Below are 49,368 nucleotides of genomic sequence, written 5' to 3' on the forward strand. Positions count from 1 at the left end.
TAATTCATAATTCATAATTCATAATTCATAATTCATAATTCATAATTCATAATTCGTAATTCATAATTCATAATTCACAATTAAAAAACTACTGCATCGTATCCCACAAGCTCATCACTTCAATTTTATCCAAAGCTTTTGAAAGTTTAATTGTTCTTTTCTCGTTAGGAAGTAAATCAAAGAAGTTATCGGAAAAATGTGTGTCGCCCATCAAATAAATATCTTTTGCTAAAACATCTGTAGAAACTTCGATTTCGGTTGGTGAAATTTTCTTGATTTTGATATTGGGTTTTGGAAGTTCCAAATCTTTTGGTTTTTCCAGAAACAGGTTATTTTGAACTAATAATTTATCATTTACATCCAAAAGTTTTACAACAATCAAACTTTGTTTTCTTTCAGTTTCATCAAATAAATTTTCCACTTCTATTGGATCAAATTTTAATTGATCTTTAAGAACCTTCCCATTTGGAGCGCTTGAAATTTCATTAATTAATTTACCATCAAAATCAAGAACCTTAATTTCTATTCGAACATCTTTATAAGTTCCTAACCCGTCATTTACAGCATAAAAATTCAGAAGATTATCCTTTTCAAAACCAAAAACAGCAATATTCTCAAAACTTCGTTTTGTTTGATAATGCAAAGCTTTCCAGTTTCCCAAATAGTCAATCGCCGACCACGAAACCACTGGCCAACAATCGTTAAGTTGCCAAATTAAAGTTCCCATATTGTAAGGCTTGTTTCGGCGGTGCGCTTCGATGGCGATTTGCATTCCGCGAGCTTGCAACAACTGCGAAACGTAATTGTATTGCACAAAATCGGTCGGGACTTTATAATCCTTTTCCATATATTTATTAATGATTTCCCAACCTCGAGGCTGCTTGTGATGCGCCTGAATAATTGGAATTTTCAAATTCAAATCTGGCGTTCCCGAAAACATTGCTTTTATAGCTTCCAAGCTTGGCATTCCTTGAAAACCATATTCCGAAGCGAATATGCGGTACTTTTTCATTGTAAATTTCAAAAGGTTGTTCGCCCCACCAAACGCCCAATTATGTGAATCGCGTTCGGTAGGACTTTCTTTATGTCCCCAACCAATCGATGGCGAGCTCGTCCCGTAAATCGCATTGGGAGAAATTTTTTATAAAGTTTTGGGAATTACTTCATGAAAAATCGTTTTTTAATCCTTCCAAACTTGTAAAGAATCGGCTTTTTAATAGTTGAATTGTTTTTGATAACCCCAATTGACAATCGCTTCGTCCGCTTCATTATTTCCACACCACAACGCCAACGACGGATGATTTTGCAAACGTTTTACTTGACTTTTAACTTCTTTTTTTACATTTTCGTGAAAAGATTCATCGCTCGGATAAAAACTTCCCGCAAACGCAAAATCTTGCCAAACGAGAATTCCATTTTCGTCGCAAGCTTTGTAAAATTCTTCATCTTCGTAAATTCCTCCACCCCAAACGCGAATCATGTTCATGTTGGCATCTTTGGCATCAGCAATTAATTTATGGTATTTTTCTTTCGTAATTCTAGGTAAAAAACTATCGGCAGGAATCCAGTTGCTTCCTTTGATGTACAAAAGTTTTCCATTAACTTTAAAATAAAAAGATTTTCCTTTTTCATCTTTTTCTTGAACCAATTCAATCGTACGAAGTCCGATTCTTTCGGTTTGACAATCGATGACTTTTCCTTTATTAATAACAGAAACTTTAAAATCATACATTTCTGGTTTCCCTACACCATTGGGTTACCACAATTTTGGTTTTTTAATTTCAAAAGGAAAAGAAACTTTGTTAAGTTCACTTTTTAGTTTTAAATTTTTATAGATTTTCCCATTAATAGAAACGTGAAGTTTTTCTAAATCATCATTGCCAATTTCAGGTGCATCTATTTCGGTATGAAAAACTAGATCTGCTTTTTTAGTATTGATCGATTTTGGGTCAACTCTGATATTTTCAATTTTGGCTATGTCCCAAGTAATGAGTTTTACATCTTTCCAAATTCCAGCGGTTACCAAACGAGGTCCCCAATCCCAACCGAACTGATACTGCGCTTTTCTGACCAAACTTCTCGGACTTTCGCACAACTGAAACGGAATTTCCTTTGCTAATTCTTTTCCTTCTTTAACGCCTGATGTAAATCTTATCGTCAAAACATTTTCACCTTCACGGAGATAATCGCTCAAATAAACAACTTCTGGCGCAAACATATTCAAGGTTTTCGTGAGCGGACGACCATTGATATGGATTTCTGAAAACGCATCTAAACCTTCAAAAATCAAGACTTTATTAAGATTGCTCCACTCTTTATTGGTTATCGTATAATGACTTCGATATTCCCAATCTTCATTTTCTATCCATTGCACTTTTTTCTCATTTTCGTCTAAAAAAGGGTCTGGAATAATTTTGTGCGTCATTAAATCGGTATGAACTGTCCCAGGAACTGAGGCTTTCAGCCATTTTTCATCCTAGACATTTTTGAATTCCCAGTTTGAGGAAGAAAGACTTCACTTGGTGGCTTGAGACGACATAAAATTTAATCCTATTAAAAAAATGATGAATGAAAAAAACTTCATGGCAAATTATCTAAGTTGTTGTAGTAATTTCCTCAATTCTTCAACATCGATATTTTCTGAATCTGCCGAAATACAAGCCGAATGCAAATAATCAAAATCTTGCTTTAGCTCTGCGATATTGGTCGATCTAACGCCACCGCCCACTAAAATTGTTATACGATCGCCAGCCAAGTTTTTAAGTTCTTTTAATTTATCCAAACCTTGCATTGCCGAACTTGTGCCGCCAGAAGTCAGGATGGTTTTAAAACCGCATTTGATAATGTCTTCCAAAGCTTCTTCTTGATTCTCGATGCGGTCAAAAGCGCGATGGAATGTACACGGAATGCCTGCTGCGTGGCTCATCATTTCAAGATTTTTGTCAAAATCAAAACGATTATTTTCATCCAAAATGCCGAATACGAAACCATCCGCACCAACTTCTTTTAACATCATAAGGTCGGATTTCATTTGTTCTAATTCTTTTTCATTGTAAAGAAAATCGCCACCACGAGGACGAATCATGGCATAAATAGGTACGTCTGATTTTTGTTTTAATTTAAGCAAAGTTTCGATATTTGGCGTAATGCCGCCCAAAGAATAATCTTCGCAAAGCTCGATTCTATCGACATTTTCTTGAATGGCTAAAAGTGCGGAAGCTTCGTTAAAACAAGCGATTTCAATTTTTGACATAATTTGACTTTTCACAAATATAAAAAGTAAAGGCTCTCAAAATTTGAAAGCTTTATGGGTTTATTCATCTTCTAAAACATCGGCAATTAAAAACTTGCCATCTTGCGCTTTGACTTTGATAATGCGCGGATAATTCTCATTAAAACCGACATCGCGAATATTAACATCAAAAATTAGAGTATCATTTTTCTGGCTAATTACATCAGATTTTGTTACTTTGATGTCTTGCCAATCTTGACCAGAAATTAAAAATCCAGTGCCAATTCCTGCTTTTTTAGTATCAAATTTTGGTTTCCATTTTTTATCAAACTCTGCTTGTGTTAATGCATCATCGACATCCAAATCAACATTGGTTGCATCCGTTTTGTAATCGTAATAATCATTAGTGGTCATCGTTTGCATCGCTTTGTTATAATCGTTATCCGATTTAAAAAATGCTTCGATGGTTTTCTTAAGCCAATCTTTTGCTAAAGTTTCGTTTATTTTAGGCGGATCCATTGTTTCAACTTTTACAGAATCTTTTTTAACAATAGGTTCAGTAGCAATCGTCTCTTTTTTATTTTGACAAGCTAAACAAAAAATTAAAATAACAGGAAGTAAATATTTCATCGTATGTGTCTTTAAAAATTGCTTCAAATTTAATTTAAAAAATAAAAAAACGTTTATTGTTTATGAAGATTAAAAGTTACATCGGTCTCGACGCGATACATTTTTTTAATTTCTTCAAGAGATTGACCTGTATAAAAAACCAACATTTGATAATAGTCATTTTTCAGATTGGTCAATTTCATATTTTTTCCATCGTTAAATAATTCGACAGTCATCACGCCGGGATACCAAGTTACCGTCACTTTATTATCGTTAACATTGTATTCTCCCATGTCGTTTACTTCTATGTCACCATCATACAAATATAATCGGTTATCTTTGGTGAAATAAAATGTTTTGCCTTTCCAATAAGTATTCAGAGGGACTTCGACCTCGGGCGTACCTGGAACAGTCATATAAAGTTTGCCGTCGACATTGTCAACAATCCACTTGCCACGAAGACTTTCTCGAGTTATAGTCGGTGGTAAATCGTCATCTGTTTTGTCACCGCAACCCACTAGAACAGCAATGCTAAGACATAACATCGAGATTAAAATTAGTTTTAAATAATTGTTTTTCATAATCTAATATTTTAATTGAAAAATGAATTAATATTACTAGTAATAAAGTTTTTGTAATCAGCGGCATTGGTACAATGTCCTTCTCCAGGCGCAATTAAGAATTTACTTTTAGCTTTAACATTAGCGTTTGTATTCGATTCAATCCCAGCTTTAAAATCTGTCCCATTACCGCCTGTCGCCCCGTCAGTCGCATTTGCCATGTACAACACGGGCAACTTTAGTGCGCTGCCTTTCCATTGGTCGCCGCCGCCACACTCAATAATTAGCCCTTTGATGCCCTCAATCGGTTGGCCGCCGCTGCCCATCTGTCCCGGAAGGCTGATGCCAAGACTAAGGTTACCACCTTTAGAAACGCCTCCTACAACAACATTGGATCTTGAAATGTTGTACGCAGGAGCTTCTTTACTTATAATTTCCTCAATATTTTGTTTGAATTTTATATTGCCGTCTGCGTAAGAGCTTCCTTTCTCATAAGTCGTTACAATGGCAACAAATCCCATTTTAGTAATGGCTTCGCATTGATTGTTTAACGAGGCATCATTAACATTTCCGCCATCGCCAACACCAAGAATGACAATACCTCTGCGCGCATCTGTTACAGTTGATTCTGGATAGTATGCTCGGTAATTAAAATTGCTTGCTTGGATATCTTTTGTCAAAACCTTGTATACTCTAGGCAACGGAAGCGGTCTTTTTGTTGCTCCCTTTTTTAAAAGTTCGTAATATCTATCTGTTATTTCTTTCGAAATAGTTTTTTGACTTTTAAAATTTCCAATTCCTAGAAGTGACGCCATAATGACGAATAATTGTGTTTTTGTTTTCATGGTAATTATTTTTTTAATTAGAGTTTTTAAATTGTAAATCATAAATGATATTTGATAAAGTTTTAGCATTCTTATCCGTTTTAATTAGTCTCGCATAACCTAAATTGTTATCTATAAAAAACCAATACGAATTGTCTAGTTTTAAAAAATGAGCATTTAGAATTTGTCGTTTTGAAATTGTGTTTGAATCCAAATTAACCGTGTATCTATCAAGAGCTGATATTTTAAAAGTTTGAAGTAAATCGCCTTTCTTATTATATTTTTGAAATCCATTTTTGGAAGAAACTTTAACAATATTTTGTTTTGAAAGACCTAATGGATTAATCTTTTTGGGTGCGTCAATAACTTGATAAAAATCTCTATCCGACAACAAATTAAAATCTCGAATCCACAAAGTATCGGTTACAATTCCTTTTTTTGAACCTTTCATTAATCCAGCATAACCGTAGCTAAGGTGTGCTTTTGTTTCGCAGTTTACGTCTTTGTAAGCTTGAGATGATCGATCTGGTGTTGCAAATTTTTGTTTGTGCACCAGCATAAAAAGCATCTCGCCCTCAACATCTACTTTGTACAAAGCGTTTGCAGTAGGATCTGTATCTATAATCTCTTGAAAGCATTTTGGAATAGTTTCTTTTTTTTGTCCAAAAGCAAAACATGAAAAAAGTGCAAAAAGAAGCGTAATTGTTTTAAAATTTAGTATCGTAATCATTTTTTATTTTAATTCTAGTTCGTATTGTAACATGATTTTTTCTTCGCCTTTGTTAAAACTTAAATTTCGATAATGCGTCACTTTTCCTTTATTGAGAAGTGATTTGACAAGATAATCGTCTGCTGGATGCTGATCTAGCACAAAAGAACGGCCGTCTGCAATTGTAACTTTGGCGCTAGAAGTCGCAAAAATGATATTGGTATAATCATCAATATCTGTTATTAAAAGAGGAAGCGATATCCCAAGATTAGCAATATTTGCAGAACTCGTAACTTCCAAAGGCGGAAGATTGTTGGCTGAACAATTTTTCTCCGCGGCTTGTGGCGCAAGTTGATAACCAAAATTAAAAGTCGGACAAAACTCCGCATAACTCCATGTAGAACTGTGGAAGGGATACAACAAAGTATTACCGCGCATCACCGCAATGGCTTCGTAAATACTTAGGCTAACTTTGGAAGACGAATTGGTCTTGTGCCAAACCTTTACCAATTTGACACTTAGTTTTTTTCTAAGCTTAATGACCTGTCCTGTAATAATTGGTTTTACCTCTATTTTTTTTACATTCTCTATTTTTCGAGGTCCGCTTTTTTCTTGTGCAGAAAATGTTTGGCTTATTCCGACAAGTAATAATGCTAGGATAACATTTGATTTTTTCATGATATGTGTTTTTTAAGATTTTTAAATAATTTTATTTTTTAATTAAATGAAAAACAATATCACTAGGCACTCGATAGATGCTCTTCACTTTGTCTAAAGGTATTTTGGTTTGTGAAGCCAGAATTGCGTAGAAAGATTCTGGACTTTGTGTCATCGTCATATTTTGTCCAGAATTTGTTACCGAAAACGGCATCGAAAATTGGCCACTGTATTTTGGAATGCTGAAAGCTTTGCCATTATCAACAATTGTATAATCGCTACTAATCATCACCGAATTACCATTAATAACATCTACTTTTCCATTGTTTTGAAACTTAAATATTTTCCCAATCAAAAAGCTAATCGGCGCCTCGATTTCCATGCTACTCTTCTCAGGTTTTACATAGATATGACCATCAACTCTTGCTATTTCCCAAGAACCAATAACCTGCATTGGTAAGAGATTAGTATTAGCTTTAATATTTGATGTTTTCGGGAGGTCTTTCACCTTCTTAACACTAACTTTTTGCGCATTGGCAAAATTGGTTGACAAAATCCCGAGCAACAACATAAAAATTTTAATCTGAGTTTTCATGATACTTGTTTTTATAGTTTAAATGTCAGAAGATTTGTTGCTAAGTTTCGGTACCAATTGTCTAATGGTTGCTTTGACTTGTCGAATGGCGAAGATTTGCACACAAAACACAAAAATGCCTCAGAATAACTTCCAAAGCATTTTTTATTTTTTATGAATTAAAATTTATTTTAAACTAAATTCTGGTTTTTCTAAACGATTTCCCTTTTGATCATGCACTGCAAAGCTAAACCCATCCTGAATACAATATGCGCCATACTCACCTATTTTGTTTAAGGCTACAAAGCCAACTTGGATATCTTTCAAATTTTTTCCTCGACGTTTTGCACTGTTTACAATACGTTCCACAGCTTCTTTACAAGCTTTTTGTGGTGTTCGGCCTTGTCGCATCAATTCTACAACGAGATGCGTCCCGACGGTTCTTATAACTTCTTCGCCGTGGCCAGTTGCCGTTGCTGCACCAACTTCGTTATCGACAAATAATCCAGCACCAACAATCGGCGAATCGCCTACTCTCCCATGCATTTTGAAAGCCATTCCGCTGGTCGTACACGCACCCGACAAATTGCCATTCGCGTCCAAAGCAATCATTCCAATTGTATCGTGATTTTCGATGTTGACAATCGGTTTGTACTTACTTTCTTTTAACCATTCTTTCCATTCTTTCTCGGATTCTGGCGTTAGAAGATTTTCTTTTTTAAACCCTTGCGAAATCGCAAATTCTAAAGCACCATCGGCAACTAACATCATATGTGGCGTTTTTTCCATAACCGCACTTGCCACCGAAATCGGATTTTTCACATGTTCCAAAGCTGCAACCGAAAGTGCCATCATTCTTGGAAAAACCATATTTTCAACATGTTTGAAATCCAAAATATATTCTGTCCAAAGGTTTCCTTGTGTTCCCCAAATAAGTTCACTTTCCTTCTCCGACAATTCACTTGGAATTGGGTTATAATTATAAACTTTTTGCAATCTCACATCGCCACCAATCGCGATTGGTTCTGTATCTGGACTTCCTTAATAGTAACCGAAATAATTGGTAGAAGTTGGCGTCATAATCGCTTTGTGGCCATTTTTTGCAGCATGAATTCCACCTTGAATTTCGGTCCAGCTCATCACCGTTGCGTTGGGCGCTAAACCGTCTTCCAAAATTTCGTCCCAACCGATGATTTTTTTGCCTTTGGAATTGATATACTTTTCCATTCTTGTAATGAAATAGCTTTGCAAGCAAATTTCGTCTTTTAAGTTTAGTTTTTTAATCAAACTTTGACAAAACTCGCTTTGCTTCCAACGGATTTTAGGTGCTTCATCTCCTCCAATATGGATATATCGATACGGAAATAGTGGCATCACTTCATCTAAAACATTTTCTAAAATCAGATTGATGCTCTTCGATCAATTGTAAAAGTGTCTGCACACCGCGGAAAATTCCAACATTGGTGTAAGCCGTGATCGAAATTCCGTTTTTATCGATTTTAAGACTGTACGATTCTGCCATTTTATCGGAAGGTTCTTTTATTCGTAGAACCGCCAATCTAATTTTTCCAGATTTTCCAATTTTAAAATCTTTTACAGTATTTTTTTAAGTTGATTTTTTAGATAATCTGCTTCTGAATGTGAATCAAGACTTTGAATTCCAAAATCATGGGATAATTGTAAAAAACCTTCATTAATTTTGACGGTTTCAGGTTTGGGAATAAATTGATTTTGCGTTATAATTTGACTTGACAACAATAAGACAGCAACTGAAAGCAGAACCTTCTTCATTTTAAAAACTTTGATAAAATAAATATACTTATTTAACACAAAAAAATCCCCATCAAAATTTGATGAGGATTTGCTTTTTATAATTATAAGTTTAATCTTTAATAAGACGTAAGACTTTAGATTCTGTATCAGTTTTAATTTTAATAGTATAAACTCCAGATTTCAAATCAGAGACATTGTAGTTTTCTGAAATTGGTAATATTTTTACCAATCTTCCACTAGCATCAAAAATCTCCACATTCTTACTTAAAATTTCTTTAGGAATACTTAATTTGAAATCATTTTTAGCAGGATTTGGATACAACCTAACACGATTATCATATTGTAAAACTTCTGTGGTACCTAGAGTCGTTTTAGTATATGTTATTACAAAAGGCATATCTAGTGGATAATCGGGCGCTGAAGCTGGATTTCCATTATCAATTATTGAAGTCCAAGTATTACTAATTGCATCATTTTGTTTTGCATTAAAAGTCGGTAATCCTCTAGATCCGACAACCGTTACTGAAGGAAGAAACCCCGCATTAGCCATTACAATATTTTGAAGTTGATATTTTATCCAATATGTTCCAGCATTAAGTTTTACAGGAGTATTTGCTTTAACTTTCCAAATCGCACGCGTAGTGCCTGGTGTAACAGTATTTGGCACCATTGTGTTACTTGTTCTGTACATTAAAGCATCTACCGAGGAGGCAAATCGATTAGTTGTATCATCTCCAAAAACAGATGTTGCACCTGAGACCGACGGATCCGAGCTAAAAATATTAACTCTTACTGTGTTAAAAGGGCTCGTAGTACCTGTATAGCCAGTTTGATAAGCAAAAAAATCTATGGAAACGATATCCCATTGCTCACCTGTTGGGATAGTAAAATCATCTGCCAAAAAATAAGATGCTGTAGAAGAAGAAGAAGTACCTCCTAGTCCAAGACTTGTATTAGATTCGGTAGTGTTTCCTGTATTATTTTGCAATTCTGACCAAGTATAACCTGCTGGTGCCATTGTTCCATTTTTTGCAGTTGATCCAGTTGATAGCTCTCCGTTACTATAAGATTGTGCGATTGTAAAGTTGGCCATAGCAATAGCCAAAAGAATAGATGTTCTTTTCATGGTAAATAAATTTTAGTTTTAACCAAAGTTAATACTATTTTTAAATTATGCAAATAATTTTAACAAAAAAATCCCCACCAAAACTGATGAGGATTTATTTATGTTTAAAACAAAACTTAAGCTTGTTTTCTACGTTTCAATTCTTTTTCGATAAGCCCAAGCTCACGCCCAGTTTGTCCAGCAACAGACGTATTTTCTTGTGCTCTTCTTGTCAAATATGGCACCACATCTTTCACAGGTCCATAAGGAAGATATTTCGCAACATTATAACCTTTGTCCGCGAGATAATAACTGATGTTATCACTCATCCCGTACAATTGTCCAAAATATACATGCGGATTGTCGTGCTCCAAACCTTTAGCTTGCATTTTGTCCATAATTAGTTCAGTTGACTTTTCGTTATGCGTACCAAAAAACGCAGAAACTCTATCAAGATTATTCATCATAAAGTCGATACCAGCATTGTAATTAATGTCCGATGCTTCTTTATTTGGCTGGATTGGATCTGGATAGCCTTTTTCCGTAGCACGCGCTCTTTCTTTCTCCATATAAGCGCCACGAACAATTTTATAACCGATGAAGTAGCCTTTTTCCTTCGCTCTTTCAAGATGCTCAGCCATATATTCTAAACGACCAGTTCTGTACATTTGGATGGTATTCCAAACGATTGGTTTTTCCTTATTGTACTTCTCCATCATAACTTCGCAAAGTTGATCTGCAGCACCTTGCATCCAAGTTTCCTCAGCATCAACCATTACTTTTTTGTCGCTTTCGTAACACAATTTACAAACATCATCAAAACGCTTAACAACACGCTCCCACTCTGCTTTTTGACTTGTGGTCAACTCTGCGCCTTTACCCACTTCTTCATATAAGTCGATTCGACCAAAAGCGGTCGGCTTGAAAACCACAAACGGAATCGCCGGATTACCAACCGAAAAACGAACAATATCTTTAATTTCTTTACAAAAAGCATCAAAAGTCTCTTCATCAACTTTTCCTTCGATAGAGTAATCGAAAATACTTCCTATCCTGTGTTTGAATAAAGTTTTTACAACTTTCATACTTTCCTCACGCGTCTCGCCACCGCAAAATTGCTCGAACAAAGTTTGCTTCACAATACCATCAACAAAAGGAAAATTATTTCTAACCACAAAGTTAAGCATCGAAACGCCCACACTTGTCAAACTTGGATTTTCGATCGCCTTGAACATCCAAAAAGCCTTTTTAAGTTGTGCATCTGTTTTATCTGCAAAGGCCAATTTAGTATCATTAAAAATACTCATATCTTGAATAAAATTTGAATCTTCAAAATTAAGCATTCCTACGCATTAAAACTTGTATTAAACCAAAAAATAATACATTCTAAAAACCTATTCTTGCTGAAAATTCTCATATTTTTGCAAAAAGGCATTTTATGATTACTTTATTAGACGATGATTTCTCGGGATTAAATCAATTTTTAAAAGAAAATTCGGCGAGCAAAATATTTATTTTGGTTGATGAAAATACCCACGAATATTGCCTTCCTACTTTGCTTGGCAATATGGAAACCAATGTTCCGTTTGAGATTATCGAAATAGAAGCTGGTGAAGAACATAAAAATATCGGAACTACGATTCAACTTTGGGAAATCCTTTCCGAGTTTGAAGCTGACAGAAAAGCTTTGGTCATCAATCTTGGAGGCGGCGTTATCACTGACATGGGCGGTTTTGTCGCGTCGACTTATAAAAGAGGAATTAAATTCATCAATATTCCGACAAGCTTATTAGCAATGTGCGATGCTTCCATTGGTGGGAAAACAGGAATCGATCATCAATTTTTAAAAAATATAATTGGCACTTTTGCAGAAAGCGAGCAGGTTTTCATTTATCCTAAATTTTTAAAAACATTAGATTTTATCCAACTCAGAAGTGGTTTTGCAGAAATGCTAAAACATGGTCTTATTGCAGATGCCAAACATTGGGAAGATCTCATTAATATTACAGAACTGTCCGAAAACAGTCTTGAACCATACATTCTTAAAAGTACAGAAATAAAACAAGACGTTGTCGAAAAAGATTTTAAAGAACAAAATATTCGTAAAAATCTAAACTTCGGACACACCGTTGGTCACGCCATCGAAAGCCTTTACCTCGCCAATCATCAATTACTTCCTCATGGTGAGGCTGTAGCTTCGGGCATGATTATCGAGACGCATTTATCTTACCTAAATCAATTAATAACTGAAGAGATGAGTTTGGAAATCATTAATACTATCCGGAGATTTTTCCCTTACGTTGATATTTCTCAATATAAAGAAGAAGATATTTTGGCGCTGATGTTTAATGATAAGAAAAATACGGAAGGCAACATCAATTTTTCATTAATAGAAGGCATAGGAATTGGAGTTTTTGATCAAAAAGTTAGCGAATCTAAGCTAATTTCTGCCTTAGATTTTTACAAAAACCTAAAAAATCAGTCAAAATTGGGGATGATTATTGAGTAAAACCAAACTGTTTTTTAGATTATTTTAAACAAATCACAACCCATTAAACATCAATATTTTAAACTCTAAATTTTAACAATCAATGAAGAATAATTAAATTAAATTTCGAAATAAATAAAGATTTTGGCAAAGTATTTGAAAGTACTCTTGGCGTAAAACAAAAAATTAAAATTGAAATTTAAAATTTAATATTATGAAAAAGTTATTTGTAGGATTAGCAGTTGTAGTAGGATCAATGTCATTCGCACAACAATTCGGTATCAAGGCGGGAGCTAACATTTCATCAATTTCAAAAGACGGGTTTGAGGACTCAAAATCAAAAGTAGGATTTTACGGTGGTCTTTTCATGAATGCACCACTTTCTGAACAATTCAGCATCCAACCAGAGGTTTTATATAGCCAACAAGGTGCTGAGGTTAAAAGAACTTACACAGCTTTAGGGAATACAACAACAATTGATGGTAAGTTAAATTTGGATTATATCACAGTACCTGTAATGTTCCAATTCAAAGCGACTCCAGAATTTTATATTGAAGCTGGACCAGAATTTGGTTTCCTAGTTAACGCAAAGCAAAAAGGAGATATCAAAGTTAATGGTAATACTGTAGCTTCTAATACTTACGATGCAAAAGACAACTATAACAGCTTTAACATGGGAGCAGCTTTAGGTGTTGGTTTCAACGTTACAGAAAACTTCGGAGTTAATGCTAGATACGTTGCTGGATTTACAGACATTAATAAAGATGGTAACACATCATTGCAAAATGATGATAACAAAAACAGAAATAATACGTTCCAAGTTGGATTGAATTATAAATTCTAAAAAACATTAGTTTAATATAACAGGAAGCTCCAAGAGGGCTTCCTTTTTTTATGAAAAATATCAGCCTTCTATCATTGAGTAACATAAAATAGTTAAATTGCAGAGCATTTAGTATAATTCAATAACTAAACAAATATCTATTTGAAAGTATTTTAACTCTATATTATGAAGAAATTATTTTTAGGAATTGCGACAACGATAGCTTCGTTAAGTTTTGCACAGCAATTTGGTTTTAAAGGAGGACTTAACGTATCATCAATAACTAAAGAAAAAGATTTGGATGACACAAAGTCAAAAATTGGCTTTCATGCTGGGGTTTTTCTTAATATACCTTTCTACAATTCGTTTAGTATTCAACCAGAAGTTATCTATAATGATCTAGGATCAAAAGTTACCTATCCTAAAGATAAAGGTTCTTATAGTACTAATTTGGGATATATTTCTATACCAGTAATGTTTCAGTTTCGACCGGTTCCTAATTTCCATATAGAGGCGGGACCAGAATTTGGATTTTTAGTAAATGCCAGTACAAAAGTTAAAGATAGCAACGGTAACTCGACGACATCTAACTTTACTAAAACTGCTAAAGAAGATTTTAATAATATAAATATGGGATTAGGAATCGGAACAGGATTTTATTTCTCTAAGAATCTTGGTTTAAATATTAGATACACTTTAGGCTTTACAGAAATCGGAAAAGCAGACCGTCCACTAGGAAAGGTTTACAAAGACTCTAAAAACAATGTATTACAAATAGGATTAAATTATAAACTTTAATTCAACAAATAAAAAAAGGCTGTCAATTGACAGCCTTTTTATTTAGTGTTAATTCTTCACGAACTTAGAAGTCGTTTGTTTAGAATTTTCGTCGGTTACTGTGATCATGTAGCTTCCCGCTTTAATAGAAGAAACGTCGATTTTATTATCTTTCAAACTTTCTGCTTTTATCAATCTACCAGAGAAATCGGAAATTTTCGCCTCTGTCAATTTGGAAGAAGACTTAATGATTAACATATTCTTGACTGGATTGGGATATATTTTAACATCATTTTTAGCAACATCAGAAACCGCTAAAGTACCTTGGGAAATTTTAAAATCATCAAGTATTAAATAGAAATCCCCTGTCCCAGCTTGCTCTCCAGAAACACGAAGTTTGAAACCCGCATTTTTAAGCACCTCACCTTGCGGAATTTGGTAAGAAAAAGTTGTGCAAGTCATCACTTTATCCAAAGTAAAATTGCCTATCTCCTTATAAGTTGTACCACCATCGGCAGAATATTCTACTTTCATACTTCCTTCTACTTTCCCAGAAGTACCCAATAGGTAAGTTCTGTATTTGAAATCGACAGTAATTGAAGCTCCATTAGACGAAAATGATGAAAAAGTCGTAGAACCAACTTTTCCACCGCTCCAAAAACTACGGATAAGAGCATAAGAGCCTTCACAAACTGGTGTTGTTTTACTTCTAAAAAAACTAACATTACTATAGTTTCCATTATCAACTTCAAAACCTTGGTTATCGTTAATTTGACCAAAAGATAAAGCAGCAATCCCGACTGCTAAAGAACATAAAACTTTTTTCATGAAATTATTTTAAATTTAGGATTGCAAGAATAATCAAAATTTTAGAAACAAAAAAATTCGCAAGTAAAAACGAGCGAATTTCATAATATTTAAAGCAAAAGCTTATTAATTTAGTTTTTTCTGCGGTAGATTCATTAAGACTATCGCAAATAGTATCATTGCAATTCCGCACCATTGGATGGCTTCTACTTTTTCATTTAAAAGGATGAACGCCATGGCAACAGAAACTGGCAACTCCATAGAGCTGATAATACTTCCCAATCCTAAACCGGCTTTTGGAAACCCAGAATTAAATAAAATTGGTGGTAAAATTGTTCCAAACAGAGATAGAATTAATCCATATTTAATAAAAATACTAAAATCAAATGCTCGGATATTAGCGGGATTATCCGAAAAATTAAAATAAAAAGCTTTTAATCCATCAAAATAATAAGGTCCAATCTGTCCAAAGAATAAAAACAAACTTACAATAATCCCTCCACCGCAAAGCATGAATAAAGTTTTACGAAGTGGTGAAGCATAGGTTGCAATCGTATTGGCAGCAAACATTGTTGTAGCAAACGACGATGCAGCTAACAATCCCCAAATAATTCCTCGCCAATCCATTGCAATATCCTGATTGATAATGTTGGTTGCCAAAAGTGTCCCTGCAAGTACAATTGCGACAGAAATCATTTTTCTAAGACTTGGTAATTCTTTTTTAATAAAAGCTTCGATTACAACGCTGATCCAAACCGACTGCATCAATAGCACAATCGCCACCGAAACATTAATATATTGTACCGCTAGATAATAAAACAAACTGGTACATCCCATGGAAGTCCCTGCAAGCAGTAACTTCTTTTTATCAACTGCAGTGATGCTTGGATAAGCTTTTTTTGAAAATTTAGCTTGATAAAGATTTAACAATAGCATACCTAAAATCCCTAAAACAAATTGAGAAGTTGTTACTTCGGCGGTTGTATATCCTTCTTTGTAAGCCAACTTAACAAAAGTGGCTAACATCCCATAAAAGCTGGCTCCTAGTCCTACTAAGATCACACCTTTCAAAACATTATTCTGTTGCATAATTTCTTTTTAATCCAATGTCTTTTTGATATTTAAAAACAAAGGGCGACAAAATTACGCCTATTTTTTGAATCCTAAAAACATCCCACAAAAAAACCGCTTCATTTCTGAAGCGGCTTAGTATTTAAAAGTGGATTAAGGATTATTTACCTTCTTCCATTCTCTTTTTCAATTCTGCTAGAGCGTCGATATCTCCAAGAGTTGATTTTTCTTCATTGCTAGAAGATCCAGCAACTGCTTTGTTAGAAGATTCTCTTACAGCTTTTTTCTCCTCATCTCTGAAGATACCTGTGTGAGATACAACTACTCTCTTGAATTCTTTGTTGAACTCGATTACTTTGAACTCAGCAGTTTCTCCTTTCTTGATTTTAGATCCGTCTTCCTTCTCTAATAATCTTGATGGGCAGAATGCTTCAACTTCAGCATCTTCGAATTGTACAGAAGCTCCTTTATCATGAACTTCTACTGCAGTACCAGTGTGTACAGTTCCTTCAGCATATTTAGTTTCGAATTTATCCCAAGGATTTTCTTGAAGTTGTTTGTGACCTAAAGAAAGTCTTCTAGCTTGAGTATCTAATTCTAATACAACAACATCTAACTTATCTCCTACGTTGCAGAACTCAGATGGATGTTTGATTTTCTTAGTCCAAGAAAGATCAGAGATGTAGATAAGACCGTCGATACCTTCTTCTAACTCTACGAATACACCAAAGTTAGTGAAGTTTCTTACAGTTCCTACATGCTTAGAACCTACTGGATATTTAGTTTCGATATTTTCCCAAGGATCTTTAGATAATTGTTTGATACCTAAAGAGATTTTTCTTTCTTCTCTGTCAAGAGTTAAAACTTCTGCTTCAACCTCATCACCAACTTTCACGAAGTCACCTGCAGATCTTAAGTGAGTTGACCAAGACATTTCAGAAACGTGGATAAGTCCTTCTACACCTGGAGCGATTTCTACGAAAGCACCATAATCAGCAAGAACAACTACTTTACCTTTAACTTTATCACCAACTTTTAGGTTAGCATCTAGAGCATCCCAAGGGTGTGCTTCTAATTGCTTCATACCCAATTGGATTCTTGTTTTCTCATCGTCGAAGTCAAGGATAACCACTTTAACTGTTTGTCCATCTTCAAGGATTTCTGATGGGTGGTTAACTCTAGACCAAGAAAGGTCAGTGATGTGGATAAGTCCATCAACACCTCCAAGATCGATAAATACACCGTAAGAAGTAATATTCTTAACTGTACCTTCAAGAACTTGACCTTTTTCAAGTTGAGCGATAATTTCTTTTTTCTGTCCTTCGATATCAGCTTCGATAAGCGCTTTGTGAGATACAACAACGTTTTTGAACTCAGGGTTGATTTTAACAACTTTGAATTCCATTGTTTTACCAACGTATTGATCATAATCTTTGATTGGCTTAACATCTATTTGAGAACCTGGTAAGAATGCTTCGATACCGTGTACGTCAACGATCATACCACCTTTAGTTCTTGACTTAACAAAACCGTTAACGATTTCTCCAGTTTCGTGAAGCTCATTAACTTTATCCCAAGCTTTAAGCGTTCTAGCTTTTCTGTGTGATAATTGTAATTGTCCTGTTTTGTCTTCTCTTTTGTCAACCATTACTTCAACCTCGTCACCTACTTTTAGACCTTGGTTGTAACGGAATTCGTTAAGAGAAATTACACCTTCTGATTTGAAGTTGATATCAACGATAGCTTCTTTATCTGTTAATCTTACAACTTTACCAACGATAACGTCGTTTTCTGCAAGATCGTTAAGAGAACCATTGTAGATTTCTTCTAATTCTTTTTTCTCTGATCTGTCTTCTGCGTTAAGACCTGATTCGAAAGAATCCCAATCAAATTGTTCTGGTGCTACGTTTTGGTTTAATAAAACCTCTGCTGAATTTGTCTCTTTTGACATAATTCTAATTTTAATTTGTATTCCTATTTCTTTTTAGTTTCAGCTAAAATGGACTAAAGAAATTCGGAAGATGTTAATTTATAATCATTTACCTCGCTGAAATCACTCCATAAAAAGTGGTGCAAAAATACAATTATTTATTGACATAAGAATATATTTTATTTAATGTTTTAAGTTTTTTTGGTTTGGTTTGAAAATATTAAACTTTAAACCTTAAACTTAAAACTAAAAACGAAACCTTATCTTTGCAGCATGAATTTAGAAGCTATTCTTAAAAACTTGCAGATTCAGGAACTGAATCAAATGCAAAAATCAACATACAAAACAACCGAAAATTACCAAGACACGGTTTTGCTTTCTCCGACTGGATCGGGGAAAACATTAGCTTTTTTACTTCCTGTTCTTCGAAATTTAAAACCTAAAACAAAAGGTGTTCAAACTTTAGTTTTGGTTCCAGCACGCGAATTGGCTTTACAAATTGAGCAAGTTTTTAAAGCCATGAAAACAGATTTTAAAGTGACCGTTTGTTACGGTGGTCATGACAAAAAAATTGAAGCTAATAATCTTATTGAGGCTCCAGCTCTTTTGATTGGAACACCTGGAAGAGTTGCTGATCATTTAAGACAAAATAATTTTGATCCTTCAAGCATTAAAACCTTGATTTTGGATGAATTTGATAAATCATTGGAGTTTGGTTTTCAAGAGGAAATGAGCTTTATTATTCCGACTTTAGAAAATCTTTCCCAAAGAATTTTGACTTCTGCAACGGCAATGGAAGAAATTCCTGAATTTACAGGTTTACAAAATGAAAAATACATCGATTTTTTGAAATTGGGTGAAGCAAAACCTGATATTCATTTCAAAAAAGTGATGACAACGGCTGAAGATAAACTAGATACGCTTTTCCACTTAATTTGTAAAATCGGAAATAAAAGAACCTTGATTTTCTGTAATCACCGTGAAGCTGTAGATCGAATTTCCGAGCTTTTACATGAAAAAGGAATTGAAAGAGAAACTTTCCACGGCGGAATGGAGCAAGACGAACGTGAGCGTTCTTTGTTGAAATTTAGAAACGATTCGGCGAGAATTCTAATAACAACCGATTTGGCTGCTCGTGGTTTGGATATTCCTGAAGTGGAATCGATTGTTCATTATCAACTTCCTGCAAAAGAAGACGCGTTTATCCATAGAAACGGACGTACAGCCCGTATGAATGCGAAAGGTTTTGCGTATTTAATTATGAAAGAAGGCGATAATTTTCCTTTTTTAGAGAAAGATATTCCCGTTGTTAATGTCAATGAAGAAACTCGAATTCCTGCGAAAACACCGTTTGAAACGTTGTACATCAGCGCAGGAAAAAAAGATAAAATCAACAAAGTAGATATAGTTGGATATTTAATCAAGAAAGGTGAATTAGAAAAAGATGACGTTGGTTTAATTGAAGTGAAAGACACGACTTCGTATGTTGCGATTTCTCGAAAGAAAATAAAAGACGTCATTAAAAAATTAAGCACCGAAAAGCTTAAAGGCAAAAAAGTAAAAATGGAAATTTCTTATTAATTTCTCATTAAAAAAGCCAATAGTTCTTTGCTATTGGCTTTTTATTTTGAATAAAAATTTCAATCTTTTTTTAAAATTAAAACTCGACAATAATTCCCATATAAGGCAAAACGTGCTGTCTGTCTTGCTTTTCGTAAGTTAATTGATAAGTTTGATCCTGAATTGGCGCCGAAGGATTGCTCACAATTCCGTTACCGTTGCCATCTCTTTCGATGTTGATGACGGGTAAATTACTAGGACTTTGGGATCCGTAAAGATTTACAACATCTACATAACCAGTAATTTGCCATTTCTTGAAAATCCATTTTTTCTCTGCACGAACATCTAATTGATGAACCAAACGGCCTCTTCCGGTGTTGAGTAAATTGTAATCATACACTGGTCCGTTCGCAACATTCCAAATACTTACTATGCTGGATCTAGAAGTATCATATGGTGTTTCTGGGAAACCGCTTTGCATTCTGAAACGGGCGCTTACGTTCCAATTTCGTCCAAAATATTTGCCAGCCGTTAAAGATGCAATATGTCTTGCATCCCAAGATGAAGCTAGCATTTTGCCATTTTTGTCATTAAATCTAGAATACCCAAACGTATAAGCGAAAATTCCGTAAAAATCATTATCTGTACGTTTTTGAGCTAGCAACTCAAGTCCATAAGCTTCACCTTTTGAACGCGAATCCAAAGGTTCGAGACCAACAGCACTTCCCGAAGCTCCTAGATTGGCTAGACTGACTTGATTTCTCAATGAAAAAGGATACTGACTGTATTTTTTGTAATATCCTTCCAGCGTGATTCGTAAATTTTGATCGCCGTTATATTCTGTTCCCACAACAAACTGATGATTTTTAATGTATTTTAAATCAACTTTATTTATGTAAGCATTGTTAATTGTAAATCCTAAAGCAGTAAACGGCGGTAACTGATAATAAATTCCTGTATTGAAGCTTATTCCCCAATGATCATCAATTTTATAATTGAAAGCGATTCTTGGTGAAAATTGCTCCAAAGGATTGCTTGTTAATTTTGAGTAGGAAGCTGCATCTAGCCGAATTCCTGCCGAAACACTCAATTTGTTATCGAAAAATTTATTGGCAGTTTGCGCATAGAAACCGTACTGCATAAAATTCATGTCGGTTTCGTAATCGTCATTATTTATGTTATTTTGAGAAATGTAACGGTTTACGGAATGGTTGTAATAATTTAAAAGTCCAAGATTTGCTCCCGCACTCCATTTAAAACTTCCCATCGTCCAATTTCGGTCGATTCTTAACTTATGTTCCAGTTCTTTGGAATGATAATCGAGGATTAAATTTTGAGGTTCTTCAATATTTTTAAAATACTTTTTGGCTTTATTATCAAGCCAATTTCGACTGAGCGTAAAAAGCCAATTTCCATTTTGTGCAAGATGACGGTAACCAACGCCTAACGTATAATTTCTTTGCGGAGAAATAGGAAGTCTATCCAGCAAAGCGTCATTTTCAGGTGTTTTCTTTGCATTAAAGTTAAGTTTAAAATCATCAATAGCTCCAATTCCTAAAAAATACAATTCGTCACCAGATTTATATTTTTTTGATACCTTAAACTGTCCGTCATAATATGAAGGCAAAAACGGCAAGCCAATCGATTTAAACATCATCTGAAGATTGGAGCGACGCGCAGAGAACAATCCTGTCCAAGATTGATCTTTACTCAAAGGACCATCCGCCATCAGCTGCATATCATCTATTCCCAAAACAAATTTGTAGCCTAATTTATCCTTTCTTGCTTCTCGAAAATTAAATTCAAACAAAGAAGAAAGTACGCCATTTCTTTTCGCCGGAAAAGCGCCACTGTAAAAATCAACATCTTTCAAAAAATCAACGGTGATAATGCCGCGTGGCCCACCAGAAGCACCTTGCGTTTGAAAATGATTAATGGTCGGAACTTCAATGCCATCGATGTAATATTTATTTTCCATGGAAGAACCACCACGAATCAGTAGATCATTTCTGAAACTTGTGGTTGTAGCAACACCGGGAAGCGATAAAAGAGCTCTAGAAACATCTCGATTAGAACCTGCATTTTTCTGAATTTCTTCGCTGGTAATAGAACGCAGAGAAACTGGACTTTCGGGCGTGGTTTTGTATTTTCTTTTGCTAAGGACGACTTCCGCAATATTAGTTTCGGTAGCTTGCAGCTTTGTTAAACCTACAGAATAACTTAATTTTTGGTTCGGAACAATGTCTACATCATACAAATAAGACTTTTGATAATCGTCTGCAATAATTTCGAAAGTATAATTTTTAGCGTGTAAAGAATCGATAGAGATGCTTCCAACACCTTCGTACACGCGGTCGGTCTTTACATCTCTTACTTTTCCGGAAAGTGGTTTGTTATCGAATTGATCGTGTAAAGAGATGCTGATTCCACCAGTTTGCGCCATTAATCCCGCAGAAGCGAAAGAAACTCCCAGAGCTAATAAACTTTTTACTTTCATAATTTTTTTATTTTCTTCAAAGATAAGATTTACTTATTCAACATTCTTTAGTTGTGGTAATTTCACTAATTTTGTATTTATTTACATTTTTCATGAAGATTAATCTACCGGACAAACTTTATTATTCTATTGGCGAAGTTGCAAAAGCATTTGACGTTAATACTTCTTTAATAAGATATTGGGAACAGGAATTCCCGATTATTAAACCTAAAAAGAATAAAAAAGGGAACCGATATTTTACGCCAGAAGACATAAAAAATTTAAAGATGATTTACCATTTGGTGAAAGAAAAAGGATATACGTTGGACGGCGCACGCATTGCGTTAACTACAAATACAAAAATTTCTGAAACTGTAAGTATCCTCGACCGGCTAGAGTTTGTTAAAGCGGAACTTAAAAAACTAAAAAAATCATTGGACACACTTCCTGAATAAAAAAATGCTAGCCTTGTGGTTAGCATTTTTGTTTAAAAATTAAAGAGATTGTTGTGTACTTACTTTTATTTCTACTCGTCTATTTTTTGCTCGTCCCTCAGGGTTGTCCGATCCATCGGGATTCGTATTAGGTACTATTGGATCTTTTGCACCTTTTCCTTCTGTCAAAATTTGATTTTTAAGACCTTTATTTTCTAACCATTTTTTAACGGCATTTGCTCGTTGATCCGATAATCTTTTGTTATAATTGTCAGAGCCTTTTGCATCGGTGTGACCTACAACCAAGACAGTGGCCTCCGTTTTTCCATTGATGTCGTCAAATGCTTTTTGCAACTCTGCATCAGCTTCTGGTTTCAAAACCGCTTTATCAAAATCAAATAATTGGTCGGCAGACAAATTGATTTTAATATTAAGGTTGCTAACATTTCCTGTCAAACTACTTCCTCCATTATCAGAAGATTCCATTGTAGTCGTAGGTTTTGTTTCTTCAACCATTTCGTTTTGGTTATCCGTCAAAACATGTTGTTGGACAGAGTCGGATTTGATAACAACTGTCGTTTTTTCGGTTTTAGTACACGCCATAAAACCTAAAGTAGACACTGCTAATATATATGAAAACCTCATGACTATCGTGTTATTGGGATTGCATCAAATGAATCAAAATCTGGGATATTTAACGTAATCGTTTTGCTTGTTTCTGGCGGCGGTGCAAATTTTAAACTAACTGAAACGCCATTTTTTTTATATTTTGTTGAGAATTGTATTCTGTCGGAACCAGAAGATTGTAGAGGCGATGCTTGATACTTTCCTTCATCATCTTTTAGAACATCATGTTTTTTTGCTTCTGCATCATCCACGTAGTTAATTTGGTTAATATTGATTACATGAAGAGGCGTATGCTCATCACTTTCTTTTACTGCCTTAACATTTAATTCGACATATAAAACTTTACCAACAACTTTAGCCTTCGTTACAGAGATTACCTCGCCATTTAAAGATTTTGTGCTTAACGCAACAGGCGTTTCAACTTGAGTTTTCACAATCTCCTCGGGAGCTTTCTCTTCAGGCTTTGTAATTTCGGAGCTTGGGGCACTTTCTACCGATTTTTCTTTCTTTGCGTCTTTACACGCAACAAGCGCGAGAGAAGCAATGACAAATACTAACTTTTTCATAATTTTTATTTTTTGGTGTTTGTAAATTTTATTTTAAATCATTACGAGCATTTCAGTAAAGTATTCGTAATTAAATTTAATCTTAATTAAAAAAGAAAACAAGTGAAATATATTCTATAAATATTGTAATTTTAACAATAAATACTAACATCATGAAAACGCAATTTTCCTATCAAATAAGACGGAAACAAATAATTGCTTTATTAATAAGTAGTTTGTTTCTTTTAAGCCTTCAAATTACATTCCATTTTTACAAAAATCAATTTTCTAAATCCTCAGAAAACATTGAAAATCTGACTTTTGCGCCAACCGAGAAGATACAAAAATCAATAACGCCGTTTAACCCGAATGATTTACACATCGAGGATTGGCAAGATTTGGGGTTTTCGGAAAAGCAAGCTTCAACCATTCTGAAATACAAAGATTTGGTTGGTGGAAATTTTATTTCGAAAGAGCAACTAAAAAAATGTTATGCTATCTCGGACGAAAAATTCAAAGAGCTTGAAGCATTTATTTTGTTGGAAAATAAAGAATCGACAGAAAAGTCTAGCCACTCAAAAATTGCAAAAAATTTAAACATAAATGGGAAGTTCAATCCTGATAAACTCTCGCAACAAGATTGGCAAAATATGGGATTTTCGGAAAAGCAAGCAGCAGCGATTTTAAAATATAAAAACTATCTCGGCGGAAGTTTTGTGTCAAAAGAAAAATTAAAAGATTGTTTTATCATTAATGATGAACAGTTTTCTCAAATGAAACCTTATTTACTTCTTCCTGAAAAAACGCCTGACAATTTCAAAGCTTTTGCTAAAACTAAAACAGAAATTAAATACAAAAATTTTGATCCAAATCTTTTAGAAATTGACGATTGGAAAAAGCTTGGTTTTAGTGATAAACAAGCGCAAGTTATCGTTAATTATCGCGATAAAAACCTTAAAGGAAGTTTTCGAAGTTTAGAAGATTTTAAGTCGTGTTTTGTGATTTCTGAGGAGAAATTCAATGACTTAAAAGCTCATATTATTCTCAATCCTAATAATTTTAAAACAACAAATTCTGAAAAAATCATTGCAAAACAAGAAACCGACTTTTCGAAATTAGACTTAAATAAAATTACATTTAAACAGCTAATTGAATTTGGTTTTGATGAAAAAGCAGCAGGAAGTTTTATTGGTTTTCGCAAAAAACTTGGCGGATTTATGAACACACAACAGATGCTTGACACTTATAATATTGACAAAGACCTCATGCAAAAGTTGATAAACACTTGTAAATTTTCAACAGACGATGTGCAAAAATATACTTTGGTTGAAGCGCCTGAAGAATGGTTGAAAAATCATCCTTACTTCAAATACTCAGCGGACAAAATTATCTTCTACCGAACAACATATCCAAATGATGAAAAAATCTGGAAATTTTTAAAACTAAAACCAGAATACGAAACGAGAATGCGTTGGTACACGAAATAGGTCTTGGTTGATGGTTTAATAAGGTTTAAGGCAAACTTAATTCATAATTCATAATTCATAATTCATAATTCATAATTCATAATTCATAATTCATAAAAAAATTAATCAAATGTTTTGGAAGAACCTTCTAGAAGTTGATTAAGTTCTGATAATTCTTCTTTTGTAAGATCTCGCCATTTGCCAATCGGAAGATCAAGCTTGATATTAAGAACTCGAATACGTTTTAACTTTTTAACATCGTAACCAAGATACTCGCACATACGACGAATTTGGCGGTTAAGACCTTGTGTCAACACGATTCTAAAACTCATGGTATCGATTTGTTCCACCTCACATTTTTTAGTCACTGTGTCCAAAATAGGTACACCATTTCTCATTTTATTTAAGAAAACAGGCGTAATTGGCTTGTCCACTCGGACAATATATTCTTTCCCGTGGTTGTTTTTAGAACGAAGGATCTTGTTAACAATATCGCCATCAGAAGTCAATAAAATTAAACCTTCACTAGGTTTGTCCAAACGACCAATTGGGAAAACACGTTTTGGATGTTGGATGTAGTCGATAATGTTGTCTTTTTCGCGCTTTGTATCTGTAGTACAAACAATGCCGACAGGTTTATTAAAAGCGATGTAGACATGTTCTTCTTCAGTTTTCCTGATTGAAACACCATCCACACAAATTTCGTCTTCGTCAGAAACTTTAGTTCCCAATTCTGGTTTTACACCATTTATTGTAATTCGTCCTTCTTCCAAAAGCTTATCAGCAGCTCTTCGCGAGCAATATCCAACTTCTGACAAATATTTATTAATACGTGTTTTTTCCATTTTTAATATCTTTTATTTGAAAACAAAATCAAACCATAAGTTAAACCTACAAAGAAAGTTCCTTCGCCATCCAAAACTTGATTCTCCAAATTAACCGAAAAATATTGTCCTAGATTGTTAGTCATCGGTTTTATTTTTCCTAAACTTAAACCAATAAAACCAGCATTCTTCGCAGCTGTTCGATTGATTTTATTACCAAATTTTGCACTGATAAAAAAGAAATCATCATCCGTTATATCATTTACAAAAAAGTAAGGCTGAATTGTAATATACAACAAATGATAATTGGGATCGATGTAACTGTAACGTAAACCTCCTGCCAAAGCAAACCAACTTATCGGCTGATAACCAACTTGCGAAGAAAATCCGTAATTATATTTCCCTGGCGGAACTTGCCTCAGTTCGTAATCTGTTTTGGCTTGACTATTTTTAATAATGGAAGCCAAATCGAAACCAACACAAGCATCCAAAGTTGTAAAAAATCCTAATTTCTTCCTTGGCGGATAATCTTGCGAAAAAACAAAACTTGAAAATACCAGCAACAAAAAAAATAAATATTTTTTCATTTACAAATCTTCAAAATGATAGTCGTTATCAAGAAATTTCGTAGAAGCATTTTCTAAGCTGTAATCGCCGATTTTGGTACGACGCAATTGCGTGAGATATGCACCGACTCCCAAATTTTGACCAATATCATGTGCCAAACTTCGGATGTAAGTCCCTTTGCTACAACCAACGATAAAGCTAACCATAGCGCCATCAATTTTAATATCATTAATATAATGAATGGTCGTTTTTCGGGATTTCATTTCGACTTCTTCACCAGCGCGTGCTAGGTTGTACGCACGTTCGCCATCGATTTTTAAAGCTGAGAAAACAGGTGGTTTTTGATCGATTTCGCCAACAAATTTTTCTAAAGTTTTATGAATATCTTCTTCTGTAATATGTGAAAAATCCTGATGTAGAATTTCGGGTTTTTCAGTATCATAAGATTCTGTCTGAACACCAATTTTCACTTCTGCCCAATATTCTTTTGGTGCATCTTGAATTTCGGGAATTCTTTTCGTAAACTTCCCTGTACAAACAATCAAAAGTCCAGTTGCGCGTGGATCCAAAGTCCCAGCATGACCAATTTTGAATTTCTTAGGAAGTTCTTTATATTCTCTTTTTAGTTTGTATTTTAGTTTGTTAACCGCTTGAAAAGAAGTCCAATCCAAAGGTTTGTCCACTAAAAATATATATCCTGATTGTAATTGTTCTGACGTCACAAAATTGTGTTTAGTTGATGGTTGACAGTTTTTGGTTTTTAGTTTTTAGTTTTGGGTTTAATGTTTAAGCAAAGTTAATTAGTAAATCGTAAATCCTAATTCGTAAATCTTAATTTCTAAATCCTAAAAAGTAGAATTTTTCTACTGCTTAGAATCGGCAGCCTGACTTATATCATTTCTTCCGTTTTTTTTTTGATTCGATGAATCTACTTCCTCGATTTGAGCGGAGATATTTTTGTTTTTTTTAGAAAACAAAAAAGTGAGAGCACTTCGACTTCACTCAGTACAAGCTTAGGCGGAAAAGCTGTCCAAATAATTCTATTTATTAAACCATTGGAAGTAAATCAACAAAGCAACACCGACAAAAATCCTATACCAACCCCACGGTTTGAAACCGTATTTGTTAAGCAAGCCGATGAAAGATTTGATAGCGATAAGTGCCACAATAAAAGCCACGATATTACCAACAATGAAAGCGATAATATGATTTTGAGATTCCATAATCATCTCATAACCTTTCATAGGTGTTGCCGTTTCTTTACCCCACGTTTTTACAAAAACTGAATAAACGGTCACCGCCAACATCGTAGGAACCGCCAAGAAAAATGAAAATTCAGCCGCCGCTTTTCGTGTTAAACCTTGCGTCATACCACCAATAATAGACGCGGCACTTCGACTCGTCCCAGGCATCATCGCAAGACACTGCCAAAAGCCGATGGTAACAGCTTTCTTGATAGAAATGCCTTTTTCGTCATCGATTTTGGGATTCTTGAACCAACTATCAGCAAACAATAAAATAACACCGCCCAAAACCAAAACCGATGAAATTGCTATTTGGTTACCAAGAACAGCTTCAATTTTATCATCGAATAAATAACCTAAAAATAAGGCTGGAATAACCGCAAAACCTAGTTTAAAATAGAATTTAAGATTATTAAAATCAAAAAACTTTTTCCAATAGGCGACAACCACAGACAAAATTGCCCCAAACTGAATCGACACTTGGAACATTTTTAGAAATTCGGTTTCTTCCATCCCCATAAGGTTGGCAGCGAATCCCATGTGTGCCGTTGAAGATATTGGCAAATATTCGGTTAAACCTTCAACAATAGCGATGATTATTGCTTTTATTAAATCCATAGTTTTTTGTCGTTAAATTGAAAAAACTTTGAAAAAGAACAGAACTCTTCCAAAGTTTAATATGATTTTATTTTATAAAATTCTAGTTATTTTTTGTCACGTTTCAGGATAGCATAAATCTGAACCACAAATCCAGCAATCACCAAGAAAGGTGCGATACGGATTCTGACTACAGAAAAAATCCCTTCGTTCCAATAATTAGGATCAAACTTCCCTTCTGGTGTTGTGTTAGCGTCAGCACCCATCATCAGGACAAATCCTAAGATAATACAAGCCAAACCAATCAACATCCATTTGAAGTTAGTTTTCCCAAAATAAAAATTATTTTCTTTTGGCGTTGGCGCAGAAGCTGGGCTTCCGAATTGATCCGCTGAAAATTTATTCTTTTTAGCCATAATTATGAATAATACAAGTCGTCAACATGAGATCTTAAGAATCTCCAAGTTGCAAAGATAGTACTTAGAACTGTAATTAAAACACCCACTGCAAAAACAGCAATCACTAACAATAAGTATTGATTAGGATCATTAACGAAAGGCGTTCCGATCTCGTTTGTGAAGAAATACCAAAGTCCACCCAGCGCCGCAAGCCCGATTAAAGCGCCTAACAAACCTAATATAATCGCTTCGATTACGAAAGGCTTCAAAATGAAACGTCGTTTCGCACCCACCAACTGCATCGTCTTGATAATAAAACGCTTAGAATAAATCTTAAGACGAATCGAGTTATTAATTAATACAATCGCTAATATCAAAAACAAAATAGAAAATCCGAAAATCCATTTCAAAATTCTGTTAAGATTATTGTACACATATTTGGTTAGCGTGTCGTCATTTTTAACTTCCTTCACACCTTGCACTTTAGAAAGCTCTTTTACAACTTGTTCTATTTTTACAGGATCCACGTACTCTGGCTTCAAGGAAACCTCTACAGATGGCGGAAAAATATGCGAATCAAACAAAGCTTCGGAGTCAATTCCCATACTTTTTCTAGCTTCTACAGAAGCCTGCTCTCTTGAGATAAAAGTTGCCTTTTTCACAAACGGAAGCGTTTTGATAAGTTCATAACTCACGTGATTGGCTTTTTCGATTTTTGCAGAATCTTTTAAATCAAGATTCTCATCAAAATAAGCTTGTACAACCAATTGCTCCTTAATATAATCCGAATATTTTTGAGCATTAATCAGGATTAACCCGAATAAGCCCACAAGAAAAAGAACTAAAGCAATACTTATAACTACGGTAATGTTACTGGATCGTAATCTACTTTTGTTAATATCCTCTACAGTCTTTGGCATTAAATAAAAATTTTCTGCTAAAATAGAAAATAATATTCACTTAAGCCTTGAAAATAGGGCAAAGTATTGTTAATAAAATCATAAAAAGCAAACATTCTAAATCAATTTTCGAGGATATTTTTTGGGCAATCCCGCAAAAACCAAAGCTTTAGGCCAGCCCATTTTGCGGTCGGGCTGTCCGCTATATCTTTGTAGTGGCACTCGGACGACTCCGCTACGCTCCGTCGCCTCGCGCCACCACAAAGGATGCCGCTGCCATCCTTATTGCAAAATTATGCTGATCAAAGTAAAAAAAATGGTCGGAAGCAAAGTTTCCGACCATTTAACCATTATCGATTAAAGAACTATTTCTTAATCATTTTTTCTGTAAAAATACCGTCGTTTGTGGTGATATTTAACATATAAAGACCTTTAGGAAGGCTATTAACATCCACTTGAGCAATTTTTGCTGTTTTAATCAATTTTCCTGCTGTATCAAAAATCTCAACCATAGAAATTTTGCTTTCCGTAACAATGTTTAAAACGTCTTGTACAGGATTAGGATATATTTTCACTGCGGCTAACGGTGTAGCTGCAGTTGTAGCAACAGCAAGATTTCCTCCAATAGCTTCTGCTTTATAATTATCAAATGCGTTATTGTGTACTACAGTATTTGTAGAGGTAGAAGAGCTAACAAAATCCATTTCTGTAGGGATTGAGTTAGGTATTACGTTGTACGTTGCATTATTGCTGTTATTAATGACATACGTATTACCAGCATACGTCCAAGTTACCTCACCATTAACTGAGTTGTAAGAATAGCTAACGTTAACCCAAGTGTTAGGTGCAAAAGTTTCTGAACCCAAAGTGAACAAAGCATTCACCGGTGAGTTATCTGCTTTTTTAGTCACTCTTGCAGAGCCTTTGATCGTTTTGGTTGCAAGATCGTAGCTGATACCTGCAAATGCAGAAAACTCTTTATTGAAAGTTACTGATCTAGCCAAGCCACCTCCAGTTCCGGCTTCAGATCCTGTAAAAAGATCAAAAGACACTTTGTAGATGTTGTTACCTACTGTTCTTGCTGCCCATCCAGATTCTAATCCCAACTTTAGGAAGGCGTAATATGCGGTTTGTGAACTGTTTTTTGTTGGACCTACAATGACAAGAGATTTACCAAAGTTACTGTCGACATTAGCAATTTGATAGTTAGCACTTTCACCTTGCAAAGTGTCGTAACCATTTTGTGTACCAAGATTACCTAATACAAAATTGTCATAATTTTGTTGCTCTAGAACCTGAGCATTACTTACTAACCCCGTTAAAGCAAGGGCAACTAGTAGAATTTTTTTCATTTACTTTATTGATTTTAAACGGCATCAAAAATAAAAGAAAAACTTTATCATTATCTATAAAATAGAGAAATTTGAAAAAAATTGTAATTTTATCTATAATATAGCTAAATTTGCAAAAAATAATCACTTGAACGTAAGAGCTAAAAAACACCTCGGTCAACATTTCTTAACCGATCAAAATATTGCAAGAAACATTGTCGAAGGACTTTCTTACCAAGGTTATGACCAAGTTTTGGAAGTTGGCCCCGGTATGGGCGTACTAACCAAATCTTTGTTGGACAAAACAACAGAAACCTTTGTTGCAGAAATTGACACCGAATCTATTGATTATCTTAAAATTCATTATCCGAAGTTACAAGAACAACATTTTGTTGGAGACTTTCTGAAAATTGACATTCCTACAGTTTTTAAAGGGCAGCTGGCTGTTATCGGGAATTTTCCGTACAATATATCGTCGCAGATTTTATTTAAAATAGTTGACAATTACGAAGTTGTGCCAGAGATGGTCGGGATGTTCCAAAAAGAAGTTGCAGAACGCACTGCCGCAAAACCGCGCACCAAAGATTATGGAATATTATCCGTGATGATCCAAGCTTATTACGATGTTGACTATCTTTTCACGGTTCACGAAAATGTTTTTAATCCGCCGCCAAAAGTAAAATCTGGCGTCATCAGAATGCTCAGAAATCCAAAAGAAGGTTTGGCAGGCAATGAGGAGCTTTTCAAGAAAATTGTGAAAGCAGGTTTTAACCAAAGACGTAAAAAACTGAGCAATGCCCTAAAAGTTCTCAATATCCCTGAAAGTATGAAAGCACATCCTTTACTTGATATAAGAGCTGAAGAATTGTCTGTAGCAGATTTCATCGACTTCGCTAACGAGTGGAAAAACGCCAAGTAAAAAGCATTAACTAAAATATTTAATTCGCCCAGAAAATTAATTTTCTGGGCGAATTTGTTTAGCAAAAAATTGTGTATTAGAAACATAAAATACAATTATGAAAAAACTTCTTTTACTAACGCTAATCCTTACATTTGCATTTTCGTGTAAAAAAGAAGAGAAATCGGAAGCCGACTTTCAGAAAGAAATTGCAGATTATCGTAAAAAATTGGTAACACTTGATATCGGCGAAAAACCTAAGAATTTTTCCGCAAAAACGTTTTCTGGCGCTACTTTCAATTTAAAGGATCATTTGGGAAAAACTATAGTCATTTTTGGTTACAATCAAGATTATTTGCAAGCTTGCTAATATTATGACATGGTAAAAGAAATCCAAAATGCCTATGACAAAACACAAGGAAAAGCCGAATTCATTGGTATACTTGATGATTTGGTAGATGATGAAAAAGCACTTCATATAAAAATGAAAGCTGCCAATCTACCTTTTGATCAAATCGATAATTCTAGGAATCCAAACAAATCCAAACAAGTGCAATTAAGCATTGGTTGTTTACCTGCTAGATATGTGATTGATAAAACGGGTAAGGTCGTCATTGCTGTTTGCGGCGGTCACGGCGAAGAAAATTTAATTCCTATTATAGACAGCTTGACGCAAGTAAAATAAACATCAGAATAAAATGAGTTTTTCAATATGTATTGATTTCAGCGACCAAGAAATGTAACCTAATGTAAATCAACATTTATAATTTATAATTCACAAATCATAAATCTTCAAAAAAATCAATTTGTCAATTGCGCAGAATATCCTAGCCCTGATGGAAGCGGCATCCTTGCGGCGAGTGAGGCGGCGGAGCGCAGCGGAGCCGTCTGAGCGAGACCGTCAAGATACAGCGAACAGCAGGAATAGCTTCTAAAAAATGTTCTGAAAATTTTGATTAGCTTTGTGATATGGAAGAACGCGTAGTTTTAGTAAATCCGCAGGACGAGGTTTTGGGATTGATGGAGAAGATGCAAGCGCATGAGAATGCTTTGCTACATCGGGCTTTTTCGGTGTTTTTGTTTAATGACAAAGGTGAAATGCTATTGCAACAACGTGCCGCCGGAAAATACCATTCGCCGCTACAATGGACCAACGCATGTTGTAGTCATCCGCGCGAAAACGAATCTTACCTAGATGCCGCAAAACGCCGTCTGCAAGAGGAACTAGGAATTTCGGCAGAGTTAACAGAGCGTTTTAATTTTTTGTATAAAGCTGATGTTGGACAAGGACTTTGGGAGCATGAGTTGGACTATGTTTTCACAGGGGAATACAACGGTGATTTTACACTAAATCCTGAAGAAGTGGCGGATATAAAATACATCTCCATCAACGAGCTAAAACGCGAAATTGAAGAATTCCCGCAGCGTTATACGGAGTGGTTCAAAATCATTTGGGATGAATATCGAAATCATCTAGAAATTTCTTAATTCTTTTTATTTTTCGTAATTAAAATTAAATACGTTAGTATTTTTTTTATATTTAGATTCAATTTTACAACTAAATCTAATATGAAGAAAAAACTACTAACTGGCATCGCTGTGCTAAGTCTTGGACTATCGTTAAACGCTCAAAATGTGACAGTTTTTAATGATGTTCCGTTCTACAGTATGTACCATTATTTGGGTGAAGGACAAAGTCTTCCGCCTGAAGCCTACTCACAAATTCCGACAGGCGCCATCCGACTTCACGGTTATGAGCGTGATATAATTTCTAGAAAATTAACGCCCGAAGAAATCGCAAGTATTGGCAGCAGTGTTTCTGTGGAGGTTGATCTTATCGCTGCATGTGATAATTATGATCGTCTAGCAGGTATTAATATAGCTTTAGTTCCGAAAGGTTTGACGACTTATACCTGGGAGCAAACAGATGTTAAACGTATCGAACTTGGTCGTTTTATAACACCATTTATGAACAAGAATAAAACGCCAACCACGGTGCCTTATCAATTTAAAACTGATAATCTTGCGAATCTTTTACACGACACCTCGATAACTCAGAATTATGACATTTGGATTGAATTCCGTGCGGATGGTTATTCAGCAGCAGCTAACACACAAGTTGCTGGTTGTGCAGATAGAACAGATGTTTTTAGAGGAAATTTAAGATTTGTCTCTACAGGTTCTGCACCGACCAACTCTAATTTTTTCATGCCTTTACTTTATCGTTCAAATCTTAATAAATACAATTCAACAGATGAACCTGGCACTACAACACGAACCGTAAATTTCACATTAGATACTCCTGTTGACAATGCGGTTTTACATTTAATTTCATCTAATCACGGCGCCAATACCAATGGTGAAGAATATGTAAGGCGTGAGCATTATGTCTATCTCGATGATAATCTTGTGCATCAATACAGACCTGGTGGCAAATCTTGTGAGCCTTTCCGTGTTGTAAATACGCAAGGCAACGGCATCTACGGTTCGACCGAAAAAACATTACGCAACTGGTTATCTTTCAGCAACTGGTGTCCTGGTGATGCCATTCCAAATCGAGAGATAAAACTTGGAAATCTAGCTGCTGGGCAACATACGATAAAACTAAAAGTTCCTGATGCTGTTTTCGCCAATAATGAAGGCTACTTCCCTATTTCGATGTATCTTCAAAACGCAAGTAACGGTGAGGTTATATGTAATGGTCCGACTAATTTTAAGCTAAGTAATCAGGTTAATCAAAGCTATGATCTAAGCTGGACGCCCAATCCAACTGCTGTACAATCGCAAGTTTTATATGGACGTCGAGGTGGCTACTCTACGAGTTTGGAAACTTATGTTGACACAGACCAAAGTAATTTGAGCGTGAATAATTTAACGGTATATTGGACCTATGAAAATTACATCAAATCAAAATGTACAGATATTAACAAAGAAAGTCTGTGGATTGGTCCAGTTTTATCACAAACTATTGTATTAGGAACGAGCGAAACTACTAAAAAAGACGTAAGCATATATCCAAATCCTAGTCAAAATGAAGTTAATATCCAATCAAACGATAAAATTAAAAACATCGAATTATACAGTATTGATGGTAAAAAATTAAATAATTACCAATCGAACAAAATTGATATTTCTAAATTGAATAAAGGTGTCTATAACTTGAATATCCTTTTTGAAAATGGTGAAACGTCCAACCAGAAAATTATTAAAAATTAATTTTAGCCCAATCAAATTTTCAACCCAATAAAAAAAGCGATTCGTAGGAATCGCTTTTTGTTTTATCTTGTTTCTAAATATTTTTGCCATTGCCAAGTTGTTCTCAGCGCTTCCTCTAGTGAAGTGTCAGCTTTCCAATTTAATTCTTTTTCAGCCTTATCAGCGTTAGCATAAGCAATTGTAATATCGCCGGCGCGACGATCACAAATCTGATACGGAACGTCAACATTATTCGCCGATTCAAAAGCTTTAACAACTTCCAAAACCGATGATCCTTTTCCAGTCCCTAAATTATAAATATCTATAACCGTTTCTTCTTTAGAATCGATTAGTTTTTTAAGCGCCGCAACGTGAGCTTTCGCCAAATCTACAACATAAATATAATCGCGCACCGCTGTACCATCTTCTGTTGGATAATCATCTCCCCAAATGCTTAACTTCTCACGAATTTTCGCAGCAGTTTGAGTTACATAAGGCACCAAGTTATTTGGAACTCCGATTGGTAATTCGCCCAATTTAGCTGATGGATGTGCTCCAATTGGATTAAAATATCGTAGCAAAGTGATTTTCTTTTGATTCGCTAAAGCAAAATCTTTCAGAATCTCCTCGCCCATTTGTTTGGTCTTTCCGTAAACGCTTTCTGGCATTTTAAGAGGCGTATTCTCGTCGATTGGCATTTGATCCGCTTGACCATAAACCGTACAAGAAGAACTAAAAATAAAATTAGATACATTTCTAGTTTTAAACTCCTGTAAAATATTAATCAACGAAAACAAATTGTTTTCATAATATTCCAAAGGTTTTTCTTGACTTTCGCCCACCGCTTTGAAAGCTGCAAAATTGATACAACCTTCAATATTATGTGCTTCAAAAACTTGAGATAATAATTCTTTTCGTCTTAGATCAAATGGATAAAAAATTGGTTTCTTACCCGAAACTTCTTCAATATTATTTAAAATAAATTTTTCAGAATTAGATAAGTCGTCAACAATTATCACTTCAAAATCATTGTTAAGAAGTTCTACAACCGTGTGCGAACCAATATAACCTAATCCTCCGGTTACTAGTATTGCCATTATTTTTTTTGTGTTTTATTTAATTCGAAATTATTCTACAGACATAAACTCCAAAACTGCGTCTGTAATATATTTCAGTTGCTCTTCGTCCAGCTCTGTATGCATTGGTAGAGAAATAACTTCATTCAAAAGTTTATCTGTATTTACAAAATCTGCATCGTTACTTTCTTGGTAATAAGCTTTTTGTTTTCTAAGTGCAACTGGATAATAGATCATCGCAGGAATATCTTTTTCAGACAAGAATTTTTGAAGTTCGTTGCGTTTTCCGTTGGTAATTCTTAAAGTATATTGGTGGAAAACATGGTTAGTATCATCGGCTGTAACTGGTGTTAAAATATCCGCATGACCAGCAAATGCTTCATTATAATAATTAGCCGCCCATTGACGCGCTTCGTTATAATTATTTAATAATGGAAGTTTTTGTCTTAGCACAACCGCTTGGATGCTGTCCAATCGAGAGTTAACACCAACTTCGTCATGATAATATCTTTCGTACATGCCGTGGTTAACAATACCACGAAGTCTGTGCGCTAAATCATCATCATTTGTGAAAATCGCTCCACCGTCACCATAACAACCTAAATTTTTAGAAGGGAAAAATGACGTCGTACCAATCGTTCCCATAGTTCCAGATTTTTTAACTGTCCCGTCTGAGAATGTGTAATCTGCACCGATAGCTTGGGCATTATCTTCGATAACGTAAAGATTATGTTCTTTAGCAATTTTTAGGATTTCTTCCATATTCGCGCATTGTCCAAACAAATGCACAGGAATAATCGCTTTAGTTTTTGGTGTAATTGCTTTTCTAATTTGTTCTGGATCGATGGTAAATGTATCGTAATTAACATCTACTAGAACAGATTTTAATTTTAACAAATGAATAACTTCAACTGTTGCAGCAAATGTAAAATCTGCAGTGATAACTTCATCGCCTTCTTTCAGATCCAGTGCCATTAGTGCAATTTGCAAAGCATCTGTCCCATTTGCACACGGGATAACATGCTTAACATCTAAATAATTTTCTAAATCTGATTGGAAAAATTTAACTTCTGGCCCATTAATAAACGCTGCCGAATTCATAACATTGATTACAGCGTTATCCACTTCATTTTTTATTTTATAATATTGACTTTGAAGGTCAACCATTTGAATTTTTTTCATAACGAAACTTTGATTTTGTAAATTTAAGCTTAATTTAGTTATACAAAAAATAACCTGTCATAAATCTATGAAAAAAATCTTTACCAGCTTGATGCTTGGCGGACTCTTTTTCGCCCAAGCTCAACAAACGGAATTGGTTTTTGTCTTTTTTAAAGATAAACCTAACAAAGCAACATTTTATGCAAATCCTTTATCCGAATTATCGCAAAAATCTTTGGATCGAAGAACTCACAAATCGATTGCTCTCAACGATCAAGATGCTCCTATTGAAGCTTCTTACATTCAAAATGTGAAAAATTTAGGATTCACCGTTAAAGACCATTCCAAATGGTTAAATGGTGTTGCTGTTAATGCAACCGCAGCACAAATCCAAACTTTAAACTCGCAGCCTTACGTCTCGCATGTGGAATCTTTTGTGAGAAATCCCAACGGCGGAAAAAAATCGGAAGCCGAACGTCCTAACAAATGGCAAAATTTAGAAGCAAATAGAGCCAACTTTAACTATGGTGAAGCAGCTTCACAAATTGACCAAATGAATCTAAGAAGTTTACATGTTGCTGGTTACACCGGAACAGGAATGACGGTTGCGGTTATCGACACTGGCTTTCCTAGTGTAAATACAGGAAGTGCTTTCAAAAGGTTGAGAGATAATGGACAAATAAAAGGTGGTTATAATTTCGTTTCAAAAAACAACGATATTTATAATCAAAATCTCAACTCGCACGGTGCTGTTTGTTTAGGAACAATGGGCGGTTTTATTCTAAATCAATTTGTCGGTTCTGCGCCAGACGCTAATTTTTATTTATATGTTTCTGAAGATGCAGACATCGAAATCCCAGAAGAGCAACTCTATTGGATCGAAGCTGCCGAAGAAGCAGATAGAAAAGGCGTTGATCTTATTTCGACTTCGTTGGGCTATTACGAGTTTGATGATAGTCGCTACGATTACACCTACGCAGATATGAATGGCACAACCAGCTTTATTGCTCGAGGTGCGCAAATTGCTTACGAAAAAGGAATTTTCATCAATTTTGCGGCTGGTAACGAAGCCGATAATTCTTGGTTTTACATCATAACGCCAGCCGACAATGCAAAAGTCTTCTCTATTGGTGCTGTCGATTATAATGGTGTTAGTGCAAGCTTTTCATCCTACGGACCCAATTCTGTGGGAGTTATTAAGCCTGATGTTTGTGCTCGAGGTGTGGCGACGGCAACTGTTTTCAACAATAATGTGACCCAAGCAAGCGGAACTTCATTGGCAAATCCTTTGTCGGCTGGAGGTATCACTTCATTGCTACAAGCGCTACCAAAAAGTGTCAATCTTGATGATGTTAAAAATAAACTTCGTTCGACTGCTTCTCATGCTACTGCGCCAACAGACCAACAAGGTTATGGTATTGTTAATTTTGGAAAAGCCTATAATCAATATTTAATGGTGGATAATGTGAAGCAAAGCAACTTTAGCATCTATCCAAATCCTGCTAAGGATTTTATCGAAATTAAAACCAATTCTAAAATCGAAACCGTGCAAATTTTTGATAATCTAGGAAGACTTCTTAAAACTGAAAACTCTGTGAAAATAGACATTTCGAATCTTGAAAAAGGCGTTTATTATTTAAAAATAAACAATGGCGAAAAGATTGAGAAATTTATTAAAAATTAAATTAAAAAGACTGTCTAGAAAGGCAGTCTTTTAATTTTTATCACTATACTTTTTAATTTTATCCAAAACATCGAAAAGGTCAAAAGGCTTGGCAACAAATTCGTTGGCACCACTTTCTATAGCGGAATTTGCGAGGCCTCGACTTGCAGACATGATAATAACTGGAAGTGACATAAAATCTTCATTGGCACGAATTAATCGACAAATATCACGTCCGTCTTCACCAGCCAACCACATATCCATAAGGATAAGATTGGGCAAATTGCTTTTGTCAAGTTGTTGATACATTTCAGAACCTTTTTCGAAAATCTGAACATCATAACCTTCCAAATCCAACATCATCTGCAACGAATCCAAAATCGCAATATTGTCATCAACGATGATAATTTTTTTATTTAATTCCAACATTGGAGAAAAGATTGTATTAGTTTTTTACAGGAAGTTCAAAACAAAAATTAGACCCTTTTCCCCTCTCAGAATTAACATAAATGTTACCATTACTTCTTTTGATGATTTCGGCAGAAATATACAAACCAATTCCCAAACCCGGAATTGTATGTTCTTTCTCACCACTCACACGATAATATTGTTTAAAAACGTGTTCAATTTTTTCTTCTGGAATCCCTATGCCGTAATCTTGAACACAAAATCTAATTTTACAACCCAAATGTTCAGCAGTTACAACGACTTTGTCAGCATCTGGTGAATATTTGATCGCATTACCTATCAAGTTGCTCATGACTTGCGACAGTCGATGACGATCGGCTTCTATCATCCCAACTGGCTTAGCATTAACCAGAATCTGATGTCTACTTGCCATTTGTTGTTCTTCTACAACTTCATTCACCAAGTCATTAAAATCAAATTTACTAGATTTTAATTCTATTCTTCCGTTTTGGATTTTTGTAACGTCAAGAAGTTCAGCAATTAACTCTGTCAATTTATTAATCTGCTCGTCCATTTTTCGAGCAACACTTGCATTAGCAGTATCTCCCAGATTTTGCAGATTTCTTCCCATGTACTGAGAATATAATTTTAGACTGGTTAGCGGGGTTTTTAGCTCATGACTTGCAATCCCCAAAAAGTCATCTTTCTGTTGTTGTAATTGTTTGAAATCGTCGATATCTGTACAAGTTCCGATCCAAGAATCGACCATTTTTTCGTCATTATAAATCGGAATTGCTCTCACTAAATACCAGTGTTTTTTACCCGTTTTTTTATAATTATTAAACAACATTTCCTTTTCATAAACTTTTTTATTGGCGATGCAATTGTACCATTCTGCGGTAAGAACTTTAGCTTCTGAGGGCGAAACACCTAATAATTTCTCGAGGTTTCCCCAAGGATTTTCGCCATACGGAATGTCAGTTACCGTATACCAATTACTATTAAAATAATCAGCACTACCCTCATTATCTGCAGTCCAAACCAATTGCGGCATCGACTCTGCCAAGGTTTTAAATTTCTTTTCGTTTTCTCGAAGTTGTTTTTTATATTTTAGTTCTTCCGAAACATCATAACCCAAAGTCATCACATACTTTACATTACCATTAACATCTCTAATTGGCTGAAAAATATAATTAATATATTGTGTATTTCCTTTCGCATCAACATATTCGTACTCCTTTTTTTCGTACTGAATACCTTCATTAAAAACCTTTTGTAAATTTTTAAAAATAGGACGTCCTTCAATACCTGGGACAGTATCAATAACGCGAGTTCCTATGTCTATTTTGTATCCCCAAACACTCTCCGAAATCTTATTAGAAACGCGATAAACAAAATCTTTACCTTCTAAAACATTAATGGCAACTGGTAAATTTTCGATAAAATGTTTGAGCAAAGCTTCTCTATCATACAACTTTTGCTTTGCAAGAACCAAATCGGTAATATTAAGAACGGACAACAAAACTGCCTTTTGATCTCCCTTTTTGTTTGTTATCGGTTTTAAAGCAAATTTTAAAAATAAATGTTTGAGAACACCATTAATATTGATTTCTATGGGAATACACCTTTCGAAAATCTTTGTTTCTTCTTCCAAACAAAGCTTGTATAACTCAGCGATTTTTTGAGATTTTAATTCTGGGAAAAAATCAAAAATAGAAGAGCCCAAAATATTATAACCTTTACCCAAAGTCAAAATCATACGTTCATTAGCGATTTCTATCTGCGCATCTTCACCAACCAAAATTGCTTTCGAAAACAATGATCCAGCCACCTGGTAATCGAACTTGTCTTTCGATTCTGCCATGCGTTTTTCGAAGAACAATCGCTCTCCAATTTGACGCAGCGTTATCATTAGTCCAAATTCATTTTCAAAATTAACACGAGAAATTTCTAAAACAAAAAATTGTACATCATCTGACTTCTCCGCATCATTTTTTAAAAGTTGAATAACATGTTTATGTTTTCCTCCATTAATAATAATATCCGAAATTATCTCTACATTATCTTTCAGAATTAAATCTGGAAAAACGTCTAAACCACTTTTGCCAATACAATTTTCATCAAGATCAAAGACATCAAGAAGTGCAGGATTTATGGTTTTAATTTTAAAATTCTCCGAATCCATCCACACGATTCCGATGGAAGTATTCATTAATATGGTTCGAAAAAGCTCTGAAGAAACGTCTGATATTGAGTCTGCCATAGTCAATAGATTTTTGTTTTATGTTAAATTAAAAAACTAAGCAGAATTACGACTTGCATTAATATTACCAAACAAAGATCGAATCACTAATTTCTCATAAACGGCTTTGTTATCATGATTTTTCTGTATTTGCATTAGCGCATATTGTTGAATACTCAAAAGCGGAAGCACGATTTTTTCTCTTATTAAAACCGATTTTCTGTTAAGCGGTTCTTCTTGCATCAAAACTTTGAAACCTGTTAATTCTAACATCAATTCTTTTGACAGGTTGAATTCATCAAAAAGAACATTCCAAAACTCACCAAACTTTTTATTTTCTTTCATATAATAAGTTAATGGAAAATAAGTTTTGTTCATCGACATCATTGAGTTGAGCACCAAAGTTTTGAAAAAATCCGAATGTTGGTACAAGAATTTAACCTCATCAAATCGACCTTCATCTTTCAAAATTTTAAGCGCAGTCCCAAATCCATAAAAGCCAGGAACATTCTGCTTAAGTTGCGACCAAGAACCTACAAAAGGTATCGCCCGCAAATCTTCAAATTTTAATTCGCCATCTGCGCCACGTTTACTCGGACGACTTCCAATATTGGTTTTTCCGTAATATTCGAGTGTGCTCATCTCTTGCAAATACGGCACAAACATCGGATGCGCTTTTAATTCAGAATATTTTTCGAAACTAAGTTCCGCTAAATTCTCAATTAAATGACGCTCTTTTTCGGTCAAATCTTTTTTAGAATTTTCAAAAACATCATTTTCAATTCCTGCTGTCAGTAACTGTTCAAAGTTGTATTTAGCTTGGTCTTTATTCCCGAAAACACTGGTAATCGTTTGACCTTGTATCGTCAATTCTAACTCGTTATTAGCGATTGTTTTACCTTGCGAAGCATAGAAATCATGCGTCTTGCCACCACCTCTTGCTGGCGGACCACCACGTCCGTCAAAGAAAATAACTTTAATTCCAAATTCTTTTGCAATGGCTGTCAAACGCTCTTTTGCCCGATAGATTTCCCAATTCGCTTTCAAATAACCGCCATCTTTTGTCCCATCCGAAAATCCTAACATAATGTATTGTTGATTGCCGCGTCTGTTAAGATGAGCTTGATAAAACGGAAGTTGATACAAATCTCGCATCACAGCTTCGGCGTTAATAAGACCTTCCATGGTTTCAAAAAGTGGAACAATATCCATTTTGATGTCGTCATTTTGATAACCGCTAATTTTGAACAAAGCTAAAACATTCATTACATCTTTAACCTCATCCGAATTAGAAATAATGTAACGGTGCAATCCTCGTTCGCCATTTTGTTGTTGAATTTTAGTAACATTCAAAATATTTCGCAAAGTATCTTTTACAATTTCATCTTCAAAATCATTAGGTTTAACATGATTATCAGAATTTAGTAAACTTTCAAACTTTTGCTGATTAGAAATTTCAGAATCCTCTTCATTTTTAAATAAATGATTGTAAATAGAATCTACAATTTTCTGATGAACACGGCTATCTTGACGAATATCTAAAGTCGCAAAATGTGTCCCAAAAATCTTTACACGATCACGATAATCGTCCAATAATTCTCGGAAAAGCGACTGATGGTCTGTAATTAAAATATGTTCCGCCTGATCGATTTTAGCAATAATTTCTGTTTCAGAAATTTCAAAATCTTTTTGGAAAATCGCCTGATATAATTGATGGCTCAAATCTTCCAAAACTTCGGAAACACTCCTAAAACTAAGTCTTCTTCTCAAATTTTTAAGATGTCCGTAATAACATTTAAGAATCGAACTTCGCAGCTCTTTTGCCACTTCCAAGGTTACATCGGCAGTCACAAACGGATTACCGTCGCGATCACCGCCTGGCCAAAAACCAAGTTTTATAATATCTGGATGCAAGTGATAATCATCGGTTCCGAAAGTTTCTTTCAGTTTTTTGTATAAATCGCCAATGCTTTGATAATAGACGTATCGCAAATAATACATAATGCTCATCGCCTCGTCCAAAGGAGTCGGACGCTCTTTATTAGCAAATGGTGTCTTGCCTAACTGTTGCAAAAGCACATCAATATTCGTGACTGAATCATTCTGAATGGCATCTCGCAAATCATGAATAATTCGCTGGACTGCGTTTGGATAAAACTGTGTTGGATGCGCCGTAAAAACGATCTTAACAGAGAAATCTTTTAACTTTTTTCGAACATCGGTCAAACGATGATCTTGTAAAGCTCTTTCGTAAAGATTAAGAACGGTACCCGAATCGGCATCCGAATGTAACTTTTGAAAAGCCGCATCTTCTATACTATCAAACAAAACCACTTGTCGCTCGATATACTGAACGATCTTAAAAAGCAGTTCTAACTTTTGATCTTCATATTCGAGGTCTGTGTGGTTTTTAAAAAACGAGTTAATAATCTCTTCCGGCGACAAAGCTTTGTCGTAACCGTCTTTACTTTCTTCGTATAAAAACGGCAGCAACATACCAATATTAGTCATTTTGTCATAAGGCAAGCTCATGAAAAGCGAATTGTATATTTGGAATTTGTTTTCAACTAATTGTCGAAAAATTTCATTCTTTTTATCATTTATCATATAACAAATTTAACGATAAAAGAATTCCGTTTTTATTAAAATAGTTTTAAATTGCTATAAAATTTAAATATTTTTTTCATCCAAATTTTCAATTAAAAAATGATAATTCTTTTAATACTCATCAATTCTTTATTATTATTTGGGCTGTTATTGTTCAGTGCGCTCACCTACCGTAGTCTTCCAGCAAGAATACCCACACATTTTGGATTTAATGGCGAGGCTGATGGATTTGGTAACAAACTATTCTATTGGTTAATGCCAATTTTAGGATTAATATTTTTTTTAATTTTTAGTACACAAATCGCTGATTTAAAATCTTTAAAAATATCCGATGTTTCTTCCATTAGACAAAATTGGAATCTCGATTTGAAATCTTCTTTTGGAATGCTGATTAATACTTTTGTTTTAATTATATTCTTTGAAGTCCAATCTAGCATTTATAAAGTAGCAATGGGACAACAAACAAAAATGTCCAAATCGGTGTGGATCTGGACATTTTTAATTATTATATTTAGTGTTTTAACTTCTACTTTGACAGATAGTTAAAGACTTTACCAACGCTTTCGATAACATCTGATGCGAGAAGACTTTCTTTAGACTGTCCTTTAAGCGCTAAATCTGCGGCTTTACCATGTATCCACACGCCAAAAATGGCTGCTTCTTTTGGTGAATATTTTTGTGCTAAAAGAGAGGTGATAATTCCCGTTAAAACGTCACCACTTCCTCCTTTTGCTAAACCAGAATTACCCGTAACATTATAATAAACTTCTCCAGTGTGAAGAACTATTTGCGTATGATGATCTTTAAGAACAAAATTAAGTTGATGCTTTTTTGCCATTTCTTTTGCCAATTCTAATCGCACAAAAGAATTAAGTGAAGCACCAAAAAGACGATCAAATTCTTTAGGATGCGGCGTCAAAATAGAATCTTTTGGCACCCATGATAGTAAATTAAAATGACTACAAAGCAATGTTAAAGCATCTGCATCTAACACAATAGGACGGCTATGATTTCTTAAGAAATTCTCGAGTGCTAATCTTGCTGTTTCAGTTTTACCGAAACCAGGTCCAATACCATAATTACCATCCTCGATAGTAGTAATTATATCAACTTCTCGAGCACCAGCAAACTCGAACATAGCTTCTGGAAGTTGCATAAGACTTGCGGAATAAGCACACTCAGGCGCATTGATAAATGTAAGTCCAGCTCCTGTTTTTGAGGCTCCACGTGCTGCTAAAATAATAGCTCCTGTTTTTCCATAGCTTCCGCCAACAAGTACGGCTTTTCCAAAATTACCTTTGTGGGTAAAATCTGATCTTTTTTTATATATTTTCCTAATAATATCCTCTTCAGACACATAAGAATCAACTTCGGCATTATCTATATAAGTTTTACTTAAATCAATATCTAATACATGGATTTTACCACAATTGATACCTGTTTCTGGATGAAAAAATATTTTTTTATAAAATTGAAAACTTAATGTATCGGTGGCTTTAATTTTAACATCACTATTTCGGTCTCCATCAGGAATAAAACCAGAAGGAAGATCAATAGATATAACCCGATTATCAAGCTTATTAATATCATCAATTATAGCCTCCCAAGGTTGTCCAATATTTTTATTAAGACCAATACCAAAAATGGCATCAATAATAATTGTAGTATTTCTAATAATCGATATTGAAAAATCACTAGTATCAACAATAGGTACGTTTTCAGGAATTTTTTGAAGATTAGTTAACGCATCTTTTGCAAATTTTTTACCGTAATTAGCAACAACCTTCACTTTTCTATTTTGTAAAGACAGTAATCTTGCAATCGCCAAACCGTCTCCTCCGTTATTACCATTTCCGCAAAAAACTACAAAATCCTCACTAGGAGATGTGTTGTTTAAAAGCCATTCACAACTAACTTTAGCAGATTTTTCCATCAAATTAATAGAAAAAATCGGTTTATTTTTAATAGTGAACAGATCACATTCTTTTAACTGATTGATATTGAGTATTTTCATCGTTTAGCATTTTTTGCAAAATTAATAATTTTTCGCATTCAAAAATCAGACAATTTCTTAATTCATGCAATTTTTTTAGTAAATACTTGATTGTGTTTACAATTTTTTAATACTTTTACAGACACATTAAACAAAACACTATGGGATTTTTTAAAGAATTTAAAGAATTTGCTGTTAAAGGTAACGTGATCGACTTGGCTGTCGGTGTAGTTATCGGTGGAGCATTTGGTAAAATTGTAACTTCGTTAGTTGAAGACCTTATTACTCCTGCTATCCTTAATCCAGCTTTAAAAGCAATAAATGCGGAAAACCTATCACAACTTGTTATTCCTGGCACCGCAATTAAGTATGGTAACTTCCTCTCTGCAGCAATTTCATTTACGGTGGTGGCTTTCGCTTTATTTGTAATGATCAAAGGTATCAACAAATTGAAAAAACCAGAAGCTGTTGTTGAGGAAGCTCCAGCTGGTCCAACTCAAGAGGAACTTTTGACTCAAATCAGAGATTTATTAAAAGAAAAGAATGCATAATTTTTTTTAATCTAAAACATAAAAAACCATCGGACTTCCGATGGTTTTTTTTTATTATTAAAATCGATGTTTATTTAGTTTTTAAACATTTTTCTAAAAACTGATCTTGCTCCCAAAGTAGGTGAAGAATATTTTCTTTCGCAACATAGCCGTGCGATTCTTTAGGCAACAACACCATTCTAACTGGCGCACCTAGGTTTTTCAATGCTTGGAAATAACGCTCTGTTTGTAGTGTGAAAGTCCCAGGATTGTTATCTGCCTCACCATGAACCAATAGCATTGGTGTTTTCATTTTGTTAGCATTCATGAAGGGTGACATCTCATTGTAGACATTCGGAACATCCCAATAGTTACGCTGTTCACTTTGAAAACCGAAAGGTGTTAATGTTCTGTTATAAGCGCCGCTTCTCGCAATACCACAAGCGAATAAGTCCGAGTGCGTCAATAGATTTGCTGTCATAAAAGCACCATAGGAATGTCCGCCAACTGCCACTTTTTTTCGATCGATGTAACCTAATTTGTCCACTGCATCAATTGCTGCTTTTCCATCAGCAACCAATTGCGTGATAAAAGTATCGTTAGGTTCAGTTTTGCCTTCACCAATAATCGGGAACGAAGCATCATCCAAAACTGCATAACCTTTAGCCGCCCAATAGATAAATGATCCATAGCTTGGGAATGTAAATTCGTTCGGATTTTTCGAGTTTTGTCCCGCGGTTGCTTTATCTTTAAACTCTTCTGGATACGCCCAAATCAACAATGGCAATTTGTCTTTTTTGTTGTAGCCAGCTGGTAAATAAAGCGTCCCAGTTAAGTCAACACCGTCATTTCTTTTGTAATGAATCACTTCTTTAGTGACATCTTTAATACTTGCAAAAGGATTCGAAAATTGCGTAACTGGCGTTAGTTTTCCTGATTTAAAATTTTTGATATAATAATTCGGATACTCATTTTTTGACTGTTCACGGACAAGAATTTCGTTCTTTTTAATATTAAGAATATCGATTAAATCTTCTTTCTTGTCTTTAACATTAGACGTGTACAACCTTGTCGTTTTCAAAGAATTCCAATCAAAAGAATCGATGAACGGGAATTGCCCTTCTTTTGTAAAACCATCTCCTAAAAGATAAGACTTGTTAGCCTCGACATCGATAACATCACGACCGAACTCATTTCTTTTGGTTTGAAACTCTCCTGGATCGCTGTAAATATCTTGGAAATTACGTTTAGAAATCAATTTCGTATCGCCAGTTGAAGGATTCAAAAATTGAGTTGTGACATTTCGCGTATCATACCAAGAATCACTAACAATCGCATGTTGATCGTCTCCCCATTGGATACCTGCGAAACGGTCTTTTACTTTCACTAAAGATTTTGGTGCTGTATTAAAAGGCGCTTCCCACGTGAAAACCTCATCTCTAAAATCCACATTTTTTGCTGGATCGCCACCATCCAAAGCTTGAACAAAATATAAAACCGCTGGCTTATCAGAGCGCCAAGTCATATTACGTTTTCCTTCACGCGTTGCTGAAAAACCTTTTGGCATAATCTCCGTAAGAGGAATTTCATTTACTTTCTTAATTTCGTTGCCAGATTCGTCGTACACAACGCTTGTCATCGGGAATCTTGACAAAGGAACGATGTACGAAAAAGGCTTTTGTAATGTTGTAATATTGACGTATTTCCCGCTAGGAGAAAAGCTTTGCCCAGCGTACATATCTGCTTTTTTGAACAAGCTAGAAGTCCCATCAACATTAACTTTATATAATTCTGAAGTTACTAAAGTTTCAAAATTCTTTTCGTCTTGTGGATTTTTAAGAAGGTCTTGATAAGTTCTGTTTTGAGATACTTTTCCGTCACTTGTCGATACCGTTGGACCTGTCGGAAGATTATTTTTATCATCCAAAAGCGCTGGACGATTTGCTAACAATTGATTCACCAATAAGGCTTTAGAATCTCTAAACCAAGAATATGGCGACCCCATATTAGCATTCAGATTATCAGAAGTTAGCTTTTTTGCGCTTGCTGAAGCTAGATCAACGATCCAAAGTTCTACTCCTTTTGCCGTTGTGTTGGTGAATGCCAAAAATTTTTCGTCTGGCGAAAATTGGAAATAAGCCAAACGTGCATTCTGAGGAAGTCCTGTAACTTGGGTTTCAGATTTAGCATTAACTTTTTTAATTTTCAAGTTGTTAGAATACGTCATCGTACTCGAAATATTAGTCACAGGATTTATCCTAAGTCCTCCTAACTTCATCTCATCCTGAATAAGGTCTTCCAAGGTTTTGTAAGTAGAACGGTAGGTCAAAATCAGAGTTTCGCGCTTGCTATCCATCATAATGGATGGTGGACGATCATAATCTGCTAACTTCAAAATCTCTGCGGAAGGTTTTTGGTAGCTGACATTTTCTTGTGCAAAACCTAAGGTAGCAACCGCCAAAAACAATAAGGATAATCTATTCTTCATAAAACTATTTATTTCCTTCGAAAATACGAATAATTGATTTTTAAAAAAAATAGGGTTGTTATTATAAATGCTAATTGATTAAGATTGTTAATGACAATGTAATTTCTAAAATTTTCAAACGAACTATAAAATCGAATACCAGCTCCCCTAGCCCCGATGTTCTATGTTAATCTGCAAATTTTTCAGGTTAAAATTTTTAA

The 49,368-nt window shown here is 34.7% G+C and carries 48 protein-coding genes and 2 pseudogenes; 14 read left to right on the forward strand and 36 right to left on the reverse strand.

Annotated elements, in window-relative coordinates; all coding sequences use genetic code 11:
• Positions 1-88 precede the first annotated feature (88 nt).
• From RT037_RS09655 to RT037_RS09720, 16 genes and pseudogenes are all read right to left on the reverse strand, one after another.
• Entirely contained in the window at positions 89-1,012 is a 924-nt protein-coding gene (locus tag RT037_RS09655) for a glycoside hydrolase family 2 protein (protein WP_313030494.1), read from the reverse strand.
• Between the two features lie 201 nt (positions 1,013-1,213).
• Positions 1,214-1,732: a glycoside hydrolase family 2 TIM barrel-domain containing protein gene (locus RT037_RS09660; protein WP_313030497.1), complete on the reverse strand. Its 519-nt coding sequence runs from the start codon at positions 1,730-1,732 to the stop codon at positions 1,214-1,216.
• A gap of 24 nt (positions 1,733-1,756) precedes the next feature.
• Positions 1,757-2,464 (reverse strand): glycosyl hydrolase 2 galactose-binding domain-containing protein, encoded by a 708-nt coding sequence (locus RT037_RS09665; protein WP_409529555.1) that lies wholly within the window; start codon positions 2,462-2,464, stop codon positions 1,757-1,759.
• Between the two features lie 126 nt (positions 2,465-2,590).
• Positions 2,591-3,253, reverse strand: a complete 663-nt coding sequence (locus RT037_RS09670) for a copper homeostasis protein CutC (RefSeq protein WP_313030503.1) — start codon at positions 3,251-3,253, stop codon at positions 2,591-2,593.
• A gap of 60 nt (positions 3,254-3,313) precedes the next feature.
• Complete coding sequence (locus RT037_RS09675; RefSeq protein ID WP_312323767.1) at positions 3,314-3,862, reverse strand: hypothetical protein; 549 nt, start codon at positions 3,860-3,862, stop codon at positions 3,314-3,316.
• A 53-nt stretch (positions 3,863-3,915) separates the two neighbouring features.
• Positions 3,916-4,422: a hypothetical protein gene (locus RT037_RS09680; RefSeq protein WP_312323765.1), complete on the reverse strand. Its 507-nt coding sequence runs from the start codon at positions 4,420-4,422 to the stop codon at positions 3,916-3,918.
• Between the two features lie 11 nt (positions 4,423-4,433).
• On the reverse strand, positions 4,434-5,246 hold the full coding sequence (locus RT037_RS09685) for a hypothetical protein (RefSeq protein ID WP_313030509.1): 813 nt from the start codon (positions 5,244-5,246) through the stop codon (positions 4,434-4,436).
• 13 nt (positions 5,247-5,259) lie between these two features.
• The gene (locus RT037_RS09690; RefSeq protein ID WP_313030512.1) at positions 5,260-5,955 is read right to left on the reverse strand and encodes a hypothetical protein; all 696 of its coding nucleotides are present in this window, start codon (positions 5,953-5,955) and stop codon (positions 5,260-5,262) included.
• A 3-nt stretch (positions 5,956-5,958) separates the two neighbouring features.
• Positions 5,959-6,612 (reverse strand): hypothetical protein, encoded by a 654-nt coding sequence (locus RT037_RS09695; protein ID WP_312324570.1) that lies wholly within the window; start codon positions 6,610-6,612, stop codon positions 5,959-5,961.
• A gap of 31 nt (positions 6,613-6,643) precedes the next feature.
• A complete protein-coding gene (locus RT037_RS09700; protein ID WP_313030517.1) occupies positions 6,644-7,186 on the reverse strand; it encodes a hypothetical protein in 543 nt (180 codons plus the stop codon).
• A 165-nt stretch (positions 7,187-7,351) separates the two neighbouring features.
• Positions 7,352-8,008: pseudogene (locus tag RT037_RS09705) on the reverse strand (isoaspartyl peptidase/L-asparaginase family protein); the annotation flags it as partial.
• A 57-nt stretch (positions 8,009-8,065) separates the two neighbouring features.
• Positions 8,066-8,539, reverse strand: a pseudogene (locus tag RT037_RS13885) (family 20 glycosylhydrolase); the annotation flags it as partial.
• Positions 8,540-8,543: 4 nt separating this feature from the next.
• Positions 8,544-8,687 (reverse strand): glycoside hydrolase family 20 zincin-like fold domain-containing protein, encoded by a 144-nt coding sequence (locus RT037_RS13890; protein WP_409529553.1) that lies wholly within the window; start codon positions 8,685-8,687, stop codon positions 8,544-8,546.
• A 71-nt stretch (positions 8,688-8,758) separates the two neighbouring features.
• Complete coding sequence (locus tag RT037_RS13895) at positions 8,759-8,956, reverse strand: hypothetical protein (protein WP_409529554.1); 198 nt, start codon at positions 8,954-8,956, stop codon at positions 8,759-8,761.
• Between the two features lie 91 nt (positions 8,957-9,047).
• On the reverse strand, positions 9,048-10,064 hold the full coding sequence (locus RT037_RS09715; RefSeq protein WP_313030520.1) for a T9SS type A sorting domain-containing protein: 1,017 nt from the start codon (positions 10,062-10,064) through the stop codon (positions 9,048-9,050).
• A 116-nt stretch (positions 10,065-10,180) separates the two neighbouring features.
• Positions 10,181-11,350 carry a proline dehydrogenase family protein gene (locus RT037_RS09720; RefSeq protein ID WP_312322931.1) on the reverse strand — a complete coding sequence of 390 codons (1,170 nt, stop codon included), beginning with the start codon at positions 11,348-11,350 and terminating at the stop codon, positions 10,181-10,183.
• 131 nt (positions 11,351-11,481) lie between these two features.
• Between RT037_RS09720 and aroB the strand changes: the two genes are divergently transcribed.
• The 3 genes from aroB (at position 11,482) to RT037_RS09735 (ending at position 14,152) form a co-directional block, all read left to right on the forward strand.
• Positions 11,482-12,552 (forward strand): 3-dehydroquinate synthase, encoded by a 1,071-nt coding sequence (aroB, locus tag RT037_RS09725; RefSeq protein WP_313030526.1) that lies wholly within the window; start codon positions 11,482-11,484, stop codon positions 12,550-12,552.
• Positions 12,553-12,745: 193 nt separating this feature from the next.
• Entirely contained in the window at positions 12,746-13,375 is a 630-nt protein-coding gene (locus RT037_RS09730; RefSeq protein ID WP_312322934.1) for a porin family protein, read from the forward strand.
• A 165-nt stretch (positions 13,376-13,540) separates the two neighbouring features.
• On the forward strand, positions 13,541-14,152 hold the full coding sequence (locus RT037_RS09735; protein WP_312322935.1) for a porin family protein: 612 nt from the start codon (positions 13,541-13,543) through the stop codon (positions 14,150-14,152).
• Positions 14,153-14,200: 48 nt separating this feature from the next.
• On the opposite strand, the gene RT037_RS09740 is transcribed toward RT037_RS09735, so the two are convergent.
• The 3 genes from RT037_RS09740 to rpsA all read right to left on the reverse strand — a co-directional run bounded on the left by RT037_RS09740 (position 14,201) and on the right by rpsA (position 17,960).
• Positions 14,201-14,959, reverse strand: a complete 759-nt coding sequence (locus tag RT037_RS09740) for a T9SS type A sorting domain-containing protein (RefSeq protein ID WP_312322936.1) — start codon at positions 14,957-14,959, stop codon at positions 14,201-14,203.
• A 105-nt stretch (positions 14,960-15,064) separates the two neighbouring features.
• Positions 15,065-16,027, reverse strand: coding sequence for a DMT family transporter (locus RT037_RS09745; protein WP_312322937.1), 963 nt, complete (start codon positions 16,025-16,027; stop codon positions 15,065-15,067).
• 142 nt (positions 16,028-16,169) lie between these two features.
• Positions 16,170-17,960, reverse strand: coding sequence for a 30S ribosomal protein S1 (gene rpsA, locus RT037_RS09750; RefSeq protein WP_312322938.1), 1,791 nt, complete (start codon positions 17,958-17,960; stop codon positions 16,170-16,172).
• 252 nt (positions 17,961-18,212) lie between these two features.
• Between rpsA and RT037_RS09755 the strand changes: the two genes are divergently transcribed.
• Positions 18,213-19,520, forward strand: a complete 1,308-nt coding sequence (locus tag RT037_RS09755; RefSeq protein WP_313030532.1) for a DEAD/DEAH box helicase — start codon at positions 18,213-18,215, stop codon at positions 19,518-19,520.
• Positions 19,521-19,596: 76 nt separating this feature from the next.
• Here RT037_RS09755 and RT037_RS09760 read toward each other — a convergent pair whose 3' ends face one another.
• A complete protein-coding gene (locus RT037_RS09760) occupies positions 19,597-21,996 on the reverse strand; it encodes a TonB-dependent receptor plug domain-containing protein (protein WP_313030534.1) in 2,400 nt (799 codons plus the stop codon).
• 92 nt (positions 21,997-22,088) lie between these two features.
• Between RT037_RS09760 and RT037_RS09765 the strand changes: the two genes are divergently transcribed.
• Complete coding sequence (locus RT037_RS09765) at positions 22,089-22,430, forward strand: MerR family transcriptional regulator (protein ID WP_313030537.1); 342 nt, start codon at positions 22,089-22,091, stop codon at positions 22,428-22,430.
• Positions 22,431-22,469: 39 nt separating this feature from the next.
• On the opposite strand, the gene RT037_RS09770 is transcribed toward RT037_RS09765, so the two are convergent.
• Positions 22,470-23,054, reverse strand: a complete 585-nt coding sequence (locus tag RT037_RS09770; protein ID WP_313030539.1) for an OmpA family protein — start codon at positions 23,052-23,054, stop codon at positions 22,470-22,472.
• Between the two features lie 2 nt (positions 23,055-23,056).
• Positions 23,057-23,602, reverse strand: coding sequence for a hypothetical protein (locus RT037_RS09775; RefSeq protein ID WP_313030543.1), 546 nt, complete (start codon positions 23,600-23,602; stop codon positions 23,057-23,059).
• A gap of 152 nt (positions 23,603-23,754) precedes the next feature.
• Here RT037_RS09775 and RT037_RS09780 point away from each other — a divergent pair, with 152 nt between their 5' ends.
• Entirely contained in the window at positions 23,755-25,068 is a 1,314-nt protein-coding gene (locus RT037_RS09780) for a helix-hairpin-helix domain-containing protein (protein ID WP_313030545.1), read from the forward strand.
• A 101-nt stretch (positions 25,069-25,169) separates the two neighbouring features.
• On the opposite strand, the gene rluF is transcribed toward RT037_RS09780, so the two are convergent.
• The 7 genes from rluF to RT037_RS09815 form a co-directional block, all read right to left on the reverse strand.
• Positions 25,170-25,892: a 23S rRNA pseudouridine(2604) synthase RluF gene (gene rluF / locus RT037_RS09785; RefSeq protein ID WP_313030547.1), complete on the reverse strand. Its 723-nt coding sequence runs from the start codon at positions 25,890-25,892 to the stop codon at positions 25,170-25,172.
• A gap of 2 nt (positions 25,893-25,894) precedes the next feature.
• The gene (locus RT037_RS09790; protein WP_312324563.1) at positions 25,895-26,458 is read right to left on the reverse strand and encodes a hypothetical protein; all 564 of its coding nucleotides are present in this window, start codon (positions 26,456-26,458) and stop codon (positions 25,895-25,897) included.
• Positions 26,459-27,160 (reverse strand): tRNA pseudouridine(55) synthase TruB, encoded by a 702-nt coding sequence (truB, locus tag RT037_RS09795; RefSeq protein ID WP_312324564.1) that lies wholly within the window; start codon positions 27,158-27,160, stop codon positions 26,459-26,461.
• 318 nt (positions 27,161-27,478) lie between these two features.
• Positions 27,479-28,300 (reverse strand): undecaprenyl-diphosphate phosphatase, encoded by an 822-nt coding sequence (locus RT037_RS09800; RefSeq protein WP_313030551.1) that lies wholly within the window; start codon positions 28,298-28,300, stop codon positions 27,479-27,481.
• Positions 28,301-28,386: 86 nt separating this feature from the next.
• Complete coding sequence (locus RT037_RS09805) at positions 28,387-28,695, reverse strand: DUF3098 domain-containing protein (RefSeq protein ID WP_312323269.1); 309 nt, start codon at positions 28,693-28,695, stop codon at positions 28,387-28,389.
• A gap of 2 nt (positions 28,696-28,697) precedes the next feature.
• Positions 28,698-29,597: a permease-like cell division protein FtsX gene (locus RT037_RS09810; protein WP_313030554.1), complete on the reverse strand. Its 900-nt coding sequence runs from the start codon at positions 29,595-29,597 to the stop codon at positions 28,698-28,700.
• Positions 29,598-29,941: 344 nt separating this feature from the next.
• Positions 29,942-30,928, reverse strand: coding sequence for a T9SS type A sorting domain-containing protein (locus RT037_RS09815; protein WP_313030557.1), 987 nt, complete (start codon positions 30,926-30,928; stop codon positions 29,942-29,944).
• A 127-nt stretch (positions 30,929-31,055) separates the two neighbouring features.
• On the opposite strand from RT037_RS09815, the gene rsmA reads away from it, so the two are divergent.
• From rsmA to RT037_RS09840, 5 genes are all read left to right on the forward strand, one after another.
• Positions 31,056-31,826 (forward strand): 16S rRNA (adenine(1518)-N(6)/adenine(1519)-N(6))-dimethyltransferase RsmA, encoded by a 771-nt coding sequence (gene rsmA / locus RT037_RS09820; protein WP_313030561.1) that lies wholly within the window; start codon positions 31,056-31,058, stop codon positions 31,824-31,826.
• Between the two features lie 97 nt (positions 31,827-31,923).
• Positions 31,924-32,175, forward strand: a complete 252-nt coding sequence (locus RT037_RS09825) for a hypothetical protein (protein ID WP_313030565.1) — start codon at positions 31,924-31,926, stop codon at positions 32,173-32,175.
• Positions 32,176-32,184: 9 nt separating this feature from the next.
• The gene (locus RT037_RS09830; protein WP_313030568.1) at positions 32,185-32,490 is read left to right on the forward strand and encodes a hypothetical protein; all 306 of its coding nucleotides are present in this window, start codon (positions 32,185-32,187) and stop codon (positions 32,488-32,490) included.
• A gap of 284 nt (positions 32,491-32,774) precedes the next feature.
• Complete coding sequence (gene idi, locus RT037_RS09835) at positions 32,775-33,293, forward strand: isopentenyl-diphosphate Delta-isomerase (protein ID WP_312323278.1); 519 nt, start codon at positions 32,775-32,777, stop codon at positions 33,291-33,293.
• Positions 33,294-33,374: 81 nt separating this feature from the next.
• On the forward strand, positions 33,375-35,021 hold the full coding sequence (locus RT037_RS09840) for a peptide-N-glycosidase F-related protein (RefSeq protein WP_313030573.1): 1,647 nt from the start codon (positions 33,375-33,377) through the stop codon (positions 35,019-35,021).
• 62 nt (positions 35,022-35,083) lie between these two features.
• On the opposite strand, the gene galE is transcribed toward RT037_RS09840, so the two are convergent.
• Entirely contained in the window at positions 35,084-36,097 is a 1,014-nt protein-coding gene (gene galE, locus RT037_RS09845; protein WP_313030575.1) for a UDP-glucose 4-epimerase GalE, read from the reverse strand.
• A 30-nt stretch (positions 36,098-36,127) separates the two neighbouring features.
• The gene (locus RT037_RS09850; protein WP_313030577.1) at positions 36,128-37,258 is read right to left on the reverse strand and encodes a DegT/DnrJ/EryC1/StrS family aminotransferase; all 1,131 of its coding nucleotides are present in this window, start codon (positions 37,256-37,258) and stop codon (positions 36,128-36,130) included.
• A gap of 67 nt (positions 37,259-37,325) precedes the next feature.
• Here RT037_RS09850 and RT037_RS09855 point away from each other — a divergent pair, with 67 nt between their 5' ends.
• Entirely contained in the window at positions 37,326-38,921 is a 1,596-nt protein-coding gene (locus RT037_RS09855) for a S8/S53 family peptidase (RefSeq protein WP_312324458.1), read from the forward strand.
• Positions 38,922-38,951: 30 nt separating this feature from the next.
• Here RT037_RS09855 and RT037_RS09860 read toward each other — a convergent pair whose 3' ends face one another.
• From RT037_RS09860 to RT037_RS09870, 3 genes are read right to left on the reverse strand one after another with little or no spacing between them, the layout of a single operon-like run.
• Positions 38,952-39,329 (reverse strand): PleD family two-component system response regulator, encoded by a 378-nt coding sequence (locus tag RT037_RS09860; protein WP_313030581.1) that lies wholly within the window; start codon positions 39,327-39,329, stop codon positions 38,952-38,954.
• Between the two features lie 16 nt (positions 39,330-39,345).
• Positions 39,346-41,571, reverse strand: coding sequence for a PAS domain-containing sensor histidine kinase (locus RT037_RS09865; RefSeq protein ID WP_312324132.1), 2,226 nt, complete (start codon positions 41,569-41,571; stop codon positions 39,346-39,348).
• A 36-nt stretch (positions 41,572-41,607) separates the two neighbouring features.
• Positions 41,608-44,157 (reverse strand): phosphoenolpyruvate carboxylase, encoded by a 2,550-nt coding sequence (locus tag RT037_RS09870; RefSeq protein ID WP_313030586.1) that lies wholly within the window; start codon positions 44,155-44,157, stop codon positions 41,608-41,610.
• A 99-nt stretch (positions 44,158-44,256) separates the two neighbouring features.
• Here RT037_RS09870 and RT037_RS09875 point away from each other — a divergent pair, with 99 nt between their 5' ends.
• Positions 44,257-44,703: a DUF1648 domain-containing protein gene (locus RT037_RS09875; RefSeq protein ID WP_313030590.1), complete on the forward strand. Its 447-nt coding sequence runs from the start codon at positions 44,257-44,259 to the stop codon at positions 44,701-44,703.
• Here the strand turns inward: RT037_RS09875 and RT037_RS09880 are convergent.
• The gene (locus tag RT037_RS09880; RefSeq protein ID WP_313030593.1) at positions 44,684-46,171 is read right to left on the reverse strand and encodes an NAD(P)H-hydrate dehydratase; all 1,488 of its coding nucleotides are present in this window, start codon (positions 46,169-46,171) and stop codon (positions 44,684-44,686) included. The genes RT037_RS09875 and RT037_RS09880 overlap by 20 nt on opposite strands.
• A gap of 140 nt (positions 46,172-46,311) precedes the next feature.
• On the opposite strand from RT037_RS09880, the gene mscL reads away from it, so the two are divergent.
• Positions 46,312-46,701: a large conductance mechanosensitive channel protein MscL gene (gene mscL, locus RT037_RS09885; protein WP_312322464.1), complete on the forward strand. Its 390-nt coding sequence runs from the start codon at positions 46,312-46,314 to the stop codon at positions 46,699-46,701.
• A 70-nt stretch (positions 46,702-46,771) separates the two neighbouring features.
• Here mscL and RT037_RS09890 read toward each other — a convergent pair whose 3' ends face one another.
• Positions 46,772-49,168 (reverse strand): prolyl oligopeptidase family serine peptidase, encoded by a 2,397-nt coding sequence (locus RT037_RS09890; RefSeq protein ID WP_313030597.1) that lies wholly within the window; start codon positions 49,166-49,168, stop codon positions 46,772-46,774.
• Between the last annotated feature and the right edge of the window lie 200 nt (positions 49,169-49,368).

The sequence above is a fragment of the Soonwooa sp. genome (genome assembly GCF_032062245.1).
Classification (GTDB): Bacteria; Bacteroidota; Bacteroidia; order Flavobacteriales; family Weeksellaceae; genus Soonwooa.

Bases quoted from the DNA above. Each gene is read 5' to 3' on its own strand.
- RT037_RS09655 (WP_313030494.1), bottom strand. From the start codon at position 1,012: ATGAAAAAGTACCGCATATTCGCTTCGGAATATGGTTTTCAAGGAATG.
- RT037_RS09660 (WP_313030497.1), bottom strand. From the start codon at position 1,732: ATGTATGATTTTAAAGTTTCTGTTATTAATAAAGGAAAAGTCATCGAT.
- RT037_RS09670 (WP_313030503.1), bottom strand. From the start codon at position 3,253: ATGTCAAAAATTGAAATCGCTTGTTTTAACGAAGCTTCCGCACTTTTA.
- RT037_RS09675 (WP_312323767.1), bottom strand. From the start codon at position 3,862: ATGAAATATTTACTTCCTGTTATTTTAATTTTTTGTTTAGCTTGTCAA.
- RT037_RS09680 (WP_312323765.1), bottom strand. From the start codon at position 4,422: ATGAAAAACAATTATTTAAAACTAATTTTAATCTCGATGTTATGTCTT.
- RT037_RS09685 (WP_313030509.1), bottom strand. From the start codon at position 5,246: ATGAAAACAAAAACACAATTATTCGTCATTATGGCGTCACTTCTAGGA.
- RT037_RS09690 (WP_313030512.1), bottom strand. From the start codon at position 5,955: ATGATTACGATACTAAATTTTAAAACAATTACGCTTCTTTTTGCACTT.
- RT037_RS09695 (WP_312324570.1), bottom strand. From the start codon at position 6,612: ATGAAAAAATCAAATGTTATCCTAGCATTATTACTTGTCGGAATAAGC.
- RT037_RS09700 (WP_313030517.1), bottom strand. From the start codon at position 7,186: ATGAAAACTCAGATTAAAATTTTTATGTTGTTGCTCGGGATTTTGTCA.
- RT037_RS13890 (WP_409529553.1), bottom strand. From the start codon at position 8,687: ATGGCAGAATCGTACAGTCTTAAAATCGATAAAAACGGAATTTCGATC.
- RT037_RS13895 (WP_409529554.1), bottom strand. From the start codon at position 8,956: ATGAAGAAGGTTCTGCTTTCAGTTGCTGTCTTATTGTTGTCAAGTCAA.
- RT037_RS09715 (WP_313030520.1), bottom strand. From the start codon at position 10,064: ATGAAAAGAACATCTATTCTTTTGGCTATTGCTATGGCCAACTTTACA.
- RT037_RS09720 (WP_312322931.1), bottom strand. From the start codon at position 11,350: ATGAGTATTTTTAATGATACTAAATTGGCCTTTGCAGATAAAACAGAT.
- aroB (WP_313030526.1), top strand. From the start codon at position 11,482: ATGATTACTTTATTAGACGATGATTTCTCGGGATTAAATCAATTTTTA.
- RT037_RS09730 (WP_312322934.1), top strand. From the start codon at position 12,746: ATGAAAAAGTTATTTGTAGGATTAGCAGTTGTAGTAGGATCAATGTCA.
- RT037_RS09735 (WP_312322935.1), top strand. From the start codon at position 13,541: ATGAAGAAATTATTTTTAGGAATTGCGACAACGATAGCTTCGTTAAGT.
- RT037_RS09740 (WP_312322936.1), bottom strand. From the start codon at position 14,959: ATGAAAAAAGTTTTATGTTCTTTAGCAGTCGGGATTGCTGCTTTATCT.
- RT037_RS09745 (WP_312322937.1), bottom strand. From the start codon at position 16,027: ATGCAACAGAATAATGTTTTGAAAGGTGTGATCTTAGTAGGACTAGGA.
- rpsA (WP_312322938.1), bottom strand. From the start codon at position 17,960: ATGTCAAAAGAGACAAATTCAGCAGAGGTTTTATTAAACCAAAACGTA.
- RT037_RS09755 (WP_313030532.1), top strand. From the start codon at position 18,213: ATGAATTTAGAAGCTATTCTTAAAAACTTGCAGATTCAGGAACTGAAT.
- RT037_RS09760 (WP_313030534.1), bottom strand. From the start codon at position 21,996: ATGAAAGTAAAAAGTTTATTAGCTCTGGGAGTTTCTTTCGCTTCTGCG.
- RT037_RS09765 (WP_313030537.1), top strand. From the start codon at position 22,089: ATGAAGATTAATCTACCGGACAAACTTTATTATTCTATTGGCGAAGTT.
- RT037_RS09770 (WP_313030539.1), bottom strand. From the start codon at position 23,054: ATGAGGTTTTCATATATATTAGCAGTGTCTACTTTAGGTTTTATGGCG.
- RT037_RS09775 (WP_313030543.1), bottom strand. From the start codon at position 23,602: ATGAAAAAGTTAGTATTTGTCATTGCTTCTCTCGCGCTTGTTGCGTGT.
- RT037_RS09780 (WP_313030545.1), top strand. From the start codon at position 23,755: ATGAAAACGCAATTTTCCTATCAAATAAGACGGAAACAAATAATTGCT.
- rluF (WP_313030547.1), bottom strand. From the start codon at position 25,892: ATGGAAAAAACACGTATTAATAAATATTTGTCAGAAGTTGGATATTGC.
- RT037_RS09790 (WP_312324563.1), bottom strand. From the start codon at position 26,458: ATGAAAAAATATTTATTTTTTTTGTTGCTGGTATTTTCAAGTTTTGTT.
- RT037_RS09800 (WP_313030551.1), bottom strand. From the start codon at position 28,300: ATGGATTTAATAAAAGCAATAATCATCGCTATTGTTGAAGGTTTAACC.
- RT037_RS09805 (WP_312323269.1), bottom strand. From the start codon at position 28,695: ATGGCTAAAAAGAATAAATTTTCAGCGGATCAATTCGGAAGCCCAGCT.
- RT037_RS09810 (WP_313030554.1), bottom strand. From the start codon at position 29,597: ATGCCAAAGACTGTAGAGGATATTAACAAAAGTAGATTACGATCCAGT.
- RT037_RS09815 (WP_313030557.1), bottom strand. From the start codon at position 30,928: ATGAAAAAAATTCTACTAGTTGCCCTTGCTTTAACGGGGTTAGTAAGT.
- RT037_RS09825 (WP_313030565.1), top strand. From the start codon at position 31,924: ATGAAAAAACTTCTTTTACTAACGCTAATCCTTACATTTGCATTTTCG.
- RT037_RS09830 (WP_313030568.1), top strand. From the start codon at position 32,185: ATGGTAAAAGAAATCCAAAATGCCTATGACAAAACACAAGGAAAAGCC.
- idi (WP_312323278.1), top strand. From the start codon at position 32,775: ATGGAAGAACGCGTAGTTTTAGTAAATCCGCAGGACGAGGTTTTGGGA.
- RT037_RS09840 (WP_313030573.1), top strand. From the start codon at position 33,375: ATGAAGAAAAAACTACTAACTGGCATCGCTGTGCTAAGTCTTGGACTA.
- galE (WP_313030575.1), bottom strand. From the start codon at position 36,097: ATGGCAATACTAGTAACCGGAGGATTAGGTTATATTGGTTCGCACACG.
- RT037_RS09850 (WP_313030577.1), bottom strand. From the start codon at position 37,258: ATGAAAAAAATTCAAATGGTTGACCTTCAAAGTCAATATTATAAAATA.
- RT037_RS09855 (WP_312324458.1), top strand. From the start codon at position 37,326: ATGAAAAAAATCTTTACCAGCTTGATGCTTGGCGGACTCTTTTTCGCC.
- RT037_RS09860 (WP_313030581.1), bottom strand. From the start codon at position 39,329: ATGTTGGAATTAAATAAAAAAATTATCATCGTTGATGACAATATTGCG.
- RT037_RS09865 (WP_312324132.1), bottom strand. From the start codon at position 41,571: ATGGCAGACTCAATATCAGACGTTTCTTCAGAGCTTTTTCGAACCATA.
- RT037_RS09870 (WP_313030586.1), bottom strand. From the start codon at position 44,157: ATGATAAATGATAAAAAGAATGAAATTTTTCGACAATTAGTTGAAAAC.
- RT037_RS09875 (WP_313030590.1), top strand. From the start codon at position 44,257: ATGATAATTCTTTTAATACTCATCAATTCTTTATTATTATTTGGGCTG.
- RT037_RS09880 (WP_313030593.1), bottom strand. From the start codon at position 46,171: ATGAAAATACTCAATATCAATCAGTTAAAAGAATGTGATCTGTTCACT.
- mscL (WP_312322464.1), top strand. From the start codon at position 46,312: ATGGGATTTTTTAAAGAATTTAAAGAATTTGCTGTTAAAGGTAACGTG.
- RT037_RS09890 (WP_313030597.1), bottom strand. From the start codon at position 49,168: ATGAAGAATAGATTATCCTTATTGTTTTTGGCGGTTGCTACCTTAGGT.